Here is a 57671-nt window from a genome sequence, read left to right on the forward strand (position 1 = left end):
ATCGAAATATATCATTTCTCAGGCAATCCTGTTCGCCGTTGAGAGCCCGAAATCGAACGCGATTCCTCTCGCAATCTATCGGGCGATGGAAGCGATGGAAGAGATCAAGTCCGCGGAAGTGCCGCTTCATCTGCGAGACACGCATTACAAGGGAGCGGAGAAGCTTGGGCATCAAGGGTACAAGTATCCGCATGATTATCCAGGACATTATGTCGTCCAGGATTATTTACCTAAGAACATTCGGAATCGCGTCTTCTATATGGCTTCAGAACAAGGCATGGAGGAGAAAATCAAGCATAATCAACAGCTGCGTAGACAACCAAAATCGTAGCCGAAAATTTTCCTTCATTTGACGGACAAAGCCATTCATCTGTATAATACAATATTAATATATGATTTTCATATCTGAAGGAGGTGTACCTATTCGCCTTTAGCGCTGAAGAAGCAGGATTTTGCAAAGGAGAATAGGGAATGAATGGATGACCCTTTACCGAGTCTGTTAAATTTATTTTTTGTGGCCGTGCTCGTATTTTTGAATGGTTTCTTCGTCGCGGCGGAATTCGCGATGGTGAAAGTGCGGGGGAGCAGAATTGATACTCTCGTGCAGGAAGGAAGCAAGAATGCGAAGTTCGCACAGAGCATCGTTAATAATTTGGATGCCTATTTATCAGCTTGTCAGTTGGGAATTACACTCGCATCACTAGGATTAGGTTGGCTGGGAGAACCAGCGATTGCACAATTGCTCAAACCGGTGTTTGAAGCATTAGGGTTTAGTGAAGTCCTTATTCATACGGTTTCTATCATTATTGCGTTTCTATTGATTACGGTTCTACACATCGTGTTAGGTGAGCTTGCGCCGAAGACGATGGCAATTCGGAAGTCGGAGAATGTCACGTTGTGGGCTGCACCGTTCCTTATGTTCTTCCACAAGATCATGTATCCGTTTATCTGGGTGCTGAATGGGCTGGCGAACAATTTGCTTCGTCTGTTCGGAATCGCACCGGCATCGGAGCATGATTCTGCGCATACGGAAGAAGAAATTCGTATCTTGATGAAGGAAAGTAACCGAAGCGGTCTGATCGATAATACGGAGATGACGCTAGTAGATAATATATTTGAATTTGCGGAGACGACTGCGCGTGAGATTATGATTCCTCGGACCGAGATGATCTGTCTATACACACATCTGTCGTATGAAGAGAACAGAGCGATTGCACTTGAAGAAATGCGTACGCGCTACCCGATCTGTGAGCAAGACAAAGACCATATTATCGGATTTATTCATATTAAAGATTTGCTCAAATCGGAAGAGCTGCAAGATTATCGTTCGATGATTCGCTCGATTACATCCGTTCCAGAATCGATGCAGATCAGTGCATTGTTGAAGCTGATGCAGAAGAACAAGACGCAAATTGCGATCTTGATCGATGAATATGGCGGTACTTCGGGTCTTGTTACCTTGGAGGATATTATGGAAGAGATCGTCGGCGAGATTCAGGATGAGTTCGATGAAGAGCGCCCTGCGATTGAGAAGAAGGATGAGTCAACTTACTCACTTGATGGTCTTCTGTTAATTGATGAGGTCAATGATAAGTTCGGTCTCGAGATTGAGACGGTCGACTATGATACCATCGGCGGATGGCTGTATGCTCAAATCGAGATTCCACCGAAGAAGGGCTTATCGATTTCGCACGAAGATTATGATTTCATTGTTGAAGAGACGGATAACCTGCGTGTCTCTCGGATTACGCTCCGTAAGGTCGTACGAGACGCGTCAGAGGAAGATGCTCTGGAAGCAGTATAATCGAATAAATAATAACAAAAGGAGCCATCTGCACTATGCGGATTGGCTCCTTCTTTCATTTATTTATCAATGCTGGGGTGATTTATTCACTAAAACCTTGAATGAGTGCAGAAATACCTGCAAACGTACTGTGCGAGCTTTGCATCACCGTGTGGAACTCAGGTGTCTGATCTTGCATCGCTTGTCTCGTATAAGGCAGGAACAGATCGGATGCCTTCGCAATCTGGCCACCGATAATGACAAGCTTCGGATTGAACTCGGTCATGAATGGCTTCAGTACTTCGCCGAACATCTCTCCGAACTGCTTGAATACGGCAATAGCTTGTTCGTCGTGTTGATCTCGTGCCGCATCGGCAATGTCTTTGACATCGAGGCTTGCAGGAAGTCCTAGTTCAGCGGCAATGCGTAATACCCCGCGTTTGGAGATATAATCATCAATGATGCTGTCTCGGAAAGGACGGTCGTAGATCTCTTTATTTTTAAGTGCCACGCCTTGATCAATAAAAGCAGATCCCGTGCCTGTCCCAATCGTGATGCAGATAGCGCGATCGGATTTATTGGCAGGTCCGATGAATAACTGGCCTACGGCAAATAGGCGTGCATCGTTATCGAAGATGATGCGATAGTCCGGAATCATTCGGCTGCGCAATGCCAGGTCGGCATCGATGCGTTCACGCATGGCATCCAAGATGCTCACGCCGTATAGAGCGTCGAATTTCTGCAACCCTTGAATTAAGCTGATGCCATGCTCATAATCACAAGGGCCTGGATAAGCGTACCCTACGCCTGCGAATGTCTGGTTCGGATCGGTGATTTTGGCTGCTTGCTTGCAAATAAGGTCGTAGAAATGGTCGAGAATAAACGCTTTGCTCTGGTCTGAGTGTGAGGGATACGTTTCAACAGTAGATTCAATGACTTCGCCTTGGGACGTCGTGACAGCCGCTTTGATCGCCGTGCCGCCGACATCGAATACGATTGTGAAGGGATTCATAGGTTACACATCCTTGTTAGGTCTTCGTTGTGACGTTCGGGAGCCGTGCTCCCCTGTACATCATACTAAAATTCGTAGGCAAAAACCACTTCTAGCAGCGAAGCGGACATTCGCGGCAATAGAATCGCCCATGGCTGCAAGGAGCAACCATGGGCGTAATTTATGTGTTGGGACTCATTCTAATTATCTGTTATCCACCGACGTGCATAAGCTCACGAGGTTGTAGACTAGCCCAATTCGTATCTTGATCGAAGAAAATGCGATAATCCGCTGCCATGCGTGGCATTAGGCGCGTATCTGCTACAAGGCGATCTCTCATCGCGTCGATGATGCTTACACCGTAGAGCGATTCGAACTTCTTATGCTCCCGTATGTAGCTAATCCCTCTGTCAAGATCACAGGGGCCAGGAAATACATATCCGATTCCTGTAATGAGATCGGACCCAGAAATTGTTGCAGCTTGCTTCTTAATCAGTTCATAGAGATAATCCAAGAGAAAATGTCTGCTTTGATTCGAATACGCCGGATATACTCTGGCGGTCTTCTCTAAAACGTTCCCCGATTCTGAGACGATAGCGCTTCTAATCTCTGTTCCACCGACATCAAATACGATGGTATATCGGTTCATTGTGAAACCTCCTCATGAGAGCTGCAATGATGATTGCGCATACAGTTACGATACCATGTTCATGGGCCAAATGGTATTTCTCTTGCGCAGGATTTATGAATTTTTTGTTAACACTTTCGACACCTGAGGGCGAATTGTTGTTTTTATGGAAAGGTGTGGTTAAATAGCAATATATCGTTTTCTGAAAAAAGGTGATGGCTGTAATGATGTACAAAATTTTGGCAGTTGGTGCGGGTGGGTTTGTAGGTGCCCTGCTTCGTTATGGATTAAGTGAATGGGTCCCTCCTGTAGATGGCTTCCCGTGGGGAATTCTCGTCATTAACTGGAGTGGATGTCTATTCCTCGGATGGCTTCTTACGGCGGCGGGAAAGACGCTGCACATTCCGCCCATATGGACGCTCGCGCTTGGCACAGGTCTGACGGGGGCGTTTACGACATTCTCGACGTTTGCTGTGGAGACGTTCGGCCTGCTGGATCAAGGGCGATGGTTAACGGCAATAGTATATATTTTAAGTAGTGTCATAGGTGGATTGTTGCTGGCCTATCTTGGAGTCAAACTAGCCGCTGTACGAGACGCCAATGCAGCGGGGAGGAGTGATGTATAGATGTTATGGATCATTGGCGTGGGTGGAGTCCTGGGGAGCATTAGCCGTTTTATGCTAGGGACCTGGGTCACCTCACGGACTTCCTCCTCTTATCCGTTTGGCACATTTGTCATTAATGTTAGCGGCTCGTTTATTCTCGGCTGCCTCGCTGCATTTCACGGGCAGCACGAGATATCAGAGATGCTCTATGCTTTCTTTGGAATCGGCTTCTGCGGCGCATACACGACATTTTCGACATTTGGTGTTGAGACCATCCGATTACTGGAGCGTAAGCGAACAGCACAGGCGATTATCTATGTGATCAGTTCCGTTGTGATTAGCATTGTAGTTGCGGGTGCAGGATTTCTGATCTTTAACACCTAGGGGTGTCGACGATTGTTACATTTTCACGTGTAGGTTCGCTCTCTCTTCTCGGTGGAAGGAAGCATGAATCATGCAGCAGATGACGGCAAGGACACCGCCTGCCACAGCTATCCAAGCGGCGTAATGGATACCTCCTGCATCATACATAAAGCCGATGGCATAAGGCCCAAATAATCGGCCTAAGCTGCTAATGGCGCCTTCTACACCGAGATAGAACGGGGCATGGGATCCTGTGCGTTCACTGATGAAGGCAGGAACCGTCGGAGAGATTAACATCTCACCGATCGTTATTGTTATCATTGCCAGGACAATCATCGGATAACTATGGTTCAAGAGAATCATGAGGAAGCCTGCCATATAGAATATTGCGCTTCCTGTCAGCTGCGAAGTGAGCTGCTTCATAAACCGGTCATTGAGCCAGCGCACGAACGGTTGACCGACAAAGATTAGAACGCCGTTCAGTGTCCAGAGAATACTGAAGGCGATAGGTTTCATTCCGATACTGTTCAGGAGGGTGGATATGCCTGTTCCCCAGATTGAATTACCGAACATAATGAATAGAGCTCCTAGAGACATGAAGAGATAAATCGGATACGCCGATAGTAATCGCCAAGTTTCTCGGAACGAAGATTTGGATTTCTTCTGCCCTTTGGTGTGATCGGTCGATGCGATATTTAAATCCATCTTGCTCATGAATACCCAGAAGAACGTCGCGAACAAAAGAGAGGTTACACCATTCAAGACGAATGTGAGCTGGTAAGAAAAGCTTGCGATTATGCCGCTGCATGCCGTACCGATCGCAACGCCCAGATTATTGCCCACGTAAGCGATATTGTACATTTCGCGTCGACGGTCCGCCCAGCGGAAGCCGATAAATGCGGCAATGGCTGGCATGCTAATTGCATTGAAGAAGCCTACACACGCCATGAGCAGGGCGTAGATATGGAAATGATCTGTGAACATTAATGAAAATAGGAATAAGGATGTCATGAATAGTGCGCTGACGACTAAGGCGCGCATACCCACGCGATGGAACAACGTACCGCCGACTAGTTGCCCCGCAATGCTCGCAAGCGCTTGTCCGAGCAGCACGAGGCCAGCATCCGCTGCGGAGCGATGGAAGAAGGAATAGATGTAGAGCGATGTTAAGGGCCACATAAACGCGCTGCCTAAGGAATTAACAAAGCTGGCTGTTACAAAAACCCAAACCTCGCGGGGTAATTCTGACATTTTATTGAAGTGAAGTGAAAGCTTCATGATGATCACCTGTCTCTTAAGTCAATCTTGAAATATATAACAACATATCATAGAGCATAGACAAGAAAAAGCCCTAGTGAGCAAAATCATACAAATTAGCGAATCGCACTGTATGATTTTACCCCATAGGGCTTTTACTAGTGAGGGTTGAACAGATGTAAACCGTGGTTCATTCTGTATGTTATTGAGCAGCAGCCATCGATTGGAGCGGAGCTTGCTTCGCCCCAGCCGATGGTCGGCTGGAGGAACTACTGTAAGGTGTACCTGCTAATTCGTAAGGTAGACAGAGCGGCAGACCCGTTCTTGGATCGGGTACGATATCCGCTTCGATGCCGAACACATCACGCATGACATCCGGTGTGATCACTTCGGTCGGCGAACCCGAGCTTACGACTTTCCCGCTCTTAATCGCGACCATGTGTTGGGCGAAGCGGGAAGCATGGTTCAAGTCGTGCACGACCATGACGATGGTGCGCTGTTCGGCTTGATTGAGCTGTTCGAGCAGCTTCAGAACTTCCAATTGGTGCGCCATATCGAGGAAAGTTGTAGGCTCATCGAGGAACAGTAGATCTGTGCCTTGCGCGAGCGCCATCGCGATCCATGCGCGTTGACGTTGACCGCCGGATAATTGATCCACGGGATGTTGACTAAAAGCACTCATACCTGTTACTTGGAGGGCCCATTCAATCATCGCTAGATCTTCTTTATTTAAGCTGCCGAATCCCTTCTGATGCGGGAAGCGGCCGTAGGAGACGAGCTCGCTGACGGTAAGACCGTCCGGTGCTGTAGGGTTCTGCGGCAGAATGGCAAGCTGCTTTGCAACCTCGCGTGTCGATTGGCGGTGCAAGGAACGTCCATCGAGGATGACCGTGCCTTTCTGCGGCTTCATGATGCGGGCCATTGTCTTCAGAATGGTCGATTTCCCAGAACCATTCGCACCGACAAGCGCTGTAATTTTACCTTCGGGAATAACAAGGTTTAAATCCTCGACGATGAGGCGGTTATCATAAGCAATATTCAGCTTCTCCGTAAATAAACGTTCCATTTCACTACCCCTTCTTTATCCGAAGCATTTGTATGTTAAATGTTAGAAGTTATCCTTTGATTTAGTTAAATGATAATGATTCTCAAAATCATTGTCAATAGTTTTTATAAAATTCAATTTTGTACAATTTTTGACCTTGGGGAAGGGTGACGATAGAATCTAATAAGATGCATTCATATCGAAATATAAGGAGTTAATAGGATGCCCCGAAAAATACTGATCGTGGAAGACGATATTCATATTTCCAAAATTATTAAAATGAATCTTATGTTAGTCCATTATGAGACCGTCGAGGTATACGATGGGTTAGCGGCGCTTGCAGCGGTGAAGCAAGAAAAGTTCGACCTCATCCTGCTGGATGTCATGATTCCTAAGATGGATGGGTTCGAATTCATGGAACAAATAAAATCTTATGGCATTCCGGTTATTTTCCTGACAGCCAAAAATTCGGTCTATGACAAGGTGAACGGACTTAAGCTTGGGGCCGATGATTACATGGTCAAGCCTTTTGAAGCGATTGAGCTGTTAGCTCGCATTGAGACGGTGCTGCGCAGATATGGCAAAGAAGAACAGGTGGTCATGATACAGCACGTCCGAGTCGACCTGGACAAACGGGAAGTAACGCTGCATGGGGAGACCGTTGAGCTAACGCCAAAGGAATATGATTTGCTAGTGGTGTTGTTGAAGAATAAGAATATTGCCCTCTCTAGAGAGCAGTTCCTCGATAAAGTATGGGGCAGCGATTATTACGGCGAGACTCGAACGGTGGACATGCACATCAAGTCAGTGCGTAAGAAGCTTCAGCTACAGGATCAGATTAAGACCATTTACAAAATCGGCTATCGGCTGGAGGATTGAGCCATGAAATTTTGGCACAAAATCTTTTTGTTTTCTTTTCTAGCGTTCGTCGTCATCTTTAACGCAGCTTCGATTCTAGTGATCGAACGAAGCCATAACAAGATCCTGTCGCAGGAAATCAATGGCGCGTTAAGTCAGAATATGAGCATTCATTCTAGTATCGACGCGATTGTTCCGATTCTTCGAATCTATGATTCGCTTGATTATGAGAAGACGGTATTAACCAATATCGCCAAGGAATTCGTAGAGAAGAATAGCGACCAACAGGTGTATATCGATATTACAAATGATATAAATCAGTCGATCTACAGCAATGTTGATTTTAAGATGCCGATCCATCGGGAGGAACTCAACAAGCTAGCTGCGGATGAGATACATTATATTCTTCGCGATATTGATCAGCGTACGATCCTGTTCACCGCGAATATTACGGATATTCATCATAAAAGCTATGTCTTCACCTATATGAAAGACGTAACTTCTTTGTACGAGGATCGCTTGGAGCAGTATCGCTTCTTCGCCAAAGTTGATATTGCTGCCTGCTTCCTCTATATGCTGGTCATGCTCTTCGTTAGCAGAGGGTTGACCAAACCGATTGATCGATTGAACCGGACGGCCCAAGGGATTGCGCAGGGAGGTTTTTCGGAACGCGTCTCATTGAAATCGAAGGATGAGATTGGTATTCTGGCTCGTAATTTTAATGAAATGGCAGCAGTTGTCGAGGATAAGATTCAAGACTTGGAGAGGCACAATCAAGAGAAGCAGCGATTTATCGATAATTTTACCCATGAATTAAAGACGCCTCTAACTTCGATTATCGGCTATGCCAATTTCCTGCGAACGACGAAATATAACGAAGAACAGTACCTCGACGGCCTGGATGTCATTTATACCGAAGGGAAGCGATTAGAGTCGCTGTCACATAAGCTGATGGACTTGATATCGTTGCAAGAGGGTCGTGGTCAGTTGGAAGAGCAAGACCTAAGATCAATCATCACCGAAATGAAACCGGCACTTGAGATGATGGCGAAGGAGAAGCAGATTGATGTCGTCCTCAATTGCGTAGAAGGCGGCAGACTGCTGTTGGACAAGGATTTGATCAAAGTACTGATTTTTAATCTCGTTGATAATGCGCTGAAGGCGTCAGCCTCCCAGCAGAGCATTACGATCCGGCTGTTCAGTCAGAATGATCGATCCGTGTTGGAAGTGATGGATCAAGGGATAGGTATCTCTGAAGCGCATCGTGACAACATTTTCGAGCCGTTCTATATGGCTGATAAAGCAAGATCGCGTGGCAATCAAGGGGCGGGACTCGGCCTCTCGATTTGTCAGAGTGTAGCAAGGATGCATGGGGCCGTCATCGAAGTCGCGAGTGAAGAAAATGAGGGCACGACGGTTCGCGTTATTTTCGAATCGATTCATCCGAAAGGCGGGGGAATTCATGAATAAGCTCATTCGAATGGTCATCGGTGCAGCATTCGTGATGGTGTCGCTGACGGGTTGCGAAGGCCTATTCAACAGCATTGCCAAAGATAAGGTGATGGTGAAGAAAATAACGAAAGAGCCGAATACGAACGAAGTGCAGTATGAAGGTGTGCTGTCGCAGGATGCGGTGAAGACCGTCAGTCTGAACGCAGTTAACAAATATTACGATAAGAACTTATCAATCGATGACGTTCATTTTGACGAGTTGCTTGCGGTAGACCAAATGAAGCTGAAAGACCTGCTGGATCGGGTGGAAAAGGAATATAAGAGTCGCCCGCAAGTAAGGCAAATGTTCACCTTTGAGATGGATGCTGAGACAGAGCTGAGTAAAATTCCGAGCGGTTTATTCTATGTAACCTTGATTCATGATGCTGACCCTAGGGAAGTTTATGATATCGTTGTTAATGCGAGAGATGGGGAGGTGCTTCGAGTCAATAATGCCGATCAGTCCCCTGTTGTATATAACGATGTCGTGTCAGATCCGCTGATGGATGAGATCCACGGGGTGGCGAACCGTTTCATTCAGGAAAAGATGAATGAACCATTATCGCAGTTGACCTTCGATAAGAAACAAATTCGTTGGGGCTTTAGACCGGAAGTGTATTATTTGAACAAGACAAATCAAATGATAAAATATAGTGTTCAAGTTCAAATGGGAACGAAGCAAGTAGCGGGATTCAGTAAAGACGTGATGGCGCTCCTCCAATTTTATACTGAGTAGTAAATCTACGATTTTTGGCCAGCTGCAACTGCAGTTGGTCTTTTTGTGTGTGACTTGTTCGCTTGAATCTAAATTTTACAACTTCTATACAAGTCCATCTTACTTACCATATATTCGCCTACTACACTAAGGTTCATGGTCAAGAAAGTTCATATGGGAAAGGAAGAAAGAAATGAAAAAGGTATTATCCATAATGATAACGATTCTATTCATCATGTCGGCCTCAGCATGCAGCACCCCTGCGGTTAAGAGTGAGACGCAAGGCGAGAATCGGGGAACAGATGCAGGAATTGAAGCAACTGTGAGTGCCATCGGACCGATTTCGGACGGAGAGAAAAAAACGATTGTGTTCTCGACGTATTTTCCGGATGAGTTCTTCGTGCAGGCGAAGAAGAAGTATGAAGCCAAACATCCGAATATTACCATTGATCTGAAATTCATCGAGAGTGATGACGCCCATGGTGAAGCGGATAGCGAGAAGTTCATCAAGACGACGAATACCGCCATGTTGTCTGGCTCGGGGCCGGATCTTATTGAAATGGACTTGTTACCGAAGGGAAACTATGTAAATAAGCATTTGTTGGTCAATATGAGCGATTTGATCGATCGAGATCCATCGTTCAAGAAAGAGCAATATTACACGAATATTTTGGACGCGGTCAAATTGGACGGCGGGATTTATGGCATGCCCCTCAATTTCATCATGTATGGACTTATCGGCAATGAAACGATGATCGATAAAAGCGGCGTGAAGTTCGACGATACGAATTGGGACTGGAGCCGATTCGTCGACGTAGCCAAAGAACTAAAAAACGCGGGTTCGGCCAATAACCAATCGGCCCTATTAAGTGAACCACCTTATTTGTTAAATGAAATGGTTAAAGATCAATACACCACGTTTGTCGATCAAGCCAAGGGGGAAGCCAAATTCGATTCGGAAACTTTTACAATCTTATTAGAGCAAGTGAAATCCTTGTTCGATGAGCAGATTGTTTCGGAGACGGCAAGGCAAGCCATCTTTTGGAACACGTCGATTGTCTCTCCTACGGACTATATTCGAACGATGAAACAGAGTGAATTCTTCACGAAAGGATATGCATACACATCCAAGCTGTACGCCAAGCCGCATGCAGACGGGCAGCCAGCTGGTGGGTATTTCAGAACCTACAAAACGATCGGGATGAATGCCAAATCGGAGGTCAAGGCAGAAGCATGGGATTTCATCAAATTCATGCTGTCGGATGAAATACAAGCCAGAGCAGGCAGCGCGGGTTTCCCGTTAAATAAGAACGTCTATCAGAAGCAAGTGCAGCAGCTGCTGCAGGAAGGCAAGGTCGTATCGGATCAAGAAACGGGACCTTTGAAGGGAAAGGTATTCGATGTGACTGCGCAGGATCTTCAAGGATTGGAGCATTTCCTGGCTGATGCGATCTATTCGGTGGAGTTCAGACCTTCCAAGATCGACGAGATCATTACGAATGAATCGAAGGCCTTCTTCAGCGGACAGAAGTCAGCCGAAGCCGTGGCGAAGTTAATTCAGAATCGAGTGACGACACTCTTGAATGAATAATGTACGATTTAGGATGAGCCCTTGAACGAACATTCAGGGGTTATTTCTCTTTTGTAATCGATTTGGAGGTGTTCGCCGCGTGTTGAAGCAGCAATTTCGCAAGATCAGTACAATTTTGCAAAAAGATTGGAAAATAGCGATTTTATTCCTCGCGCCAAGTTTGATTGGCTTCGCGACTTTTTATCTGATTCCGTTCGTAATGGGTTTTTTCTATTCATTCCAGGATCGTACGATTGACGGTTCCTTTGTCGGACTGTACAACTATCGTCAATTGCTGTCAAGCGGCTCCTTTCGCAAAGCAGCAGCGAATACTTTTTTATTTACCAGTATCAGCGTACCGCTCATCATCATCTTGTCCTTGTTACTTGCGCTGCTGTTGAACCAGAAGCTATTTATTCGGAATTGGCTGCAGACTACGTTTGTATTGCCGCTTGTTGTGCCTGTGGCGTCGATCGTGATGGTCTGGCAAGTCCTGTTCGATTGGAATGGGACGGTTAATTCGTGGCTGCAGGGGATGCATATCGGACGAATCGATTGGATGAATTCCGACTGGTCGATGGGCGTGCTGATTCTCGTATATATCTGGAAAAACATTGGCTATAACATGATTCTATTCCTTGCTGGGCTGCAAAGTATTCCGAAGGATTACTATGAAACCGCGGATATCGAAGGCGCGGGCAGATGGCATCAGTTCGTGCATATTACGATTGTTTATCTGACGCCAACGATGTTCTTTGTCGTGATCATGTCCATTATGAATTCGTTCAAAGTATTCCGTGAGACGTATCTCATTGCCGGCGATTATCCGCATGACCGTATTTATATGCTGCAGCATTATATGAACAATATGTTCCTATCCCTTGATATTCAAAAGCTGACGGCTGCAGCTAACGTCATGGTTGGCGGGATTCTGATCCTTGTAAGCTTCATGCTTGTCAACGAGCGTCGGTTTCGGAAATTTATCGATTAAGTGTAAGGCAGGTGAAATCTATGACGGTAATGCGCAAATGGTTATTTACGTTGATCATGGGTGGAATATCTACCGTTATTCTCTTCCCGATTGGGCTCACGTTCACCAATTCATTGATGACCGAAGGCGAGATCAACCATAACTATCATCTGATCGGTAAAATGATCAATACGGCTGCTGGAGAGAAGGATGGGTTTATCAACCTGAAGCTTCTTCCTGACTGGTTTTCTTTCGAACAATACGCGGAAGTATTGATACATAAACCGATGTTCCTCCAAATGTTCTGGAATTCCGTCTGGATGGTTACTCCAATCATCGCCGGACAAGTCATCGTCGCGTTATTGGCGGCCTATGCTTTCGCCAAGCTGCAATTTCTGGGGCGGGATAAATGGTTCTTTCTCTATTTGATGACGATGCTAATGCCCTTTCAAGTGACCTTGGTACCGAATTATATTATCGCAGAGCAATTGGGATTGATGAACACGACATCCGCGATCATTTTGCCGGGCATATTTAGTGCGTTTGGCGTGTTTCTGCTAAAACAATTCATGGTGCACATCCCAAATTCTTATATCGAAGCGGCCCAAATCGACGGTGCGGGGCATCTGCGGATTTTTGGCCAAATTATCATTCCTCTTATTCAACCTGGAATCGCAGCTCTGATCGTCTTGCTGTTCGTAGACAATTGGAATATGGTCGAGCAGCCGCTTATATTTCTGGAAGATGCATTCAAGCAGCCGTTATCGCTATATTTGTCGCGAATTAATGAAGGTGCCCGAGGTGTTGCGTTTGCTGCATCGGTTCTGTTTATGGCACCCATGGTGCTGTTGTATCTCTATGCAGAGTCTTATTTTGTCGAAGGCATTCAGCTATCGGGGATTAAAGGATAAGGGGGGATTACCATGCAGTTACAATCTGCCGAACAAGCGGTCATGGGACGCAAACGAACGATTCGAATCGTTGCCGTATTGTTCATTTTCGTACTGATTGCCTTTACGCTGCTTGGCAATACAATCATGGCGCTGACACTGCCTAAAGTCACGGTCATCGAGCCGAAGCCTGGGCAACTCACTCACACATTTAAGGGTAGTGGAATATTGAAGTGGCGTGCGGAAATGGAATTGGTGAATCCAACAAGCAGTATCGTGAAGAAGATAAAAGTCAAGAAAGGGGATGTGGTAAAGAAGGGACAGCAACTCGTGATCTATGAACGCTCCGATGCGGAACAACAGATCTTAGATGAGCAAGCGAGTCTTGATAAGCTTAGGATTGCCATAGAAGAGCAGCAGAGCAGCTATATTATGGCCGTCCAGAATGGGGATGAGCTGCTAATAAAAGCCGCGAAACGTCAAATCGATACCAGCAAAATCGATCTGGATGTGCAGCAGCGTAAAATCCAAAAAATGCAGGAGGATTTGACGAAAAGTCGAGTATTGGTGGCTCCGTTTGACGGCATGATTACGGAAGTAGCTGCGATAGAAGGTCTGGCTTCTACCAGAGGGGGATCCGATGTACGCATCTCGAATAAGAGTCTTGGGTTTGAATCAGAAGTATCGGTTCCGGCAAGAATTGCTTCTTTATTGAAGATAGGCGATAGGCTTGATGTCCAGGTGAATGGAAGCCAAGAAGAGCAAGACGAAGGCATGCTCGCCGATATTCAAGATGGGAATGGTTCAGATCTGAGCAGTGCAGGCGGGGGGACGCCGTCGAACGAGCCTATGAAGCGTCTGCTCATTACGATCCAAGGCGGAGACTGGAAAGGCGGCGAGCATGTTCAAGTAGAGTTGACAAGGCAGGCAGCCGCCGAAGCGCTGCTGATCTCGAATCAAGCGATACATGAAGATTCAAGCGGGAAGTATGTCTATCGGGTCGAAGATCGGAACGGCCCGCTTGGCAATGCGTTCTATGTTCAGCGCGTACCGATTACTGTCGTGGATGTGAATGATCATGAATCAGCCGTAACCGAGGGTCTATTCGAACAGGATCAAGTGGTATTAGAGAGCAGCGAGCCGCTGCAGGAGGGGAATAAGGTAAGGATGTATTAAGAATGTAGAATAAGCGAAAAACCGCCTAGACAGTAAGTCTGGGCGGCTTTTCGTATATGGCTATAGGATTTTCATCGGTATAGCGGACGTTTGTCTATACAGTTGGTTCCGGCTGCATTTTATGCACTTGATCAATCGTGCCGCCGCCAAGACATACATCGCCGTCGAAGAAGACAACTGCTTGTCCTGGTGTTACAGCTTTTTGCGGCTGATCGAATTTCACTTCGACGGTGTCCTCTGTTACCCATGTGATTGTAACACCTTGATCGGGTTGACGATAACGGAATTTCGCTGTGCAGCGCATCGATTCGCCAGGGACGATCGTGTCATTGCCGCGAATCCAGTTCACGCCTGTTGCCGTTAGACCGTGCGAATACAGACTAACGTGCTGATCTCCTTGAACAACGTAGAGGATGTTCTGCTCGAGATCTTTATCTGCGACGAACCATGGTTCGCCCGAACCGGATCCCCCGATACCTAACCCTTGACGTTGGCCAAGCGTATAGTACATTAAGCCGTCGTGACGACCTTTGACCTCACCGGTGCGAATATCGACCATATTGCCGGATTTGGCTGGCAGATAGTTGCTGAGGAACTCCTTGAAGTTCCGTTCACCGATGAAGCAGACGCCAGTACTGTCTTTTTTCTTCGCTGTAGCAAGACCTGCTTCTTCCGCAATCCGACGCACTTCCTTCTTCGGCAGATGGCCGATCGGGAACATGGCTTTGGATAGCTGCTGCTGGTTCAGCGCATTGAGGAAGTAGGTCTGATCTTTATTGCTGTCTACCCCGCGAAGGAGCTTGAATTCTCCGTCTTCTTCTACGACGCGTGCGTAGTGGCCAGTAGCGAGATAGTCTGCGCCGAGATCCATGGCTTTCTGCAGGAACTCGCCGAACTTAATTTCGCGATTGCACATGACATCCGGATTCGGTGTCCGACCGCGTTTGTACTCGTCTAGGAAATAGGAGAATACTTTATCGAAGTATTGCTTCTCAAAATTAACTGTATAGTAAGGAATGCCGATTTGTTCACACACACGGCGTACATCTTCCGCATCATCTTCTGCGGTGCAGTGTCCGAATTCATCTGTATCATCCCAGTTCTTCATGAATATTCCGATGACATCGTAGCCTTGTTCTTTGAGTAAGAGTGCGGTAACCGAAGAATCGACGCCGCCCGACATGCCGACGATGACACGGATGTTCTGATTCGAATTTGACATCGTTATCACCATTTCTCTCGTATATTTCAATAATCTGCCTTGCAAATGCAGTTCAAAATCTCGGTGTTGAAAAATAAGATTGTTGAACTTTCACTATATTCTAACATAACATTTGATTTTCATCGAATATAGTTCATGTGTCAAGGATGTCACAACAATTTCGTGAATACATTGATGTTTTTTTGCCCATAACGATGATAAATATGTTACGATAAACTCGAGGTGTGTCATTGGATTTATCGGAATACCATGCTTTGAATATTTTTTGTCTTGAGAGAGGTGCTCTATTTGAAAATATCAACAAAGGGCCGTTATGGCTTAACCATCATGATGGAGCTCGCAGCCAAGTTCGGTGACGGGCCTATTTCTTTGAAAAGTATTGCTGAGAAAAATCAATTATCCGAGCATTATTTGGAGCAGCTCGTTGCGCCGCTTCGCAATGCCGGTCTTGTGAAGAGTGTCCGGGGTGCTTACGGCGGTTACATCTTATCGAAGGAAGCAGAACAGATTACGGCTGGCGATGTCATCCGTGTCCTAGAAGGACCAATCTCACCGGTTGATTTTACAGAAGAAGACGATCCGGCTAAACGCGATTTGTGGCTTCGTATTCGGGATAGCATTGCCCTCGTACTTGATTCTACAACGCTCGCGGATCTTATCAATTTCAAAGACGAAGGCGCGCTGGATAATTACATGTTCTATATCTAAGCTGCGGCTGCAATCACTCCCAATTTGTGAGTAAGTTAATAGACAGCAGGTGAAGGAAAATGTCATATATTTATTTAGATCATGCTGCAACCACGCCGATGCATCCAGCCGTTGTGGAGGAGATGACGCAATATATGCAGGGGCATTTCGGTAATGCCTCTAGCGTCCATCGTATTGGTCGTGAAGCGAAACACTATCTGAATCAAGCGCGTGATCGCATTGCGGCAAGGCTTCATTGTCACCCGAATGAACTCGTATTTACTGCGGGTGGAACCGAAAGTGACAACATGGCGCTCTTTGGCGCGGTATCTTACGAGAGTACGCGTACCGGGAAGAAGCATGTCATTACATCGCAGATTGAACATCATGCGGTGCTGCATGCTTGTGAGCAGCTTGAGCGCATGGGGGTAGAGGTTACTTACGTGCCTGTTGATTCTTCAGGACGCGTAAGTGTGGAAGATATCGAAGCTGCCATCCGCCCGGATACTTTGCTCATCAGCATCATGTACGGGAACAATGAAGTAGGAACCCTGCAGCCGATTCGTGAAATTGGCGAGCTTGCCAGATCGAAGGGGATTCGATTTCATGTCGATGCCGTACAAGCATTAGGCGTTTGCCCCATCGATTTGTCGGAATTACCCGTGGACCTCATGAGTTTATCCTCGCACAAAATTAATGGCCCTCAAGGTGTTGGCGCGCTCTATATGTCACGCCGCACAACCATTGATCCTCTCCTGTTCGGAGGCAATCAGGAACGCAAACGTAGATCGGGCACAGAGAATATCGCCGGAATCCTTGGATTTGCGAGAGCTGTAGAGCTTGCGACAGATGCACTCGATGATAAGATTCAATTTGCCTCCCATTTGCGAAATACGATGTTAGATCAGTTGAAATCTCAGCTTGGCGCCGAGAATGTTGTTCTGAACGGTCATGCAAGCGAGCACTTACCCCATATCCTGAATGTAAGTTTGATCGGCGTATCGACAGAGACGATGTTGATGAATTTAGATATGGCAGGGATCGCGGCAGCTAGCGGATCCGCTTGTACATCAGGTTCGCTTGAAATATCGCATGTTCTGCAAGCGATGCACCTTTCAGAGGAAGTTCTCCACAGTTCGGTTCGTTTTAGCTTCGGTTTGGGTAATACTATAGAAGATGTGGAAGAAACCGCAATGAAAATTGCAACCATTTACGAACGGCTGCGTAATAGAAATTAGGGGTTTCTATGTGGACAAGGAGGGACAACCATCCACATCATTCGGAGGACCATCGGACAAGCCATAGGGTTGACGCGTTCGAGGTTCAGACCGCAATACCGATATGAGGAGGACCTTGGAATCGCATCATGAAACTGCTAGAAATGATCGGATTACCCATCTATGAAGTTGAGACCGGCAGACGGGTCGGTAAAGTACAAGACTTCTACCTTACGCCAGATTGGCGGATGGTGGGGATTGAACTCGAAGGCAAGAAGTGGTTCGCTACTTCACCTATTCGGATGGTTCCGTGGCAAGAGATTACCGCTTGCGGTGAAGATGCCGTGATGATTGCGAATAAACAGGCGATTCAGAAGAAGAACGCCGTCGATATACAATATACACTCCTGTGCGGAGATCGCCGAATACGCGATCTCCCACTCTTAACACCTGATGGGAATCAACTCGGCCGCGTTGTCGATGTTTACATTGACCAGAAATTGGGTAATACAATAATAGGTTTAGAAATTACGGATGGTTTTATTTCAGATCTCATCGAAGGTCGCAAGTGGCTAAGGGTGTCCGACGTGCTGCAGATTGGTCAAGATGCCATTATGGTTCCTGTAGACATCGAGCAACGTCTGGAGAAAATCATTACTTCTGTTAATGGATAGGTGAATGTTATGATGAGATGCCCAAATTGCAACTCCAAGGATATCGGCAAAATTGGTTCTCACCAGTTCTATTGCTGGGGATGCTTTATTGAGCTAACCGTGAACGGAGAGAAGATGTCTGTCTTCCAGGTGGAAGAGGACGGGACACTCAGCTCGCTCGACGATTTGTTTTTTGGCGAGGAAGTACCGCAAGATTTCCCTTCGGTTCAGGTTTCTCCATAAATTCATACACAATGTGTAATCATAATACCCTTGTTTCGGTATGGAGAAGGCCTGCCTTTGAACCATGTCATTCGGAACAGGGGTTTTTGGTCTTTTCGGCTTCACTTATAAATTCCCTACCAGGTACATATACTGAGCTATATGCTAGTCCGAACGGTGGGGATGTACGAAGATGGAGCGAATTACGAAAAGTCGATTTTTTATCTATGGCGTGTTTACGCTTCTGGGCTTATTGATTCTGTACATGCTGCTGCAGATTAAACCCCTGATTATTGGAATCTATGATTTTGTGAAGGCGGTTCTTGCGCCATTTTTGGTCGCGATGATTATTGCTTATGTGCTGAATCCGATCGTGAACTTGCTGAAGGAACGGAAAGTGCCGAGAACGATGGCGGTTTTGCTGATTTATGCGGTTTTCCTAACTTCGCTAACCGTCATTCTGATGAATGTCATTCCGATGTTCATGAAACAGCTGCAAGAGTTGAATGAGCATATGCCGGAACTGAATATGAAAGCACAGAGCATCGTGCAGGATTTGAATCATTCGCTGCTGCCGCCGAGCATCCGGTCTGGTATTTTTCATTGGATCGGGCAGCTGGAGACGAAGCTTGCGCATACCATCTCCGGCGTGATGAATAACATCGGAGAGACGATTAATTTATTGATGGTGGCGTTTATCGTACCGTTTCTAATTTTCTATATTCTGAAGGATTTCGAAGTGTTCGAGCGGGCGGTCATTCTCTATGTGCCGCGCAGTCATCGAAAGCAGATCGTCAAGCTGATGAAAGATATCGACAATGCCTTAGGGAACTACATACGCGGTCAATTCCTTGTCTGTCTAATCGTAGGGATGCTTGCTTACATCGGCTACTGGATCATTGGCATGCCTTATCCGCTGCTCCTTGCCAGCGTCGTGGCCGTCTTCAACATTATTCCGTATCTCGGTCCGTTCTTCGGTGCAGCTCCGGCGATTCTAATGGCATTCATGGTCTCTTGGAAAATGGTCCTGCTCGTCGTCATTGTGAATACGATCTGCCAGATCCTCGAGGGCAACGTCATCTCTCCGTCTGTGGTCGGCCGAACATTGCACATGCATCCGTTGCTTATCATCTTCGCGCTGCTCGTTGGCGGCGAGATTGCGGGTGTTCTTGGATTGATATTGGCGGTGCCGTTCTTCGCGGTGATGAAGGTCATTCTACAGCATTTCTTCGCTTATTATGTGCGGCGGAAGACAATTTGAGGGACGATTTGACAGGAATCCGCTTGGTCGATATACTTTTAATATTATTGTGATAACAAGTGTTTATAACGATCAATACGTGGATGAAATCAAGTAAACCGCACCTATGCTCAGAGAGCAGATTCCTTCCCAGCCTTGTGTTATATGACAAGGTGCTGTGATGGCTGTAAGAGTCTGCAATGAAGGACGGTTGAACGCTAATTTCGGAGTGCGAATGAACTTCGCCGGCTGGCCCCGTTAACGGCTCTACGAGGCGATCCACCTGCAACTGCAGTGGGATAACCAGGGTGGTACCGCGATTTTTCGTCCCTGAATTTATTTGGGGACGTTTATTTGTGTTTGCTGGGAGTTCATCCCCCTAAGTCCCCCTTTGTAAGGGGGATTCCGAGGGTTCCCCTCTGGACACCCAAAGTTTGTCGAGGTGCGGGGGAGATGCACGTTTTCCTGCTACAGTGGCGGTGAGAACGCTACCGTCCTTCGGACCCGCTTGGACGTGGGTGCAGAGCTGGACATTGAACCTGCACGGTGTGGCGTTCAATGTGGGTGCGGGTAGGTCTTCGAAGCAGTGCGTTGCATTGCCCCTGCGCGGTGCGGCGTGCAATGCGGATGCGGGTGATGCTTCGAAGCAGAGCCTTGTGTAAGTAGCTCGGCGAGGGCGGACGGGCGCAGCGTCCGCCGAGCCTCGGAGGTCCCGATACCTCCGAGGGAGCGAATTCTTTTTTATCCCACGGTGAGGCGTGCGGCACGCCGACGATTGCTGTTGCGGTTGCGAACGAAGTGAAGTATAGATAGGTGAATATCAGCGGAGTGGCTGAAATCGTACTGGAGAAGCGATAGCGTTCGCCTTTGTCCCCGGATTTCTATCTTTTCGTATTCTAGTTCAATCAGAGAAATCTGGGGACAAGAGCGATCGGAAGAACGATTCAGACACGCAGCGGCCGGATTCACCTATCTTTCCAACTTCACGAAGCCTCAAGATCGCACTAGCAACCTACAGTCGGCCCCTGGCCGCCCCTTACCTTTATAAAAACAAATTTTACCTTGGAGGTATCCCCGATGAAAGCAAGTGAAATTCGCTCAAAATGGTTAGAGTTTTTCGCAAGCAAAGGCCACACGATTGAACCAAGTGCGTCGCTCGTTCCGCACAACGATCCATCTCTACTCTGGATCAACGCAGGTATGGCGCCGCTAAAACCTTATTTCGACGGACGCGTAAAGCCTGAGAACCCGCGTATTGCGAACTCGCAGAAATGTATCCGTACGAACGACATCGAGAACGTGGGTAAGACACGCCGTCACCACACATTCTTCGAAATGCTCGGGAACTTCTCGATCGGCGACTACTTCAAAGAAGAAGTCATCACGTGGGCATGGGAGTTCTTAACGGACAAGAAATGGATCGGATTCGACCCAGACCGTCTGTCCGTGACCGTCTATCCTGAGGATGAGGAAGCTTATAAGTTCTGGAATGAGAAGATCGGCATCCCAGCAGAGCGCATCTACAAGACGGAAGATAACTTCTGGGATATCGGCGAGGGCCCTTGCGGACCTTGTACCGAGATTTTCTATGACCGTGGCGAGAAATACGGGGATCTATCCGATCCTGAATGTACGCCAGTAGGCGAGAATGAACGTTTCCTAGAGGTTTGGAACTTAGTATTCTCACAATTCAACCATAACAAAGACGGCAGCTTCACGCCGCTTCCGAATAAGAACATCGATACAGGCGCAGGACTTGAAAGGTTCGCTTCCATTCTGCAAGACGTGGATTCGAACTTCGATACGGATCTGTTCCAACCGATCATTCAAGCGACTTGCGAAATCGCAGGCGTGAAGTATGGCGTGAATACGGAAAATGACGTCGCACTCAAAGTCATTGCAGACCATGTGCGTACTGTAGCTTTCTCGGTAGGTGATGGTGTACTACCTTCGAACGAAGGTCGCGGTTATGTTATCCGCCGCTTGCTGCGCCGCGCGGTGCGTTACGGCAAAATGCTCGGTATGGATCGTCCATTCATGTATCAATTAACAGCGGTCGTTGGCGAGATTATGGGCGTGTACTATCCAGAAGTCGTAGAGAAGCGCGAGTTCATCGAGAAAGTCATTCGTACCGAAGAAGAGCGGTTCCACGAAACATTATCGGATGGTCTAGAGATCCTCTCACAGCTTAGCGATAAAGCGAAGCAAGAAGGCGTAACGGAGATCAGTGGTGCGGATGCGTTCAAATTGTATGATACGTACGGCTTCCCGTTCGACTTAACCGAAGACTATGCTGCTGAGCATGGATTGACGGTGGATCGCGCAGGCTTTGACGCATCTATGCAAGAGCAGCGTGATCGTGCTCGCGCAGCGCGTCAAGAGACCGAGAGCATGAAGGTGCAAGGCGGCGTCCTGTCTGATTTTACGTCTAAAAGTGAGTTTGTTGGATATAATGAATTGGAGATTCAGGCTCAAATTATCGGTCTTATTATGGATGATTCGCTCGTAGATACGGTCGAAGAAGGTCATGTATGCCAAATGATCTTGGATCGTACACCGTTCTACGCTGAGAGCGGCGGTCAGATTAGCGACCAAGGAACGATCTCGAGTGATCATGGCGTTGCACAAGTGGAAGGTGTGTTCAAAGCACCGCTTGGTCAACACGTGCAGCAAGTAACCGTGCAATCCGGTACACTTCGTGTCGGCGATACGATTACGGCATCCGTAGATAAAGCTGCTAGAGAAGATATTATTAAGAACCATACGGCAACCCATTTGCTTCATCGCGCTTTGAAAGACGTGCTTGGCGAGCATGTTAACCAAGCAGGTTCCCTTGTCGAGACCGATCGTCTTCGGTTTGACTTCTCGCATTTCGGCAGTATTACGTCGGAAGAACTGGCTGATATTGAGCGCCGTGTGAATGAGCAGATCTGGAAAGGTACAGATGTTGTCATTGAACAAAAAGCAATTGCTGATGCAAAAGCTATGGGCGCGATGGCATTGTTCGGTGAGAAATACGGGGATGTTGTTCGTGTCGTACAAGTGGGCACATACAGTATCGAGCTCTGCGGCGGTTGCCATGTGCGCAATACATCGCAAATCGGATTGTTCAAATTGGTGAGCGAGAGCGGTATTGGATCAGGCGTACGAAGAATTGAAGCCTTTACAGGGCGTCATGCGTATAAGTATATGGATGGGCAGATTGAACTGCTCAAGCAAAGCGCTTCTCTCTTAAAATCGAATATCAACGACGTGCCGAAGCGTCTTGACGCATTATTCGGACAGGTCAAGGAATTGCAGCGCGAGAATGAATCGTTGCAAGCGAAGCTTGGCAGCATTGAAGCGGGTCAGCTTACAGATCAAGTCAAACAAGTTGGCGGCGCACAGCTTCTTGCAGCGAAAGTAAATGCAGGCGGAATGGACGCGCTTCGCGGCGTAGCTGATGAACTCAAAGCGAAATTCGAGTCAGCAATCCTCGTCCTTGGCGCGGTTGCAGAAGATAAAGTCAATATTGTCGTGTCTGTCTCCCCAGATCTGGTCAAACGTGGATACCATGCAGGCAAACTTATTAAAGAGATTGCGGCAATCTGCGGCGGCGGCGGCGGCGGACGTCCGGATATGGCACAAGCTGGCGGTAAAGATCCATCGAAATTGGACGAAGCACTGAAATTTGCTGAGGAACTTGTAGCGAAACAAACGGTGTAAACATGAGGGAAAAGGTTCAAAAAGTCGTCACGACTTTTTGGACCCTCATGTAAGATGGAATTTTAAAGTGGGCAATGATATGTTATGATAGAGAGAAAGCTTTGGAATTGAAGTGAGGTGGTGTTGGCGATGGAATCGATGGATTCAACCATGAAATTTAACGTCAAAGCAGAAGAAGAAGAGTTTACTTCCGAGGAAATCCTGCTTAAAGTGTACGATGCGCTGGTGGAGAAGGACTATAACCCCATTAATCAGGTTGTAGGATACTTATTATCCGGGGATCCCGCTTATATTCCTCGTCATAACAATGCTCGAAGCTTGATACGTAAGAAGGAACGTGATGAACTGATTGAAGAATTGGTTCGTTCGTATCTCAAACAGCATCGATAACAGGAGTACCAGATGACAAAAATTTTAGGTCTGGACTACGGGGATCGGAGAATCGGCGTAGCCGTTAGCGATATGTTCGGATGGACAGCTCAAGGGCTGGATGTCATTGATCGGAAGCGTGACAGCGATGAGCTGAAGCGGATCGGTGAGATGATTGAGGCGAATGAAATCGGCGAGATCGTCCTCGGACTTCCGAAGAACATGAACGGCACAATCGGTCCCCGTGGCGAAATTTGTATGGCATTTGCCCAGACGTTGCAAGAAGCTTTTAACCTCCCCGTTCACCTTTGGGATGAGCGGCTGAGCACCGTATCTGCAGAGCGTACGCTTGTTGAGGCGGATGTAAGCCGCAAGAAGAGAAAGCAAGTCGTAGATAAGATGGCAGCAACGTTGATTTTGCAAAACTATTTGGATTCTAAAATGAAAAGGTGAGGGTGATTGCAGATGACGAAGGACAAAGAAGTACAGATGGAAGAACCAGAAATTATTTATATTCCGGATGACGAAGGCAATGAGGAAGAATTCGAAGTCATCATGAAGTTCGAAGTGGATGGCTCCGATAATAAGTATATGATGGTCGTGCCTGTTGAATCGACGGACGAAGAGGCTGATGAAGTCTATGCTTTCCGTTATGAAGAAGATGGCGACGATTTGAAATTGTTCATTATTGAAGATGAAGAAGAATGGCAAGTGGTTGAAGAGACATTCAATACACTCGTAGGTGAGCTGGAAGAGGAGAATTAAGAAATGAGTTATTATCAGTTGAGAGATGTCGTGTTTACGAACCGTCTTGTGGAAGCCTTCGGAAATGATATCGAGCTTACAGATGATCAGGGTCATGCCGTCGTCTATCGTCTGCTCAAAGAGTTCCAGCTTGGTGCGACTGGCTATGCCGTACTTCAATCGCAGGACCATGATGACGAAGATGTCGAGATTTTCCGCATTATGGTGAATGCAAATGGAGAGCCGGAGCTAGTGACTATTGAGGATGACGAGGAATGGGAGAATATCTCGGAACTGTATGATGAACTTACACTCCCAGATGCAATTGATGAGCCATAAGGGCGCAGAAATATAATTGTAGCATCACACGAACCATGCAACTTCATGATCGACCTTGCAGAAGAGCGGATTATTCCGCTCTTTTTGGTTCGGATTGTGATATACTTGCTATATTCTTGCGAAAAAAGGGGGAATGGTGGACAAAATGAAGAAATTTGTCCTAACCTGCGTCATCATTTTGCTGGTGATTGTGCTCGGCGGAGCCGGGTATGGTTGGCTTCAAATGCAGCCGACAGCTGTAAGCGCGCAGGCCAAAGAAGTTCAAATTAAACAAGGAATGGGGACTTCGAAGATTGCAGATTTGTTAGAGCAAGAAGGACTCATTAAGAATAGTCTGATGTTTAAAGTATATCTGAAGGTGAATAAGGAAGGGGCCAAGTTCAAAGCTGGCAAATATGCGTTGACTCCAGGCCTATCCTACCAAGAGATTATTAGCAAGCTGAACGCAGGCGATGTCATCCCGGATGAAGTCATTCGTTTCACGATTCCAGAAGGGTATACGATCAATCAAATCGCGGATAAACTAAGTGAAGATCATCAAGTGGACCGAGCGGAGTTTATCAAGCTTGTAGATGACGCTGCAGCATTCCAGTTGCCGTCGATGGCAGCGATCCCATCGGATGCGAAGCTCATCCATCAGTTGGAAGGCTATCTTTTCCCTGAAACCTATGAGGTTAAGAAGGGGAGTACCGCAAAGGATATGATCCAACGGATGTTGAATGAGCTGGATAAAAAATTAGCAGCACTTCCTTCCGATTGGGAAGCGAAGATGAAAGCTCAGAACTTGAATTTCCATCAGTTAATGACGGTGGCCTCCTTGATTGAGCGTGAAGTCGTGGTAGATTCAGAGCGGGGATTGGTTGCGGGTGTCATCTATAACCGACTCAAGCAGAACAAGCCGCTTCAGATCGATGCGACCATTCAGTATTTGTTCGACAAGCCGAAGGATCGGTTGTTCAATAAAGATTTGAAAATTGAAAGTCCTTATAATACCTATCTCCATGATGGATTGCCGCCAGGGCCGATCGCAAGTCCAAGTCTTGCTTCGATCGAAGCTGCGCTCAACCCTGAACCTTCGAAATATTTGTATTACGTAACGAAGAAGGACGGAAGTCAGAGTCATTTGTTCGCGGTAACGTATAAAGAACATTTGGCCAATATTAAGAAAAGCAAAGAAATGGCGAAATAAGCATAGTGTATAGTCCAGGAGTGAAGTGAAATGAGCAAAAAACCGGAACTACTTGTAACAGCAGGCTCTATTCCTCAGCTGCAGCGATTTATCGCAGCGGGAGCAGATGCGGTCATCATCGGAGAGCAAAAGTTCGGAATGCGTCTTGCCGGTGATTTTAAGATGGAAGATGTTCGTGAAGCTGTACGCATCGCGAAGCAGACGGGTGTGAAGATTTATGTTGCTGTGAACAATATTATGGATAATCAAGTGTTAGAAGAGCTTCCTGCTTACCTTGCGGAAGTGCAGCAAGCAGGGGCCGATGCGATTGTCTTCGGCGACCCATCTGTATTAATGATTGTACGTGAAGCTGCACCAGGTCTCGGGCTGCATTGGAATGCCGAGATGACATCAACGAACTATCGGACGGCTGAATATTGGGCTAAACGCGGAGCGAAACGGATCGTTGCTGCACGAGAGCTGAATATGGAGCAAGTAATCGAGATGAAAGCGCAATTGCCGACGATGGAAGTAGAGGTCCAAGTCCATGGCATGACGAATATTTATCATTCGAAGCGGAATTTGGTGAAGAGCTATATGTCGCACCAGAATGAGCGCAATCACGTGTCGGAAGACGTGCACAGCCAGGATGTCTCCAAAGAGCGCGGTTTGTTCTTGATTGAGCAAGAGCGTCAGGATGAGAAATATCCTATTTATGAAGATAGGAATGGGACGCATATTATGAGTTCGGATGATATTTGCATGATCGAGAATATCCATGAGCTGCTTGAAGGACAGATCGATAGCCTGAAGATCGAAGGGCTCATGAAGTCCGATGTATATAACGAGACCGTCATTCGAGCGTATCGTCAAGCAATTGACGCCTATGTTGCAGATCCAGAGAACTATACGTTCCAAGATGAGTGGTTAGAAGCAATCCAACATATTCAGGATCCTGAGCGAGAGCTTAGCTTCGGATTCTTCTTCAAAGAGCAAGTCTATTAGTTGCTGAAAAGCTAACATGTTGAATGTTTATTTAAAGGTCGCCTTAGGCGAAGATGAAGTAAGAGGTGGAAAGAATGTTAACAAGCGAAAGACCCGTACTGAAGGGCAAACGAAATCGTCTTGATAAGCCTGAATTGCTCGCTCCAGCAGGGAACTTGGAGAAGTTGAAGTTCGCAATTCATTATGGCGCAGACGCAGTATATATTGGTGGACAGAAGTATGGTCTTCGTTCCAATGCAGATAACTTTAGCTTTGAAGAAATGCGCGAAGGGGTAGAATTCGCGAAGAAATACGGCGCCAAGGTATTCGTTGCGACGAATATCTATGCGCACAACGAAGATATTGAAGGTATCGAAGAATACTTACGGAATTTGGAAGAAGTCGGTATTTCCGCGATTATCGCAGCAGATCCGGTGATCATTGAGACCGCTCAACGTGTTGCCCCTCGGTTAGAGGTTCATGTCAGCACGCAGCAATCGATTATGAACTGGCAGACTGTGAAGTTCTGGAAGGAAGAAGGCGCTCCGCGCGTCGTTCTCGCACGTGAAGCTAGCTTGCAAGAAATTTATGAGATGAAGCAGCATGTAGATATTGAGATTGAAGCATTTATCCATGGCGCGATGTGTTCTTCGTACTCGGGACGCTGCGTTCTCTCGAACCATTTCACAGACCGTGATTCCAATCGTGGGGGCTGCTGCCAATCCTGCCGTTGGAAGTATGATCTTTTCGAGGATGGACGTCCGGATCTGGATGCAATCATCAGCGAAGATGAAGCGGCAGAGCATCCTGTGCTAGAGCAATTCAAAGTCGGTATTACACAACTCCCGTTGTTCAAACAAGAAGACAACCAATTCTCGATGGGCTCCAAAGACCTATGTATGATTGAGCATTTGCCGGATCTGATCGAAGTGGGTGTCGACAGCTTCAAAATTGAAGGTCGGATGAAATCGATCCACTATGTTGCAACAGTAGTGAACGTCTATCGCCAAGTGATTGATTCCTACATGGCAGATCCAGAGAATTATGTGCTTAAGCCGGAGTGGATCGAAGAGATCAACAAAGCAGCGAACAGACCGCTAAATACAGGGTTCTTCTACGATACGCCGGATCATGAGGATCACATCTATGAGCCAGAAGAGAAAGCTGCGCCTTATGACTTCGCAGGCCTAGTCTTGGATTATGATGCGGAGACAGGCATGGCAACGATCCAACAACGCAATCATTTCAAACCAGGTCAAGAGGTGGAGTTCTTTGGACCGAATGGTACCTTCTTCAAACAGACCGTTGAAGAAATCTGGGATGAGTCTGGAGTGCTACTCGATGCAGCACGCCATCCATTGCAACGGATCCGTATGAAGGTCGAACAGCCTGTACAATATTTCGATATGATGCGTAAAAAGAACGGGAAATAAAATAATGAAGATGCCTTCAGTCTCAGATTGAAGGCTTTTTTTAATTTTTAATTATTTTTTTGTAAAAAAAGCAAATGTTTTTAGTGGATTATGCCGAACAAATAGATAGGAGATAAAATAGATATAAAGGATGGTGCTCCCATCGTGCAGAAGCATTTGAAACTATCAAAATTGTTCAAGAACCCTCTAAAATCCGTAGGACTCAAGCTTTTATTAATCTTTATGATTAGCAGCATGATATTTGTCGTGGGGATTGGGCTCTATTCCTACTCGCAATCGAAGAGCATTATTCAGGAGCAATCATCGGATGCGAACTATCAGACGATTGTTCAGGCCCGTGAGAAGCTGGATTTGATCCTTAAAACGTATGACGATATGTCCATGCAATTGCTGATGAATAAAGAGTTGCAGACGCACCTTAATGTTTACATGAATAGTAGTGCAAGCGAATTCAGCAGCTTTGAAGCGAATGGCAAGGCTACGGACATCCTACAGACACTAAGCATTAATAACTCGAATATTGTGGGAATCTATTTGGTTCCACTCAAAGGGACTTCGCGTATTATTACGACAGGTGGCGGAACAGCGACTGAACTCGATGAAGTACGCAAGCAAGAGTGGTTCAAGAATGCTCTGCAGGCACAAGGTAGAACTGTATATATACCGACTGGAACGAAGCGAATTCTTGATCAGACACCAGATCATACGTTTGGACTGAGTCGCGTTCTGAAGAATATTTCTACGGGCGAGGCTTCTCATGTCCTTCTAATTGAATTGAAGATGGATACGCTAGGCAAAAATCTAAGCACCATAGATCTAGGCGAAGGCAGTGACCTTCTGATTATTGGCCCAGGGAATAAGATTGTATTCTCGAAACACGAAGACCTTATTGGCAAGGATTCATTGCTGAAGCTTAACGGTCAAGATGGCGTCGCGAAATCGGGCGGAAGCGAGACCATTAAGAATGGCAACGGCGTTGAGGTTCTAGCTTCGTATAGTCCATTATCGTCGAATGGATGGAACTTGGTAAGTGAAGTTCCAGTGGAGAAGCTGGTAGAGAAGGCTAGTGAAATTTTCAATGTGACGATCATTGCAGCGATTGTCGTTGCGATTGTCGCAAGTTTAATCGGGGTCTGGGTGATGCGGATGGTTGGCAGCCCGCTCAAATATTTGCGTAACCTGATGAATCAAGGGGCGAGCGGTAACTTGGGCGTCCGGATGAAGGTGAAGTCTCAGGATGAGATTGGTGAATTGTCTAGAGGCTTCAATGAAATGATGGATAACATTACGGAGCTCGTGAAGCATACAAGTCAATCTGCGCAGGACGTGCTCAATACAGCATCCGAGCTCAGCGATGCATCGAAGAAAACAGGAATCTCTGCGCGTGAGATCGCGATCGCAACCGAAGAGATTGCGAACGGTGCAACGAATTTGGCTGTGGAAGCCGAGCGCGGGAATGATCTGACGATCACAATTGGTTCGAAAATGCGGAATGTTATCAGTTCCAATGTCGAGATGGGTGAAGCGGCTGCGGAGGTCGAGAAAGCCAGTCAGCACGGGATTACCCACATGACTGTATTGACGGATAAGACGAATCTTACCGAAGAGATGGTGCGTTCACTTGTTCAGAAGGTCAATGCACTCAAAGAAAGCACGAACTCGATTCGTAAGATTCTTGAAGTATTGAACAATATGACGAAGCAGACGAATATTCTATCACTTAACGCTACCATCGAGGCATCGAGAGCAGGTGCAGCGGGTAAAGGATTTATGGTCGTCGCTGATGAAATTCGGAAGCTCGCAGATCAGTCTCGACAATCCATTGATGTGGTAGGACAAATTACAGATCAAATCTCCGGTGAAATCGGCGAGACCGTTCATGTCTTATCTGATGCCTATCCGATCTTCCAAGAGCAAATTGTATCTGTGAAAGAAGCAAGTGAGATCTTCTGGACGGTTCAAGGCCAGATGACAGGATTTATTCAGCAATTGGGTCAGGCAACAGATTCGATTCAACAGTTGGATCAATCGCAAGCTATTCTTGCCGAAGCCATGAGCAGTGTAAGCGCGGTAGCCGAAGAAGCCTCTGCAACGTCGGAAGAAGTCGCATCACTGAGTAATGAGCAATTGACCGTCAGTGGGAACTTGATTGATTTGTCGAACAAGCTGGAGGAAGTCTCCACACGTCTCAAAGAAACCTTATCTCGATTTACGTTATAAGCCTAGATTACACGATTTGAACCTGCCTAAGCCTTATGAGCTGTGGCAGGTTTTTTCTTCGTTTTGTGGCAATAATGAGGAATAACGTTAGGATTGATGGAGAGATGAAATATGTTTACGAGTAAACGGAGAATGTTCTATAGTCTAATGCTGTTCACGGTGATCTTTATTTGTATCGCGATTCGAATGGCGTGGATGCAACTGCATCGTCAAGATGCAGGTGCTGTATCGAAGAAGAGCATTGCACAGCTATCCGTATTACAACGTGAACGAGGTATCGTACTCGATAGTGGCCGTGGGCATTTCTATGATCGCAATGGTATACCTCTCACGGGCAAACAAGTTCCCATGTTAGTCATGTTCCCAATTGATCCGGCGTCACGCGGGCTTGCCGTACACCAGCAACAGCTCGCAGCAATTCTTGGGCTGCCTTATTCGGAGCTTGACCTATATTGGAAGCAGTTGAAAGCACCAACGGTCTGGACTGTCAAGGGGACGAAGCAACCGTATCGATTATCTTCTACCCAGATTCAACGCATTGAACAGCTTTCACTGAATGGTGTACGCATTCTGCCGATGCAAACGCGATATGATGCGACGAATGCTGCCAAACAGTGGCTTGGGTTTATTGCAGAACAGCCGGAGCTGCTGCTCGCTCAGCGTGCGAGTGGCACTGAACGTTCGACGACAAGTTTAAATACACCGATCGGCGCAGCGGGGCTCGAGAGGACGTTTGATCCTTTCCTAAGGGGCATTGGACCGACAATCGCGACGTACTTTGTTGATGGCGCCAGAAGGCCATTATATGGTCTAGATACGCGGGTGTCTAGACCCAACAATCCATTCTATCCGCTCAGAATCATTACGACGGTCGATTTATCTATCCAGAGTAAGCTGGAGGCGTATGCTGATCAAGCAGGGCTAACGAAAGGGGCAATTGTCGTCCTAGACGCTGCTAGCGGCGATGTGGTGGCCATGGTATCGAAGCCGTCATTTGACCCGAACCATGTGGATCTGAAGGAAGGAAGCTGGGGGAATCGTGCGCTGAAGGCGCTTGTTCCAGGTTCAATTTACAAGGTCGTTACGGCTGCAGCAGCGCTAGAGACCATACCAGGGATTGAACGGGCAACCTTTGAATGCCATGGGGAGTATGGCAAATATGGATTCTCGTGTTGGAAGAAGGATGGACATGGCTTGATATCCCTTGAAGAAGGCTTTGCAAAGTCATGCAATATCGTGTTCGCCACCATTGGAGAACATATGAAAGCGGAGACGCTTACTCGTTATGCTTCCATGCTAGGATTATCCAGAACGGTGGGATGGCAATCGGAACGATGGATGGACATCGCACATTTCAATCAATTGGATGGGGAGGAAGCGGGAAGAGTATTTGCAGCCAAACAGATTGATGGCGGGGTCATGGTGCAATCAGCCGTAGGTCAGCGAGATGTCCTCGTCTCTCCCTTACAAGCAGCCAATCTTGTCGTGACGCTGCTAAATAACGGGGAGGTGCATGCACCGCGACTGGTGAAAGAAATTCGATATGCGAATGGTCAATTATTAACATCGGTCCCAAAGCATCTGTCGCCATCTCCCTATGGCTCTATTCGTCCAGATACAACACATCATTTAATGCATTGGATGGAAGAGGTCGTTACAGACGGTACAGGAACAGCGCTTAAACGTTCCAAGTGGAAACTCGCCGGAAAATCAGGAACCGCGCAAGTGAAGAAACACGGGCATACGACGAACAATCATTGGTTCATCGGATACGGCCCTGTCACGTCTCCACGTTACGCGGTTGCCATTGTGTCGGAGAATAAGCCAACGATCGGCTCGAATCAAGCGACGAGTTTATTTAAGGGAGTGATGGATCTGCTCGCAGATCATGATTCGGATTCCGCACCGTCGAATTCTTCCTTAGGCAGTCGGATCCAAGATTTGAGATAACCCTGATCGATCAATGCTTTCATAAGGATGAGCAAGATCGGGGATAATATTAAACCTGCCACCCCGAACAAGGATAACGAAATAATCATACAAGCTAACATGGTAAAGGCAGATACGCCGAGAGTATTGCCGGTAATTTTCGGCTCCATAATCTGTCTGATCAGCATGACCACAGCGAGAAGCACGAGCAGCCAAATCGCGAGCGTCGAATTCCCGACGAGGAACAGGTAAATCACCCATGGGATGAATAGGACCGGAACCCCAAGGAGTGGCAGCAAATCCAATATGGCCGAGATTAGCGCAAGCGTGAACGCATTGGATACGCCAAGGAGCAGAAGTCCAACGAAGATGCCGATGAACGTGATGGAGATGAGCTTCATCTGTGCCTTGAGATAGGCAGCAATGCCGCGGAATACATTTTCTTTTAGAAACAGATACGCTGTCTTGAATGTACGTGGTGTCCGCTCATCCGCGAGCTTCTTCCATGACTTAATCTCGGTGCTTAAGAAGTAAGCGAGGATAATGCCAATCCCGAAGTTTACGACGAACGAAGATACGGACTGTAACGATCCAAGAATCATATTGAGGATTCGGATCGCAATTTCGGAACCTTTTCCAGCAATGGTGCCTAGATAGCTATTGATATTCGCGATGATATTCTCAGGCAATAAATTTGCCTTATTCTGAAGCATAATCACAATTTCGTTAATGGTGGCTTTGAATATATTGGTATACATTGGCAGCCGATCGATTAAGTTCGTGATTTGTGTAATCAGAATGACGCCAAGTCCGAAGAAAACACTAAGTAGCAGCAAGATAAATATAAGTACGGAAATGGCAGAAGCAACGGATTTCTTCAAGCCGCGGCGATTCAAGAATTTGGCAAGAGGTTCGATAATCATGTAAATGATGAACGATAGAAAGATTGGAGTAGCAATATTATACAAATAACTAAAGAGGGACATGGTCAAATATACGGTAAGTACAATTAACCCGATGTCAAATGCGGTACGCCAATATTTTTTATAGAACGGTAGCAAAAAGGAACCTCCTTGTTTCATAAAGAATATATATTGATTGTACACTATTTTGAAAATTCGTGCCTATTTTTTGCGCCTGTATGATACAATAATAGGAGCTCATTTGAAAAGTGGGGAAATGTACATGGAAAATTTGGTTCTATGGTGTTTCTACATTTTAACGTTTTATGCGTTTCTCCCAGGCGTGTTTAGTCGCATTTTTGGATTTCGGGTCTTCAAAAGAGGGCGTAGTGATGGAGAAATCTGCTTAACTTTTGATGACGGTCCAGACCCCTATTACACGGCAGAGTTGCTCGATTTGCTCAAAAAATATGATGCAAAGGCGACTTTTTTTGTTGTTGGGGCAAATGCGGAAAAAAATCCCGATATTGTCAAACGGATTCATGATGAAGGCCATCTCATCGGTATCCATAATTATGTCCACAAAAGCAATTGGTTGATGCGTCCAGGTACGGTTCGTAAACAAATTAGAAAGACGTCGGATGTGATTGAGCAAATTACAGGTTCGAAGTCCGTTTATTATCGGCCGCCGTGGGGCATCGTGAACCTCTTCGATTTTGGTAATTTGGGACATATTCAAATTATTCTGTGGTCAGCTATGTTTGGGGATTGGCGTAAAGGTGTTGGGGCAGATCGGTTAGAACGAAGAATGATGCGTAAATTGCGTCCCGGCGAAGTCTTGCTCTTGCATGATTGCGGGATTACTTTCGGTGCAGACGAGGATGCGCCAGCGAATATGCTTATCGCCTTAGAGAGATACATGCAAGCAGCTACGAAAAAAGCATATCGATTCATCCGCGTAGATGAGATGATAAAGGTAACAGATGAAGCCAAGGCAAGAACTCTTAGCCTCGGTAGACGGGTGTTGGTTCGATTATGGCTTATTTGGGAGCAATGCTTCCATGTCTTATTCAATTTGAAGAAGACGGCAGATCCAGATCCGACATTCCATTACCGGGTAACACGATATCATGGTGAACCCGTAACGATGCAGGATGGCAATGTCCTACACAAGGGCGATGCCGTCATGGAACTTCACTTCGATAATCAGAAATTATTCGACATGGGGCGGAAGGCACGTTCAACGATGCAGATTGCAATCCAGCTCATTCGCGGGGTTGAGCATGCGCTCCCTTATTTCGCTGATGAGCTCGTGAATAACGCTAAGCTGGTTGACGTGAAAGCTCTATATGGGGTATCGATGATTCATCGCGGTGCCGATAAACTCGGATTCAGCATACAGGATTTGCCTCAGGGTTGGTTCAAGTCCGTGTCCAGCATTTATCTCAAAATTCTGTTATCCATCATTCATCCTCAAGGGCAATCAAGGCTGAAGGATCGGTCTTCGATGTTAGTACCGAAGAGCATTATTCTCTCTGCTGAACTGTTAAAGAAACGATATCATGTAGAAACATGCATTCAAAGTAAAGAGGCGGATCATCCGTTAGAGGAGCCTGTTCTGAAAATGGCTGTAGATCAATCATACGGCAATTCGACGAATACCCCCTCCGCGATGTCCTAATGAAGAAGCCCCTTGACCGTCCGGTCAAGGGGCTTTCTTTGTGATGATGATCGATTATACCTTCATGACACCGCCGGTGCTTGCATTCGTTACGAGCTTCGAATAACGAGCGAGGTAGCCGGTTTTGACTTTTGGTTCGAAACCTTTCCAATTCGCTTGACGACGCGCGAATTCTTCATCGCTCACATCGATCAAGTTGATGGTACGGTTCTTCAGATCCAGCTCGATGATATCGCCGTCTTCAATGAACGCGATAGGACCGCCTTCAGCTGCTTCCGGAGAGATATGACCGATACTGATCCCGCGGGATGCGCCAGAGAAACGACCGTCTGTAATGAGGCCGACTTTAGCGCCGAGTCCCATACCCACGATTTGCGAGGTAGGGGCTAGCATTTCTGGCATACCCGGTCCGCCTTTAGGTCCTTCATAACGAATAACGACGACATGGCCTTCCTTAACTTTGCCGTTCGCAATTCCGTACAGTGCATCATCCTGCGAGTCGAAGCAGATGGCAGGACCTTTGTGGTAGCCGCCAACCGATTTATCAACGGCACCGACTTTAATAATGGAACCGCGCGGTGCGATGTTACCGAATAGGACAGAAAGTCCGCCTTCAACGCTATGCGGGTTATCGAGCGTATGAATCACGTCCGTATCCTTAATCTCACAGCCTGCTACGTTCTCACGGAGTGTCTTACCAGTGACGGTAATGCAGTCGCCGTGAAGAGCGCCTTCTTTCTTGAACAATTCATTCAATACAGCGCTAACACCGCCTGCATTGTGAACATCTTCAATATGGTAATCCGAAGCTGGTGCAATTTTCGCCAAGTGTGGAACGCGTTTGGCTACTTCATTGATCCGTTCGATTGGGTATTCAAAGCCTGCTTCATGCGCAAGGGCAAGCGTGTGAAGAACCGTGTTCGTGGATCCCCCCATTGCCATATCGAGCGCAAATGCGTTGTCGATGGCTTCAATGGTTACGATATCGCGCGGTTTAATATCTGCTTTGATCAGTTCCATTAATTGACGCGCAGATTGTCTTACGAAATCTTTACGCTCTGGAGCGACTGCAAGAATCGTACCGTTGCCTGGTAATGCAAGGCCAAGGCCTTCTGCGAGACAGTTCATGGAGTTTGCCGTGAACATACCGGAGCAGGAACCACAAGTCGGGCAGCCGTATTGCTCAAGCTCTGTCAAGCTATTCTCATCGATCTTACCTGCCATGAAAGCGCCAACGCCTTCGAATACGGAAGTAAGGGAAATGGCACGACCGTCACTCGTGCGACCAGCTTTCATCGGGCCGCCGCTGACGAACATCGTTGGGATGTTCACACGGAGGGCTCCCATCATCATCCCTGGTGTGATCTTGTCACAGTTCGGGATACAGATCATGCCATCGAACCAGTGTGCGGATACAACCGTCTCAAGGGAGTCTGCGATAATCTCGCGGCTCGGAAGGGAATAACGCATACCGATATGCCCCATGGCAATCCCGTCATCGACGCCGATCGTATTGAATTCGAATGGGACGCCTCCTGCTTCGCGAATCGCTTCTTTTACAATTTTACCGAACTCTTGTAAGTGGACATGACCCGGAACGATGTCAATGTATGAGTTGCATACGGCGATAAACGGCTTGTCGAAGTCTTCTTCTTTCACGCCTGCAGCACGCAGCAAGCTGCGATGTGGAGCGCGGTCGAAGCCTTTTTTAATCATATCTGAACGCATTTTCTTCTGTGTCATGGCTCTAACCTCCGGTTCTATTTACGTACTATAATTGGAATGATTAAAATTGAGTCTATCACAATCGAGTAGCTTTTTCTAGCAATAAGTGTATTCATTATAATAGATATTTCCTATGACTTTATTGCGAAATGCATTCAGCTTCACGGAGGCATACCAAAAAGCGATCTTGTCACCAGGAATGGCTTCGGGATCGCTTGATAACCCATTTATACGGATGAGTTTCCGCCCATAACCGATAATGGATTTGCTTCTTTTTTGTCTTGGATCAGCTTACCAGCGTGATCGAAGATATAAGACTGGTAGAAGTGGCCTGTAATGTTCGTCACTTCTTCGGCTTTCGTCATAAATGACTGCCATGCCTTTGGGTTCACTTGTGTTCCTGTCCAGTAGAAATTCAGCAGGAGACGATTTTGATTATAAGGATGAATGGAACCATTGGTGCGCAATTTCATGAACAAACACGAAATCTTGGGTGGCGTCTGCGTTCTTCTGCAGTGGACCCATCTGTATGACGCGAGCGTATTCGAATGCCGTATGTTCGAGATAGGTCTCCGCGATGCGGAATTCAGGATATGGGTATTTGCCGTATTTTTCGCTGAAGAACTGGATGGATTTGAAGGCTTGATCAACATATTGGTTCATCAATTCTTTTTTGCCAGGGAAGTTGTCCATATAATACTGCACGGTTAGGCCGTCACGTGTCTCGCTTAAGAAGCAGGAACGTTCATATTCACCTGATAATCCGAGGTCGTAAAATATTCCGAGACGAATGTCGTACTGTAAGGCGTCTTATCCCATTGGTACTTGTTCTCGTCGTAGACATGACTGGATACCAGTGAGCTCCGCTGATTAAGTCTTTGTAATGTAATGCGAAATCCGCTGGATGCCGTAGGGGATGCGGACATTGAATTCTACGTCTACCATAGGTATGGAAGACGAGTTCTTTTAACGTATCTTTCGTCGTGTTCCGAAAAAACAACCTTTACGCTGCCTTGCAGAGTCATCTTATGCTCATCCAGCCTCACATCGATTTGGTAATTCGTTGCGCTGTGGGCGGTCTGATTCTGGATGGAATCCTTTGCCACATTGCTTGGGGGCTCAGCGGCTGCAGCGTTTACATTCAAGATTGGGCACAGGGCCAATGTGAAGACCATGGCGCTGGCCCACATGCGTGTGGAAGGTTTCCTTCGTTTTAACTCGTTCTTCGTATGCACTCCTTCGTTATGGAAAGACCCTGGCGCTACGAAGCAGCACCAGGGCCGATGGGTCTGATCATTTATTCATTGTCTAAAATCTTTGCCAGTGGATTTTCAGTATTTTTACTTTGCTGTACTTTACCTGTTTGATCCATCGTATAGAATTGATAGAAGTTGCTTGAGAAATTCAGTGCTCCAACCGCTTTCATCGTGTAGGGTTCGACGGCTTTCTCGCTAAGCTCTTCTCCCGTCCAGAAGAAGTTCACGATGAGACGGTTCTTGTTATACGGGTGTTTGATTACATACGCTCCCGAGTTATCCTTCTGATTCATCATGTTTATCCACGGGAATCCAATCTCTTCGGAGCGCTTCATGATGCCAGGCTTCATCGCTTGAATGAGTGCATTCGATTTTGCATTGCCGATAACAATGAGGTTGCTATTCGCGAGTTCCCTCTCAAGCTTCGATTTGATCGCTTGTCGTTCTGTTACAACAGAAGCTTTGATACCCATGAATTCGAAGGTGCCTTGCAATTGTTGTAGAAGCAGCTCCTGCTGTGCTTTAGCCGGTTTAGACAGTTGATCGCTTAATACAATCGTAAGCGGCTCGCCTTGCAGTGCTTTATGAATGACTCGGTTCATTGACTCGTAGGGAGCTGTTGGATTTTGATCAAACACGTTTTGAACAATGGCTTTCACTTGTTCATGCCAATAAGCTGCTTTTTCTTGCGGCGTCATCTGATATTCCTTTTTCAACTCGAAGTTCGGTTGTCGCAAGGCCTTCTCCATTTCGACACGCTGTGGCTTGCCTAGTGTATCTTCGATCGTCTGAAGCAGCCCATCGATTGTCGCATTCTGATAGACGTACCGTTTGAAATATGCTTTCATGAATTGGTCGAATTTTTCTTCACCGACATTCCGGTACAATTGGTAGATGGCTTGACGGCCTTTACCGTAATAGACAGGATTGGCTGAATCCCCAACTTCATCATTCGTTGAAGCGATGATGTTATCGTAGGATGCATCGTCGATTTGAATCGATTTAAATCCATTCGACTCATCGCCTTGCTTCTCCGAGAAATAGACTTTCGAGAAATCTGCGAATCCTTCATCTAGGAACGATTCTGTCTCGGAGTTATTCCCGATCAAGGCATGGAACCATTGATGGGCAATCTCATGCACGAATACGGTATCTTGCGGGACGTCGACCCTGTTCTGAATCAATCCCATTTGGATGACACGTGCAAATTCGACGGCTACACCTTGGACATAGGACTCTACGATGCGGAATTCAGGGTACGGGTATTTGCCGTACTTGTCACTGAAGAAGTTAATCGCTTTGAACGCTTGATCGATATATTGATCGATGATTTCTTTTTTACCTTGCATGTTGTCAAAATAGTAATATTGCACGGTCAAGCCATCTCGCGTCTCGCTGGCCACTTTGAAATTGGGGCTCGCGAAGAAGACGAATTCCCGCGTATTATTAGCCACGGTTGATAGAATCTTCCGGCCGGCTTCCTTGGCATCGATCTCCGTGATCGTTCCTGGCATGGATAATTGGTAGGATGCAGGTACGTTGAAATTCACTTGGAAATCGGATGACGTGTAATAGTCCGTTTCAAAGGTTTTACTATAAGGTGTCTTATCCCACTGATGTTTGTTCTCGTCATAGACGGACATCACAGGGAACCAATGAGCTCCATTGATAATATCTTTGTAGTATGACAAACGCTGTGAGCCGTATGGAATTTTGACCTCAAATTTCAGTTGAACGGTGATCGATTCGCCTGGTTTCAATTCTTGTCCCAATGCTGCTGTCAGAGCTTGATTCTTATTGGTGAATGACAAGGCTTGTCCATTGGATTGCACCGATGAAATATCGATACCGCCGAAGAAATCTTCCGGTTGACGGTTAGGCTCTTCTTTTTGAATTTGGGCATTGGTACGCTCGAACATTCCTGCTTGCGTATCTTTTGAACGGTTCGCATCTGCGAACGTATGGAAGACAAGTTCTTTCAAATTGTCTTTGGACGTATTGCGGAATACGACAGTCTGACTGCCGTGAAGCGTCATGTTCTTCTCATCCAAGCGGACGTCGATTTGGTATTGGATCGGGCTGTGAACAGCAGTTTGTTCATTGATATGGTTCGTAGTAGGTGGTGCAGGCGCAGCCATCGCAGCACCTGTGCTAAGGATAGGGCTTGTAGCTAAAGTAAATACCATAGAGCATGCTAACATCCGTTTGGAGATTTTCATCCAAGTTGTGTGATTCATTGTGTTCTCCCCTTTATCAGTTCGTGATCAACAAGATACATTCAGTATAGGACTTGGACCAAGCATGTTCTATGCGGCTGACTTACATGAACCTTACAACTGTGTAATGTGATTTTTGAATGAATGCCCCTTCTTCGTTATAATAAAAGGGAGCATTATTTACATCGACAAGTTTAGAGGAGGAGCTACATTTGCCCCATTTATTGTTCAGAGGCGTTGAGGCAGAGAAGCTTGGACAGATCTGTCAACCACTCGCACAGGAGCTAGCTGACATCTGCTCTTGCGGAACCGACAACTTTACATTTGAATGTCTACATACCACCGTTGTGTTAGGCGGAGATATGATATCATCCTTTTCTTTCATTCAGGTGGGCTGGTTCGAGCGGGGCGACGAGGTCCGGGATCGGTTCGCAGAAGCCGTTACGCGCAGTGTTAAATCGTTAGGCATTCCAGAGGTAGAGGTTGTATTCATCGCGTATGAAGAGAAGGCGTACTATATTGATGGCGTCCGCTGCGACAGACTTTAATAATGCCAAATAAGCTATTCCGATGGTCATAATGATGGCGACGGGATAGCTTTTTTGATGTATGATACACATGAAAACGAAACATTTATAGCGGATCGCTCGTATGAATGGTCGTGTACAAAATTTGGCAGAGGAGTTGTCTTATGACAGGCGGAATGATCGTTCAGTTAATTGAGAAGCAACCGGATGGCACGCTCGTCCAGCGCGATGAGCGGGCGTGGAGTCAAGATATGATTGCAGCGCTTCACCATATCAACTATCTAACCCTCGGCGGACGTGAATATGAGACGATTGAAGGACGGTTGAATGTAGAAAAGCAGACGATGGAACTGCTCATCGTTGCGGTTAGGGGTAGCGAGCTGAAATAGGTATGGTATGCTCGTGCTCAAGAAAGGAGCGTTAACTTCGAATGAATCAAGAAGATAAATCGAGTCGTTCGCTTAAGAAACGATTATTCACGGAAGAAGGCAAGCCGCTTCGCGTCTTGTCGACATCGCTCGGCATCGCACTATTAGCGAATGTCCTCCTCATCCCGGCGGAGCCAGGCATCGCAGCAGCGGATACGGGCAGTAAGCAGGAGCCGAAGCTCGTCGAATGGTCTTCCGAAGAAGTGAAGAAATATTTTGACCCGGAAATGGATTGGAATATCCCCGAATTGAAGAAAGATGCCCAGAAAGAGACAACTGGAGGGACAGCGACAGGGGGAGGAGCGACGTCATCATCTAACGGCACAACGATTGTACATACAACGTCAGGCTTTGGTTGGGATGATCTGCTCCTGTACCATATGATCTTTAATCGTGGCAGCGCCTACTCTTCCTCGGGCTGGTATTCGAATCATACCGCCTACGATGTCCGCAGCGGCCAGAGTTATCGACCACGCTCCTATACTTCTAGTTCATTCCAGAACAAGCCGGTATCCGGCTCTGCAATGACGCCGAAGACCTCTAGATCGACAGGTTCCATTACGAAGAGATCTACATCCTCGTCGCGCGGCAGCATTGGCGGTAAATCAAGCGGATTCAGCTCGTCTGGCTCCAGCAGTAGTTCTCATTCCAGCGGCGGGTTCGGCGGATGAGCGGCGATATTTGGACAGTGCAAGGGATGCCGCATGCCGATCGACAATCACGGATCAATGAGCTCGGCACGCTCGGCTTTACATGGGCCAATCTTGACGAGGAACATTATTGGATCGATCAGCTGGTCGTCATGAACAGAAAAACGTATGAAGAGCTTGAAGAGGCGTCCCGGCAATTGTGGGCGATCTTCGATAAAGCCGTTCGATTTGTCTGCGGAAGACATGATCTGTATCAAATGATCGGTATCCCGGAGGTATTATGGGAAAGTCTCGATACGACGCTGATGAATGAACCAGGCTATTTAAGTCGATACGCGAGGTTTGACTTTGCGATATCGGATACGGGTGAGATCAAGCTGCTGGAATTGAACGCGGATACGCCAACAGGCTACGTAGAGGCGGCCGTTGCAACCCCTTGGATGTGTGAACAGTATGGGGTTGATACACCGAATGTTCAGATGGCGAAGCGGGTTGAAGCGGCATGGGCTGTCGAGCAGCCGGATACCGCCGCGTGTGTCGCATACGGCACACATGCCGAGGATTCGGGGACGATCAACATGCTCGTTCAGCATAGTGGACAGGATGTGCACTGCGTCGATTGCCTGGATTTATGGATCGATGAAGGGATCGTACGCGATGACTCCGGGCGGGCCATCGAGCGGATGTTCGCGCTCTATCCGAAAGAATGGATGGCGGTGGACGATGGCGGAGATGCTCTAGCGTATGCGATTGAGATGGGGCATCTGCAATTGTTCAATCCGCCGCATGCCATTTTATTGCAATCCAAAGGACTTCAGGCGCTGATCTGGGGGCTTCATGAATTAAATCTTTTGTATACGCCAGAAGAGAAGGTCGTCATTGAACAGTATATGCTGCCTACGTATAACAAAGCGGTGTTCGACGGCAGCTTCGTCTCCAAGTCCATGTTCGGCCGTGAAGGCGGATCGGTCAAATTGTTCGATGGCTCTGGACAGCTAGAGGTTCAAGATGAGGCGGGTTTTGATACGAGTCGGCTATTCCCGCTGGTCTATCAGAAGCGTGCTGAATTAGCGCAGATTCACCTCGATTCGGGAACCTTTCATTTGTTGACAGGGATGTTCATGATCAATGGGGAACCTTGCGGCCTATTAGGGCGTGCAGGGGGACCGATTACGGGGAACGCAAGTCATTTTGTGGCGATAGGGGTAGGGGATCGTAGATGAGTTATGATCGAAATAGAAGGAAAAGACCGGATCAGACCAGGAAGGGTCACATTCAATTTGTGGGCTTCATATTTATCGTGTTCATGAGTATGTTATTCAGCGGGTGTTCAGAATCGGCATCATCAGATGTCGAAGTAAATAGGAGTACCGTCCCGTGGGATTACCGTATCGTGGAAGGGACCGTAGGCGATTTGATTGGCAGTGACATGACGATTCTGCCGGATAATGAATTAATCCCGAACGATGATAATTATGGAACAGGAGATCGGGTGTGGACGCTGCAAGCCATGGAAGCCGATATCAATACAAATTCGCAGGAACGGGCCGATGTGACGTTGACCGCATGGGAATCACTCAAGACGTTTAAGTCCCAACAAGCTGCGCAAGAAGATCTCGATAAGCTCAAAATTCAATTAAAAACCGAAGTGGATCTTGTCGGTGTCTACAAGACAGAATATCAAGGCAAAACACGTCAATATGCGGTTATAACGCTCCCTTCCGGACAACAGGTGAAGCAGCCAATCGATGAGGATCGATACCAGACATTTAAGTCACAGAAGAAAGTAAATATTCTGTTAGAAGAAGTACATGATTTCTCAAATTATGATTTGACATATGCCAAGTTTAGGGGTTGGGCGAAATGATCGTATTTAATATTTTTATCAGCGTTGTTGTTATCGTGGTTTTGCAATTGCTTGGCATGGTTATTTTCAGCTTGATGACACCTTATAACGATCTGGAAGAATTGAAGAAAGGGAATGCGGCGGTGGGGCTTGCGATGGGCGGCAAATTTTTCGGTACGGCGATTTTGCTCGGCGTGTCGGCGTATACGAATGCTTCGATCTGGCATATGATGCTGTGGTTCGCGGTGGGGTATATCTGCCTTATCGCAGCCTATTGGATATTTGAACTGGTAACTCCGGGCCTCAAGCTGTCAGACCATTTGAAAAACGGGAATATCGCCGTTGGCATTCTGCTCTGCTTCGTATTCATCGGCATGAGTTTTGCAGTGAGCAGTTTAATCATATAAAAGGTGTTGCGAAGAGGGACCGTTCACGAATTGGGTGAAGGGTCCCTATCTGTTTTTATCGCAATTATCTAGGTGGAAATGAACATTTTTGGCCCATTGTCGGTTATACTTAAGAACAGTGGATAGAAATCGATGCCGCTTAACATAAGAGTCGTACATGGACTTTGGCGGAGGGGAATCACATATTGGTTAGAGACGAACAATGGAATGGACTATGGCTCCAAGATCGATTTTTTTGCTATAGATGGGATTGGAAAGATGTACGGGATTTAGATGAAGCATTAGAGGACATTCGAATGCGTGCGGAAGAGACGGGAGAGCGACTCTGGCGTCCTTGGGTGCAGCGCCGGGTGGAGCTCAGCTTTCCTACGGGCGGATATCCGGATTCAAGCGAGCAGGAGACGCGTCCTGCCTTGGGTCATCGGCGTGAAGTGATTGGGTTTACATTGCCTGCGCATTCGATATTACAGTTGTTCAATAAGGACGATTATGATGAACAATTGAAGCGGATTCTTGGAATTGAGGAGAATCACTTACTAGGGCGGGATCTTCACTATTGGCGTCGAGCGGCACAATTTGCGCAAGATCTGATCGATCGCAAATGCTGGGTACCAGATGTCGAGATTGGGCTAAAGACGGGAAAAGCAACCTGGCGGCCGCATCTGGACCTTGAAGAAGACATGGAACAATTCTATCGATTAGCCGAAGCGATGCCGACTGCGAGTCTTGCGATGGCAGGGCGAGAGGAAGGGGCGACAACGTGGCGAACGCCGGAAGAAGCGCTCTTCTCGTTCTTTATTGCGCTGATCGATAGTACGGTTAGAGAACAAATTCATCTCGCAACAAGGCAGCGGCTTCCGATCGCAGCAGCGGTTGGTGAACCCTGGGGCGGAGCTGTATTACCGAAGTCTATGGCAGGGAACCGGATGGCAGCGATGTGGTGGAAGCAGATGCTCTCAGCGCAGCAAGCAGTAACCTTCTCTGCGAATGCGCAAGAGATTGAGGCGCTCGCGGCCGATATTCAACAGTGGACCCGAGCATATCATCCGCTTCGTTCACCTCAAGAGACAGCAGCCTTACAGCTTGGGCTACGTCTAATTGCAGATCAAGATGATGAAGTGAGCGATCCGCAGCAGCAGGCAGAAGCGATTCCGACGTGGCGCCTTCATATTTTTATGATGCCGGAAGATGAGCTTAATCTGAGGATACCGATGTCAGAAATTTGGCAGGAGGAGCGTTCGGAGACGCGTTGGTTCCATCGGCGATTTCGCCATATCCAAGAGGTGCTTCGGAAGAAGCTGAGAGAAGCTGCGCGGATTTATCCGCCGTTATCGCGTGTGCTCGAAGAAGAAGAGGGTGCGGACAGTCTCCAAATGGATACCATGGAGGCTTATCAATTCCTGGTGCGATACGCCGATCTGTTGGAGAATTACGGCATTTTTGTTCAGCTTCCATCTTGGTGGACTGAAGCGGGACGCCGGCGGCTAGGCATTAAGCTTAGTCTTGCGAATCAGGAAGATCGGCAGCTTGAAGACGTCACCGTAAATGGATCTCCAAGCCGGTTCGGACTTGAGCAGCTGCTTCAATTCGATGCGCAGGCGGCGGTGGGCGATGAACCGATTACACTGGATGAATTAGAGCAGCTAACCCAGTTACAGCTTCCGCTTGTACAATTTCGCGGTCAATGGGTCGAGATGAATGCGAATGATATTGATCGTGCCGTTCACTTTCTTAAAGAGCGGACGAAGGTAGACATGACGCTCGGCGAGCTAATGCATCTGGCAGCGGAAAGTGCTTACGGAAGCGCTTCGTTCGACGGGATTCCAATCTCAGGGTACGAGCTCCCGAATCGGCTTCGTACGTTCCTAGATGGAGATTGGATGCATGAGATGCGGGAGCGTGAAGTGCCTGACACGCTGCAAGGCACGCTGCGTACGTATCAGGTTACCGGATATCAATGGCTCACGTCCATGCGGGACTTAGGGTTTGGAACCTGTCTTGCAGATGATATGGGTCTAGGGAAGACTGTTCAGATTATAACGCTGCTCTTAAGTTCGGATCGGCAGGAGACACTGCCTGAGGGGGTGGGACCTGCGCTGATTATTTGTCCAACTTCACTGCTCGGCAACTGGCAGCGTGAGCTTACCCGGTTCGCGCCGAGTTTGAAGGTGTACATTCATCATGGCAGCTTCCGATTACAAGATCAGCTCTTCATGGAGCAAGCGCAGCAGTACGATGTCATTCTGACGACGTACAATTTAATTGGGCGGGATGAAGCGACGTTTCGACGACTGCATTGGACATATATGATTTTGGATGAAGCACAAAATATTAAAAATGAGCATGCCAAACAGACGCAGAGTATTCTGAGACTTCGTTCGAATTATCGTGTTGCGGTTACCGGTACGCCCGTAGAGAACAGACTCAGCGAGTTATGGTCGATATTTCGCTTCTTAAATCCGGGATTCTTGGGATCGGCTTCGGTATTCCGCAGTCGATTCGCAACACCGATTGAGCGGGATCATGACGAAGTCAGACTCGAACGTCTCAAACGGTTAGTTGCACCTTTCGTGCTGCGGCGCGTGAAGACGGATCCGAATATTAGCAAGGATCTGCCGGATAAGATCGAGACGAAGGCATACTGCAATCTAACGAAGGAGCAGGCAGCACTCTATCAGACGACCGTACGAAGCATGCTCGCGCAGATCGATGCAGCTGAGGGGATGAAGCGGAAGGGTTATGTCATGGCAAGCCTGACGAAGCTGAAGCAGATTTGCGATCATCCAGCATTGTTCTTGCAAGACAATCACTCGAGTTCGAAACGGTCCGGTAAAATGGAACAGCTGCTCGAGCTTGTACGGAGCATTCGTGAAGCCGGAGAAGCGGTCCTAATCTTCACCCAGTATGTTCAGATGGGGCACCTGCTCGTCGAGCAATTACGAAAAGAGACGGGGCAGACGCCATTGTTCCTGCACGGCGGCGTACCGAAGAAGGATCGGGATCAGATGGTGGACGAATTCCAACAGCCGAAAGGGCCGGATATTTTCGTGCTTTCCGTGAAGGCGGGGGGCGTCGGCCTGAACTTAACGAGAGCGAATCACGTCATTCATTTCGATCGTTGGTGGAATCCAGCGGTAGAGAACCAGGCGACGGACCGCGCATTCCGCATTGGCCAGACTCGAAATGTTCAGGTTCATAAATTGATCTGTACAGGTACGCTGGAAGAGCGGATCGATGAGATGATTGAGTCGAAGCGGGCGTTATCGGAACAGGTGGTTGGCTCGGGTGAAATGTGGATTACCGAATTATCGACAGCACATTTACGGAGCTTGCTTGAACTGCGCGAGGAGGCGCTCGAAGAGGAAGAATCGTGGAACGGAGAATTCGCGACATGAGACAACTTTTAAAATGTAAAAACTTAGTAAATTCAATTGTGGTAAAATAGCCCTCGGATGGGGACACTCTTATAATGCATGTTCAAAAAGTCGGCATTTCAGCACCGAGAAGGTTGCAAGAACCTGAAGGGCCTATGCTTCCGTAGCGAGTTTTTCTGCGAAAAACTTTCAGGAGGAACGGAGTTTAGGCGAAACCTAAATGAGTACCTGAAATGTTTCCAAAGGAAACATACTTCGTAAGCGTAAACTCTTCGAAGGTGAAGGCAAGATTCGATGTGGCCTATGCTTCTTGAATGACTTCGTGATCAAATGATGACTTTTTGAACGACCTCTATAATAATGCATTGTTGATTAGGACTAGGATTAGGGTATAGGAGTGTTGAATAAATCCATGTTAGCGTATCTTCCCTTGTTATGGACGCTTAGTGTAGGGGCAAGTATGATTCATGCCGATTCGCCGCTGCCGGTTGGACTGCAGGAAGGACCTGTGAAGAGTCGGCAATATTATGAAGCGCGCGGTGAGATTGTATGGGAGGTGCCAATGGAGCGTAAACTCGTGGCACTTACCTTCGACGATGGTCCAGATCCGAGACAGACACCGGAAATTCTAGCGTTGCTCAAGCAGTATGAAGCGAAAGGGACCTTTTTCGTTATGGGCAAAAAGGTAACCGCACATCCTGAACTCTTGAAGCGGGAAATCGCCGAAGGCCATGAAATCGCAAACCATACGTACAATCACTTATATTTTAATGCTAAAGTTTCGAGTCAGAAACTAGGTGATGAGATCGATGCCACGGGTGATGCGATTATGAAGGTTAGTGGTTCGCGTCCTCATCTTTTTCGTCCGCCGGGTGGGTTTTATAATGAACGAATGATTAAGTTGGCGAAGGAGAAAGGATATCTCGTCGTATTGTGGTCCTGGCATCAAGATACGAAGGATTGGCGTTCCCCGGGTGTCTCTTACATTGTGCGTAAAGTGCTGAACAATGCGCGCGGCGGCGACATTATTCTGTTCCATGATTCTGTCGAAGGTCCGAGACACAGCCAGACGATCGAAGCGCTTAAGATCATCCTACCGGAACTGAAAGAGCGCGGCTATAAATTCGTGACCGTATCGCAATTGATTCAGAACACGAAGACGATTCCAGCTAAAAAATGACACATACGAAAAAGCCTTCAACCGTACCAAGCTATTCTTGGTGCGTGTTGGAGGCTTTTTGCATGGCCGCGTTACGATATTCTGTCGGCGACATCGCATAGAAGCGGCGGAATTGGCGCGAGAAATAGAGCGCGTCTTGAATGCCAACGGAAGCGGAGATTTGCTCGATGGTCAATTCGGTTCGCTCTCGAATCAGCTGCCTTCCTTTGTCGATCCGCAGCTTCAAGAGGAAGGTGACCGGAGACATATGGGTGGCCTGCTTGAAAATACGCGAAAGATAAGCGCGGTTATACCCTAAGCTCTCTGCCATATCTTCGATCGATATCGGCTGCGCGTATTGCGTTGATAAGTAGCGGATCATCTGTTTGACGGCATGCTGACTATGTTGGTCGGGCGTAATGAGCTCTTCGTTATGGTTCAGGATGTCGTGGTAAGCTGCAAAAATCTGATACAGGTAACCCGTTGCGAGCAGGTGGCTGTTCGGCTTACGACTCTGAAAAGCTTGTTGAATCTGCTGCATCGCCGACAGAATCAATGTGGAATCTGCCATATGGACCACCGATTGCCGCCTAGTAAAGCCGACATCGCGGAGAATTCGTTCGGCAGACGTCCCATCAAAAGCGACCCATCGATAGCGCCACGGATCCTCTTCGTCAGACACATAGCTGATGAGCTGCTCGGGACTGATCAGGAAGCTGTCTCCTGCCTGGAGTGTCTGCGACTGCTGCTCGATGGTGAACAGGCCGCGACCGGAAATGACGTGATGCAGCAGGTAGTAGTCATAGACTTTGGGCCCTAGCTTATGCTGGGGTTTCGTCTGACTCTCCCCAGAGAACAGCACATGAATATCACTTTGATCCTGGAAGATTGGATTGGAGGCGACAGAATAGGCATAAGCTGGAAAGGTGCGCATCGCCACGATCACCTCGGAATTAGGATAGGTATTGTTATTATTCTATCCTAAAAAGTCACATAAATCCATGTGGAAGCAACATCATTTTATATTCAAAGGCTGCATATTCCGGTATACTGAGGTTAATTCATAGAAGCAGCGGTAAAGGCGGCTATGAATCTATCCCGCGGAGAAAAGAGAAGGTGAATCCATTGTCGAATACGTTACATGAGACATTGCAGAACAGCTTTTTACAATATTATGGACCAAGCGACCAACCCATTCAGTGGTTCCATGCCCCTGGGCGCGTGAATCTGATTGGCGAGCATATTGATTACAACGGTGGATTCGTGTTCCCGGCCGCCCTGCAGTTTGGAACGACATTATGTATACGCCCGCGTGCGGATCGCAAGATCGTCATGCGTTCAACGAACTTCGATGGGGTTAGCGAAATCGCATTAGATGCGCTTCCAGCGGCGAAGTCGGATATGTGGACAGATTATCCAACGGGCGTCGTTGTGACGCTGCAGGCTGCAGGATATACCGTAACAAAGGGCTACGATATGCTCTTCCACGGAGAGATTCCGAATGGATCGGGACTTTCATCATCGGCTTCCATTGAAGTCGTGACGATGTACGCGTTGTTATCACTCGAAGGCCATAAGACGGATCGCAAAGAAATCGCAGTGCTGTCGCAGAAGGTAGAGAATCAATTCGTTGGCGTAAATTGCGGAATTATGGACCAGTTTGCAGTAGCGAATGGCCGCAAGGATCACGCGATCCTGCTGAACTGCGATACGCTTGAGGAGAAGCTTGTACCTTTCCAAGCAGGACAGTATAAGCTGGTCATCGGGAATACGAAGAAGCGTAGAGGACTGGTCGATTCCAAATACAACGAACGTCGCCAAGAGTGTGATGAGGCCGTTGCGATTCTGGCGCAGCATGTGCCGGGGCTAAAGCTGCTCTGTGAGTTGTCGAGCGAAGCATTCGAGCCGCTGGCTCATCATATTACGAATGAAACGGTGCGCAACCGTGCTCGACATGCGATTGAAGAGAATGACCGCGTCTTGAAATCGGTAGCGTATTTGACGAATGACGATCTCGTTCAATTTGGCTTATTAATGCAAGCTTCGCATGACTCGCTGCGTGACCTCTACGAAGTGAGCTGCTTCGAACTCGATGTGATGGTCGAGGAAGCGTTGAAGGTACCGGGTGTCCTTGGTTCCCGCATGACGGGGGCAGGCTTCGGCGGATGTACGGTATCGCTCGTCCACGAAGATCAAGTCGAGAAATTCATTCAACAGGTCGGCGAAGTCTATGAACAGAAGACAGGGATTCAAGGGGAATTCTACGTATGTGATGTAGGGAACGGTGTCGAGCAATTGTTGAAATAATATAGATTGACTTATCAGTAGCGAGAAGGTTGTATGAAATAGAGAGGGAGTGGATGAAAATGGCAATTTTAGTAACTGGCGGTGCAGGATATATTGGTTCACATACGGTCATGGAATTGATAGCACGTGGCGAGGACGTTGTCGTGGTCGATAATTTATATCAAGGACATCGCGGCGCGGTACGCGGCGGCAAGCTCTATGAAGGGGATATTCGCGATCGCAATTTCCTGGATCAAGTATTTCGTGAGAATAGCATTGATGCCGTGATTCATTTTGCAGCGAACTCATTGGTCGGCGAGAGTATGCAGAACCCAGGCAAATACTATGACAATAATGTCTATGGTACGCTGTGCCTGCTTGAATCGATGAATGCATTCGGCGTGAAAAACATCGTATTCTCCTCAACGGCTGCGACCTACGGTGAGCCGGAGAAGGTGCCGATTGAAGAGACGGACCGTACGGAACCGACGAATGCGTATGGTGAGACAAAGCTGGTCATGGAACGGATGATGCGTTGGTTCGATACAGCGCACAGCATGAAGTATGTATCACTTCGCTACTTTAATGCCGCTGGGGCGCATGAGAGTGGTCTGATCGGTGAAGATCATCAACCTGAATCCCATTTGATCCCTCTTGTATTGCAGACGGCGCTGAAGCAGCGTGAATTTATCGCTGTATTCGGCGAAGATTATCCTACGCCTGACGGTACATGTATTCGCGATTATATTCATGTAACAGATCTTGCGGACGCACATATACGTGCGGTGCAATATTTGCGCAGTGGCGGCGACAGCAATATCTTCAACCTAGGCAGCGGGAACGGCTTCTCCGTTCGTGAAGTGATTGAGACAGCGAAGCAGGTAACGGGACTCGATATTCCAGTACGGATGCAGGAGCGACGTGCGGGGGATCCTGCCGTATTAATTGCTTCTTCGGCGAAAGCAAGACAAGTGCTCGGGTGGAATCCGACGCGTGAACGACTGGATCAAATTATTGAATCCGCTTGGAACTGGCATCGTCAGCATCCGAATGGCTACGAGGAGTAAGATGATGATGACGCAGACGGAGAACCTTGTACAATCACCATCCGATCAGGCGTTGATTGCGATTGAACGTCTTGTTCAGTTCGCAGCGCACAAGCAGATGATCGCTGACGAGGATGTGAACTACGCACGTAATTTACTGCTGGATCTGTTTCAATTTCAAGCACCTTACGCGGGTGATTGGAATGCAGATGAAGCGCCTGCGGAGGAACCACATGCCATTTTAGCGCAGCTCATTGATTATGGCTTTGCTATTGGGCTCATGCCGGATCGGAATACAACATATGCAGATCTACTCGATGCAAAAATCATGGGACTCCTGATGCCAAGACCTTCGGATGTAGTGCGGAAATTCCGAGAAACGGCGAAGACACAAGGTGTGGAGACCGCTACGACGGACTTCTACAATTTATGTATTGATTCGAATTATATTCAGATGGAACGGATTCGCAAGAATAGCTATTGGCGGCACCCTTCGGACTATGGCGATATCGAGATGACAATTAATCTATCTAAGCCGGAGAAGAACCCGCAAGAGATTGCGATGGCGCTGAAGGCCGCGCCTTCCCATTATCCGAAATGTCTGCTGTGCGCGGAGAACGTGGGGTACGCAGGCCGGTTGAACCATCCCGCACGTCAGAATTTACGAGTGATTCCGGTTGAACTGACGCAAGAGGCGTGGTTCTTCCAATACTCTCCATATGTGTACTATAATGAACACTGTATCGTGTTCCACAGTGAACATGTGCCGATGAAATTAACGCATGAGACGTTCGCTCGTCTCGTTGATTTCGTGGATCAATTCCCGCATTATTTCGTCGGAACGAATGCGGACCTGCCGATTGTAGGCGGTTCGATTCTGACGCATGACCATTTCCAAGGCGGACGGCATACGTTCCCGATTGAGCTCTCCTCAATCGAGACGGGATTCTCGCACAATGCTCATCCGGACGTTCAAATTCATCGCGTGAAATGGCCGATGTCCGTGCTTCGTGTAACGAGCAAGAAGCGGGAAGCGCTGCTGCGTGTCGCAGGCGAAGTCTATGATGCTTGGAAAGCTTACAGCGATGAAGCTGCGAATGTACTCGCCTATACGGATCGTGACGGTCAGCTTGTCCCGCACAACACGGTAACGCCGATCGTTCGCTATAATGCGAAAGGCGAATACGAGATGGATCTCGTGCTTCGCAACAATCGGACGGACGCGGATCATCCGGAAGGCATCTATCATCCGCATCGTCACTTGCATCATATTAAGAAAGAGAACATCGGACTCATTGAAGTCATGGGTGTTGCCATTCTACCTGGTCGTCTAAAATCGCAGCTGGAGCAAATTGCGCAAATTCTGTGCGGAGAGTTGCCTTGGACGCCTGGGGAGGCTCAGGACCGCTATGCCGGCCTAGCTGAGCATATCCCTTGGGTAGAACAGCTCCTTGCTGCACACGGACAGTTGTCATCCAAGGATGATGCGGTGCGTATCGTTGAACAGGAAGTTGGCGATAAATTCGTCGAAATTTTATCGTGTGCGGGCGTGTACAAGAGAACGGAGCAAGGGATTGCCGCGTTCGATCGCTTCGTTCACAGCATGGGTTGGAAGGAGACGCTGGAAGGATGAGTACAATACAATACCAACAAGTTGATCATGAGGTATGGGGATCGTGTCTGGAGATCGTGAACGAAGATGTTCGGCTTCTTGTGACGTTGAATTATGGTCCTCGCATTATTCATTGCGGTCTCGTAGACGGCAAGAACCTATTCTTCGAAGATCCGAATAATAAGTATCATGAGGAAAATGGATTTCGCTTGTGCGGCGGTCATCGGTTCTGGCTAAGTCCGGAGGTTTATCCGGATACCTATGAGCCTGCCTTATCGCCAGTGGCTTGGATACAGACCGAAGCAGGACTCGTCTTCACATCCGCTGTCGATCAAGTGACATCGACGCAGAAGGAGATCGTGATTTCGTTCATGGACAACCGTGTCCATGTCAGACATCGGGTGACGAATGTCGGCGAGAAGGCGGTCGAGCACGCGCCGTGGGCCTTGTCGATGATGGCACCGGGTGGGACGGCATTGGTGCCGCAGCCGGATATGTATGCTGATCTGCTCCCGAATCGCAAGTTAATCATATGGCCATATACGGATATGTCCGATCCTCGTGTTCACTGGGGCAAAGAAGTAATCACCGTTGCACAGCGCAGCGATACGTTACCGTTCAAATTCGGGATGAATCAAGTGAAGCAGTGGGCTGCTTATTATAACGACGGGGTTCTCTTCCAGAAAACATTCGAGCATCGCGAAGGGGCGAACTACCCGGATTTCGGTTGTTCTTTTGAATTATATACGAATGAGGATTTCTTGGAACTGGAGACGCTTGGGCCTTTGGTCACGATCCAGCCGAACGAATCGATCCAGCATGATGAATGGTGGACGATTACACGCAGCGACAGTATTGTCGATAGTATGAAACAATTACCTTTCTGAGCTCAGCTCAGAAAGGTTTTTCTTTATTTGAACTGGAAATTATCTTATAATAGGTGAATTGTCATTACCGTAGTAGGGGGATCAACGTGGAGTCGTCCAATCATTTCGAAGATACGAATAAACAACAAGAAGAACGTGAAATATTATTGCATCAATTGCATGACATGATGGAGGTTATTCTGCAGAAGAATTCACCAGACCGCCATTACCTTCGTGATGTGGAGCACCTGGGCGCGGGATCCATGTATGTATTAAATGCCTTGTATCAGAAAGGGGTCTGCCGTGCTTCGGATATTGCACACAGCCTCGAGATTACATCCGGTGCTGTAACAGGGCTGACTGACAAGCTTCTCTACATGGGATTGATTCACCGGGAACGTTCCGAAGAGGACCGTCGTGTCGTTCTGCTGTCCTTGAGTGATCAAGGCCGTGAGACGTATATGCGACTGCGGAATGCGCGTTCCGAGCGTTTGAAGGCTGCTTTTTCAGGGGTCGGGACCGACGAAATCGAATGTCTGCATCAAATTTTATCCAAAATAAAAAATCAATAATGACTTATTATAGAGGAAAGTCTTTCCAAGCCTGCAGAACTATGCGAAAATAGGGGTAGGAATACCTACAAATCCTATAGATGCAGGGAGGAATTAAATATGTCTCAAGAACGTCCATTTGATTTTGAAACACTTGCAATTCATGCCGGTCAAGAAGTTGATCCGACAACATTATCACGTGCTGTACCGCTCTATCAGACAACTTCCTACGCTTTTCGTGACACCGATCATGCTGCGAATTTATTCGCATTGAAGGAATTCGGCAACATTTATACACGGTTAATGAATCCGACGACAGATGTGTTCGAGAAGCGCGTCGCAGCGCTCGAAGGTGGTCCGGCGGCGCTCGCAACGGCATCGGGTCAAGCTGCAATCACATTCTCGATCCTGAATATCGCGGGTGCGGGCGATGAGATTGTATCTGCTTCAACATTGTACGGTGGAACTTATAATTTATTCTCAACAACGCTCGCGAAACTTGGCATCAAAGTGCATTTTGTCGATTCCAGCGATCCAGAGAATTTCCGTGCAGCGATTACCGACAAGACGAAGGCGCTCTATGCCGAGACGATTGGAAATCCGAAGGGCGATGTGCTGGATATCGCCGCGGTAGCAGCGATTGCACACGAACACGGTATTCCTCTCATTGTCGATAATACGTTCCCAAGCCCGTATTTGCTTCGCCCATTGGAGCATGGCGCAGATATCGTCGTTCATTCCGCGACGAAGTTTATTGGCGGACACGGTACATCGATTGGCGGCGTGATCGTCGACGGTGGGAAATTCGATTGGAAAGCAAGCGGGAAGTTCCCGGGATTAACGGAACCGGATCCAAGCTACCATGGCGTAGTCTATGCCGATGCAGTCGGCCCGATCGCGTATATTATCAAGGCGCGCGTGCAGTTGCTTCGGGATATGGGTGCGACGTTGTCGCCATTTAACGCATTTATGCTGCTGCAAGGGCTTGAGACGCTGCATTTGCGGATGGAGCGACACAGCTCGAATGCGCTGCAGGTAGCTCAGTTCCTCGAAGCACATGAAGCGGTGGAGTGGGTGAACTATGCGGGTCTTCCGAGCCACGATTCCTACGCACTAGCGCAGAAGTATTTGCCGAAGGGCCAAGGAGCCATTATGACCTTTGGAATCAAAGGTGGCCTAGAGGCAGGACGTAAGCTGATCAATAACGTGAAGCTGTTCTCGCATCTTGCCAATGTCGGTGATTCGAAGTCGCTCATTATCCATCCTGCGAGCACAACGCATCAGCAGTTGGATGAAGAGGAGCAAATTTCCGCAGGCGTTCACCCGGGCATGATTCGGGTGTCGATCGGTACGGAATCGATTCAAGATATTTTGCATGACTTGGGGCAAGCGATTGCAGCAAGCCAAGCGTAAAGATGATCAGCAAAGGGGCCGCCAGGCTCCTTTTTTTATAATTAGAAGAAGATCAGCGCACAGTGGTATACTAGGGTAGACGATAAAGATCTTAATGGATCGCATGAGGAGGATACGTATGCAACCCTTTCAATTTCATAATCCAACACGACTGATTTTTGGTGAAGACCAAGTTCTGATGCTCACACAGGAAATTCCGAAGTATGGTTCGCGTGTATTGCTGCTCTATGGCGGCGGAAGTATTAAACGGAACGGCCTCTATGAACAGGTATTGCTGCAATTAGAAGCCGTTAGTGCCTATGTTGTTGAACTAGGCGGCGTTGAACCGAATCCGCGGCTGTCTACGGTACATAAAGGTGTCGAGATATGCAAAAAAGAACAGATTGACTTGATTCTGGCGGTCGGCGGCGGGAGTGTCATTGACTGTGCCAAAGCGATCGCTGTTGGCGCCAAGTATGAAGGTGATGTATGGGATTTCATAACCCATCAGGCGGTTCCGCAAGATGCACTTCCAATCGGAACGGTGTTAACAATCGCGGCGACAGGCTCCGAGATGAACGGGGGTTCTGTCATTACGAATTGGGAGACACAGGAGAAGCTCGGTTGGGGCACGCCACTCGTGAATCCGAAGTTCTCGATTCTAGATCCGAACTATACGAAGTCATTGCCTCGGGATCAGACGATTTATGGCATGGTCGACATGATGTCGCATGTATTCGAGCATTATTTCCATCACGAGCCGAATACACGGTTGCAGGACGGCTTCTGTGAGGCATTGCTGCGCACAGTCATCGAGACTGCGCCAAAGCTGCTCGAAGATCTGCAGAGCTATGAGCATCGTTCGACGATTCTGTATTGCGGTACGATGGCGCTGAATGGCGTGCTAAATATGGGTTATAACGGAGACTGGGCAACGCATAACATCGAGCATGCGGTGTCGGCCGTATACGATATTCCGCATGGCGGCGGACTTGCGATTCTGTTCCCGAACTGGATGAAGCACGTCTTGGATGAGAATGTGGGACGCTTCAAGCAGTTGGCGGTGAACGTATTCGGGATTGATCCTGCAGGCAAGAACGACCGTGATGTGGCACTCGAAGGAATTGAGGCGCTTCGCAGCTTCTGGACTTCGATTGATGCGCCAAGCCGATTAGCGGATTACGATATCGATGATTCCAAGCTCGAAGTCATGGCGGATAAAGCGATGAAATTCGGTCCGTTCGGTAACTTCAAGAAGTTGGAGCATGCAGAT

At 47.6% G+C, this 57671-nt stretch carries 56 protein-coding genes (2 of these 56 only partly in view); 44 read left to right on the forward strand and 12 right to left on the reverse strand.

Annotated elements, in window-relative coordinates:
• Window positions 1-331: the final stretch of a replication-associated recombination protein A gene (locus GCU39_RS00790; RefSeq protein WP_152397029.1), read on the forward strand. 983 nt of this gene lie to the left of the window's left edge; the window shows 331 of its 1314 coding nt (coding positions 984-1314); its start codon lies off the left edge, out of view; its stop codon occupies window positions 329-331.
• A 144-nt stretch (window positions 332-475) separates the two neighbouring features.
• Window positions 476-1804 (forward strand): hemolysin family protein, encoded by a 1329-nt coding sequence (locus tag GCU39_RS00795; protein WP_152391753.1) that lies wholly within the window; start codon window positions 476-478, stop codon window positions 1802-1804.
• Window positions 1805-1886: 82 nt separating this feature from the next.
• Here GCU39_RS00795 and GCU39_RS00800 read toward each other — a convergent pair whose 3' ends face one another.
• Both GCU39_RS00800 and GCU39_RS00805 read right to left on the reverse strand, forming a co-directional pair.
• A complete protein-coding gene (locus tag GCU39_RS00800) occupies window positions 1887-2795 on the reverse strand; it encodes an ROK family protein (RefSeq protein WP_152391754.1) in 909 nt (302 codons plus the stop codon).
• 190 nt (window positions 2796-2985) lie between these two features.
• Entirely contained in the window at window positions 2986-3423 is a 438-nt protein-coding gene (locus tag GCU39_RS00805; RefSeq protein ID WP_152391755.1) for an ROK family protein, read from the reverse strand.
• A 203-nt stretch (window positions 3424-3626) separates the two neighbouring features.
• On the opposite strand from GCU39_RS00805, the gene crcB (GCU39_RS00810) reads away from it, so the two are divergent.
• Both crcB (GCU39_RS00810) and crcB (GCU39_RS00815) read left to right on the forward strand, forming a co-directional pair.
• Window positions 3627-4028 carry a fluoride efflux transporter CrcB gene (gene crcB / locus GCU39_RS00810; RefSeq protein ID WP_152391756.1) on the forward strand — a complete coding sequence of 134 codons (402 nt, stop codon included), beginning with the start codon at window positions 3627-3629 and terminating at the stop codon, window positions 4026-4028.
• Window positions 4029-4391, forward strand: a complete 363-nt coding sequence (crcB, locus tag GCU39_RS00815; protein WP_152391757.1) for a fluoride efflux transporter CrcB — start codon at window positions 4029-4031, stop codon at window positions 4389-4391.
• A gap of 15 nt (window positions 4392-4406) precedes the next feature.
• On the opposite strand, the gene GCU39_RS00820 is transcribed toward crcB (GCU39_RS00815), so the two are convergent.
• Complete coding sequence (locus GCU39_RS00820; protein ID WP_227793399.1) at window positions 4407-5621, reverse strand: MFS transporter; 1215 nt, start codon at window positions 5619-5621, stop codon at window positions 4407-4409.
• 208 nt (window positions 5622-5829) lie between these two features.
• The gene (locus GCU39_RS00825; protein ID WP_152391759.1) at window positions 5830-6693 is read right to left on the reverse strand and encodes an ABC transporter ATP-binding protein; all 864 of its coding nucleotides are present in this window, start codon (window positions 6691-6693) and stop codon (window positions 5830-5832) included.
• Window positions 6694-6894: 201 nt separating this feature from the next.
• On the opposite strand from GCU39_RS00825, the gene GCU39_RS00830 reads away from it, so the two are divergent.
• The 7 genes from GCU39_RS00830 to GCU39_RS00860 all read left to right on the forward strand — a co-directional run bounded on the left by GCU39_RS00830 (window position 6895) and on the right by GCU39_RS00860 (window position 14342).
• Window positions 6895-7551 (forward strand): response regulator transcription factor, encoded by a 657-nt coding sequence (locus tag GCU39_RS00830; RefSeq protein WP_152391760.1) that lies wholly within the window; start codon window positions 6895-6897, stop codon window positions 7549-7551.
• 3 nt (window positions 7552-7554) lie between these two features.
• Window positions 7555-9000, forward strand: coding sequence for a sensor histidine kinase (locus GCU39_RS00835; RefSeq protein WP_152391761.1), 1446 nt, complete (start codon window positions 7555-7557; stop codon window positions 8998-9000).
• The gene (locus tag GCU39_RS00840) at window positions 8993-9757 is read left to right on the forward strand and encodes a hypothetical protein (RefSeq protein ID WP_152391762.1); all 765 of its coding nucleotides are present in this window, start codon (window positions 8993-8995) and stop codon (window positions 9755-9757) included. The genes GCU39_RS00835 and GCU39_RS00840 overlap by 8 nt, the downstream gene beginning before the upstream one ends.
• 193 nt (window positions 9758-9950) lie before the next feature.
• Window positions 9951-11327: an ABC transporter substrate-binding protein gene (locus tag GCU39_RS00845; RefSeq protein WP_227793400.1), complete on the forward strand. Its 1377-nt coding sequence runs from the start codon at window positions 9951-9953 to the stop codon at window positions 11325-11327.
• Window positions 11328-11406: 79 nt separating this feature from the next.
• Window positions 11407-12297, forward strand: coding sequence for a carbohydrate ABC transporter permease (locus GCU39_RS00850; RefSeq protein ID WP_152391764.1), 891 nt, complete (start codon window positions 11407-11409; stop codon window positions 12295-12297).
• A 20-nt stretch (window positions 12298-12317) separates the two neighbouring features.
• The gene (locus GCU39_RS00855) at window positions 12318-13187 is read left to right on the forward strand and encodes a carbohydrate ABC transporter permease (protein ID WP_152391765.1); all 870 of its coding nucleotides are present in this window, start codon (window positions 12318-12320) and stop codon (window positions 13185-13187) included.
• A 12-nt stretch (window positions 13188-13199) separates the two neighbouring features.
• On the forward strand, window positions 13200-14342 hold the full coding sequence (locus GCU39_RS00860) for an efflux RND transporter periplasmic adaptor subunit (RefSeq protein ID WP_152391766.1): 1143 nt from the start codon (window positions 13200-13202) through the stop codon (window positions 14340-14342).
• 94 nt (window positions 14343-14436) lie between these two features.
• Here the strand turns inward: GCU39_RS00860 and mnmA are convergent, their stop codons facing one another.
• The gene (gene mnmA / locus GCU39_RS00865) at window positions 14437-15564 is read right to left on the reverse strand and encodes a tRNA 2-thiouridine(34) synthase MnmA (protein ID WP_152391767.1); all 1128 of its coding nucleotides are present in this window, start codon (window positions 15562-15564) and stop codon (window positions 14437-14439) included.
• Between the two features lie 288 nt (window positions 15565-15852).
• Here mnmA and cymR point away from each other — a divergent pair, with 288 nt between their 5' ends.
• The 16 genes from cymR to GCU39_RS00945 all read left to right on the forward strand — a co-directional run bounded on the left by cymR (window position 15853) and on the right by GCU39_RS00945 (window position 32495).
• On the forward strand, window positions 15853-16272 hold the full coding sequence (gene cymR / locus GCU39_RS00870) for a cysteine metabolism transcriptional regulator CymR (protein ID WP_018757097.1): 420 nt from the start codon (window positions 15853-15855) through the stop codon (window positions 16270-16272).
• Between the two features lie 59 nt (window positions 16273-16331).
• Window positions 16332-17489 (forward strand): cysteine desulfurase family protein, encoded by a 1158-nt coding sequence (locus GCU39_RS00875; protein WP_152391768.1) that lies wholly within the window; start codon window positions 16332-16334, stop codon window positions 17487-17489.
• A 128-nt stretch (window positions 17490-17617) separates the two neighbouring features.
• On the forward strand, window positions 17618-18142 hold the full coding sequence (locus GCU39_RS00880; protein WP_152391769.1) for a PRC-barrel domain-containing protein: 525 nt from the start codon (window positions 17618-17620) through the stop codon (window positions 18140-18142).
• 12 nt (window positions 18143-18154) lie between these two features.
• Window positions 18155-18364 (forward strand): hypothetical protein, encoded by a 210-nt coding sequence (locus tag GCU39_RS00885; RefSeq protein ID WP_018757100.1) that lies wholly within the window; start codon window positions 18155-18157, stop codon window positions 18362-18364.
• Window positions 18365-18536: 172 nt separating this feature from the next.
• Complete coding sequence (locus GCU39_RS00890) at window positions 18537-19604, forward strand: AI-2E family transporter (protein ID WP_152391770.1); 1068 nt, start codon at window positions 18537-18539, stop codon at window positions 19602-19604.
• Window positions 19605-20062: 458 nt separating this feature from the next.
• Window positions 20063-20245 carry a hypothetical protein gene (locus tag GCU39_RS00895; protein WP_152391771.1) on the forward strand — a complete coding sequence of 61 codons (183 nt, stop codon included), beginning with the start codon at window positions 20063-20065 and terminating at the stop codon, window positions 20243-20245.
• A 415-nt stretch (window positions 20246-20660) separates the two neighbouring features.
• On the forward strand, window positions 20661-23288 hold the full coding sequence (gene alaS / locus GCU39_RS00900) for an alanine--tRNA ligase (RefSeq protein WP_152391772.1): 2628 nt from the start codon (window positions 20661-20663) through the stop codon (window positions 23286-23288).
• A 129-nt stretch (window positions 23289-23417) separates the two neighbouring features.
• Entirely contained in the window at window positions 23418-23678 is a 261-nt protein-coding gene (locus GCU39_RS00905) for an IreB family regulatory phosphoprotein (RefSeq protein ID WP_152391773.1), read from the forward strand.
• Between the two features lie 12 nt (window positions 23679-23690).
• The gene (gene ruvX, locus GCU39_RS00910; protein WP_152391774.1) at window positions 23691-24110 is read left to right on the forward strand and encodes a Holliday junction resolvase RuvX; all 420 of its coding nucleotides are present in this window, start codon (window positions 23691-23693) and stop codon (window positions 24108-24110) included.
• Between the two features lie 12 nt (window positions 24111-24122).
• Window positions 24123-24422 (forward strand): DUF1292 domain-containing protein, encoded by a 300-nt coding sequence (locus tag GCU39_RS00915; RefSeq protein ID WP_152391775.1) that lies wholly within the window; start codon window positions 24123-24125, stop codon window positions 24420-24422.
• Between the two features lie 3 nt (window positions 24423-24425).
• Window positions 24426-24740: a DUF1292 domain-containing protein gene (locus GCU39_RS00920; protein ID WP_152391776.1), complete on the forward strand. Its 315-nt coding sequence runs from the start codon at window positions 24426-24428 to the stop codon at window positions 24738-24740.
• Between the two features lie 145 nt (window positions 24741-24885).
• The gene (gene mltG / locus GCU39_RS00925; protein ID WP_152391777.1) at window positions 24886-25929 is read left to right on the forward strand and encodes an endolytic transglycosylase MltG; all 1044 of its coding nucleotides are present in this window, start codon (window positions 24886-24888) and stop codon (window positions 25927-25929) included.
• Between the two features lie 30 nt (window positions 25930-25959).
• Window positions 25960-26913 (forward strand): peptidase U32 family protein, encoded by a 954-nt coding sequence (locus tag GCU39_RS00930; RefSeq protein ID WP_152391778.1) that lies wholly within the window; start codon window positions 25960-25962, stop codon window positions 26911-26913.
• Window positions 26914-26987: 74 nt separating this feature from the next.
• A complete protein-coding gene (locus GCU39_RS00935) occupies window positions 26988-28325 on the forward strand; it encodes a peptidase U32 family protein (protein ID WP_152391779.1) in 1338 nt (445 codons plus the stop codon).
• Window positions 28326-28559: 234 nt separating this feature from the next.
• Window positions 28560-30545, forward strand: coding sequence for a methyl-accepting chemotaxis protein (locus GCU39_RS00940; protein ID WP_227793401.1), 1986 nt, complete (start codon window positions 28560-28562; stop codon window positions 30543-30545).
• Between the two features lie 111 nt (window positions 30546-30656).
• On the forward strand, window positions 30657-32495 hold the full coding sequence (locus GCU39_RS00945) for a peptidoglycan D,D-transpeptidase FtsI family protein (RefSeq protein WP_152391780.1): 1839 nt from the start codon (window positions 30657-30659) through the stop codon (window positions 32493-32495).
• Here the strand turns inward: GCU39_RS00945 and ytvI are convergent.
• Window positions 32432-33535: a sporulation integral membrane protein YtvI gene (gene ytvI, locus GCU39_RS00950; protein ID WP_152391781.1), complete on the reverse strand. Its 1104-nt coding sequence runs from the start codon at window positions 33533-33535 to the stop codon at window positions 32432-32434. The genes GCU39_RS00945 and ytvI overlap by 64 nt on opposite strands.
• A 124-nt stretch (window positions 33536-33659) precedes the next feature.
• Here ytvI and GCU39_RS00955 point away from each other — a divergent pair, with 124 nt between their 5' ends.
• Window positions 33660-35057 carry a polysaccharide deacetylase family protein gene (locus GCU39_RS00955; RefSeq protein ID WP_152391782.1) on the forward strand — a complete coding sequence of 466 codons (1398 nt, stop codon included), beginning with the start codon at window positions 33660-33662 and terminating at the stop codon, window positions 35055-35057.
• 54 nt (window positions 35058-35111) lie between these two features.
• On the opposite strand, the gene ilvD is transcribed toward GCU39_RS00955, so the two are convergent.
• The 4 genes from ilvD to GCU39_RS00975 all read right to left on the reverse strand — a co-directional run bounded on the left by ilvD (window position 35112) and on the right by GCU39_RS00975 (window position 37708).
• On the reverse strand, window positions 35112-36800 hold the full coding sequence (gene ilvD, locus GCU39_RS00960; RefSeq protein WP_152391783.1) for a dihydroxy-acid dehydratase: 1689 nt from the start codon (window positions 36798-36800) through the stop codon (window positions 35112-35114).
• A 209-nt stretch (window positions 36801-37009) separates the two neighbouring features.
• Window positions 37010-37255: a hypothetical protein gene (locus tag GCU39_RS00965; RefSeq protein ID WP_152391784.1), complete on the reverse strand. Its 246-nt coding sequence runs from the start codon at window positions 37253-37255 to the stop codon at window positions 37010-37012.
• A complete protein-coding gene (locus GCU39_RS00970) occupies window positions 37218-37445 on the reverse strand; it encodes a hypothetical protein (RefSeq protein WP_193726716.1) in 228 nt (75 codons plus the stop codon). Before GCU39_RS00970 ends, GCU39_RS00965 begins: the two co-directional genes overlap by 38 nt.
• A 65-nt stretch (window positions 37446-37510) precedes the next feature.
• Window positions 37511-37708 (reverse strand): hypothetical protein, encoded by a 198-nt coding sequence (locus GCU39_RS00975; RefSeq protein WP_152391786.1) that lies wholly within the window; start codon window positions 37706-37708, stop codon window positions 37511-37513.
• A 163-nt stretch (window positions 37709-37871) separates the two neighbouring features.
• Between GCU39_RS00975 and GCU39_RS00980 the strand changes: the two genes are divergently transcribed.
• The gene (locus GCU39_RS00980; RefSeq protein WP_152391787.1) at window positions 37872-38075 is read left to right on the forward strand and encodes a hypothetical protein; all 204 of its coding nucleotides are present in this window, start codon (window positions 37872-37874) and stop codon (window positions 38073-38075) included.
• Window positions 38076-38079: 4 nt separating this feature from the next.
• Here GCU39_RS00980 and GCU39_RS00985 read toward each other — a convergent pair whose 3' ends face one another.
• On the reverse strand, window positions 38080-40275 hold the full coding sequence (locus tag GCU39_RS00985) for a M1 family metallopeptidase (RefSeq protein WP_152391788.1): 2196 nt from the start codon (window positions 40273-40275) through the stop codon (window positions 38080-38082).
• A 191-nt stretch (window positions 40276-40466) separates the two neighbouring features.
• On the opposite strand from GCU39_RS00985, the gene GCU39_RS00990 reads away from it, so the two are divergent.
• The 8 genes from GCU39_RS00990 to GCU39_RS01025 all read left to right on the forward strand — a co-directional run bounded on the left by GCU39_RS00990 (window position 40467) and on the right by GCU39_RS01025 (window position 48666).
• On the forward strand, window positions 40467-40802 hold the full coding sequence (locus GCU39_RS00990) for a DUF1904 family protein (RefSeq protein WP_152391789.1): 336 nt from the start codon (window positions 40467-40469) through the stop codon (window positions 40800-40802).
• A gap of 143 nt (window positions 40803-40945) precedes the next feature.
• On the forward strand, window positions 40946-41170 hold the full coding sequence (locus tag GCU39_RS00995; RefSeq protein WP_152391790.1) for a hypothetical protein: 225 nt from the start codon (window positions 40946-40948) through the stop codon (window positions 41168-41170).
• Between the two features lie 41 nt (window positions 41171-41211).
• Complete coding sequence (locus GCU39_RS01000) at window positions 41212-41880, forward strand: hypothetical protein (protein ID WP_152391791.1); 669 nt, start codon at window positions 41212-41214, stop codon at window positions 41878-41880.
• On the forward strand, window positions 41877-43082 hold the full coding sequence (locus GCU39_RS01005; RefSeq protein ID WP_152391792.1) for a glutathionylspermidine synthase family protein: 1206 nt from the start codon (window positions 41877-41879) through the stop codon (window positions 43080-43082). The genes GCU39_RS01000 and GCU39_RS01005 overlap by 4 nt, the downstream gene beginning before the upstream one ends.
• An 83-nt stretch (window positions 43083-43165) precedes the next feature.
• On the forward strand, window positions 43166-43726 hold the full coding sequence (locus GCU39_RS01010) for a hypothetical protein (RefSeq protein WP_227793592.1): 561 nt from the start codon (window positions 43166-43168) through the stop codon (window positions 43724-43726).
• Window positions 43723-44112, forward strand: coding sequence for a DUF350 domain-containing protein (locus GCU39_RS01015; RefSeq protein ID WP_152391794.1), 390 nt, complete (start codon window positions 43723-43725; stop codon window positions 44110-44112). The genes GCU39_RS01010 and GCU39_RS01015 overlap by 4 nt, the downstream gene beginning before the upstream one ends.
• A gap of 185 nt (window positions 44113-44297) precedes the next feature.
• Window positions 44298-47507, forward strand: coding sequence for a DEAD/DEAH box helicase (locus tag GCU39_RS01020; protein ID WP_152391795.1), 3210 nt, complete (start codon window positions 44298-44300; stop codon window positions 47505-47507).
• Between the two features lie 391 nt (window positions 47508-47898).
• Window positions 47899-48666 carry a polysaccharide deacetylase family protein gene (locus GCU39_RS01025; RefSeq protein WP_152391796.1) on the forward strand — a complete coding sequence of 256 codons (768 nt, stop codon included), beginning with the start codon at window positions 47899-47901 and terminating at the stop codon, window positions 48664-48666.
• 31 nt (window positions 48667-48697) lie between these two features.
• On the opposite strand, the gene GCU39_RS01030 is transcribed toward GCU39_RS01025, so the two are convergent.
• Entirely contained in the window at window positions 48698-49579 is an 882-nt protein-coding gene (locus GCU39_RS01030; RefSeq protein WP_152391797.1) for an AraC family transcriptional regulator, read from the reverse strand.
• A gap of 191 nt (window positions 49580-49770) precedes the next feature.
• Here GCU39_RS01030 and GCU39_RS01035 point away from each other — a divergent pair, with 191 nt between their 5' ends.
• The 7 genes from GCU39_RS01035 to GCU39_RS01065 form a co-directional block, all read left to right on the forward strand.
• Window positions 49771-50952 (forward strand): galactokinase, encoded by a 1182-nt coding sequence (locus GCU39_RS01035; RefSeq protein WP_152391798.1) that lies wholly within the window; start codon window positions 49771-49773, stop codon window positions 50950-50952.
• 59 nt (window positions 50953-51011) lie between these two features.
• Window positions 51012-51998 (forward strand): UDP-glucose 4-epimerase GalE, encoded by a 987-nt coding sequence (galE, locus tag GCU39_RS01040; RefSeq protein ID WP_152391799.1) that lies wholly within the window; start codon window positions 51012-51014, stop codon window positions 51996-51998.
• Window positions 51999-52002: 4 nt separating this feature from the next.
• A complete protein-coding gene (locus GCU39_RS01045) occupies window positions 52003-53610 on the forward strand; it encodes a UDP-glucose--hexose-1-phosphate uridylyltransferase (RefSeq protein ID WP_152397031.1) in 1608 nt (535 codons plus the stop codon).
• The gene (locus GCU39_RS01050) at window positions 53607-54476 is read left to right on the forward strand and encodes a hypothetical protein (protein WP_152391800.1); all 870 of its coding nucleotides are present in this window, start codon (window positions 53607-53609) and stop codon (window positions 54474-54476) included. The genes GCU39_RS01045 and GCU39_RS01050 overlap by 4 nt, the downstream gene beginning before the upstream one ends.
• A gap of 86 nt (window positions 54477-54562) precedes the next feature.
• Entirely contained in the window at window positions 54563-55027 is a 465-nt protein-coding gene (locus GCU39_RS01055) for a MarR family winged helix-turn-helix transcriptional regulator (protein ID WP_152391801.1), read from the forward strand.
• Between the two features lie 99 nt (window positions 55028-55126).
• On the forward strand, window positions 55127-56419 hold the full coding sequence (locus GCU39_RS01060) for a homocysteine synthase (RefSeq protein ID WP_152391802.1): 1293 nt from the start codon (window positions 55127-55129) through the stop codon (window positions 56417-56419).
• Between the two features lie 118 nt (window positions 56420-56537).
• Window positions 56538-57671, forward strand: the 5' portion of a protein-coding gene (locus GCU39_RS01065) for an iron-containing alcohol dehydrogenase (RefSeq protein ID WP_152391803.1). The gene runs 30 nt beyond the window's last position; the window shows 1134 of its 1164 coding nt (coding positions 1-1134); it begins with the start codon at window positions 56538-56540; the stop codon falls past the right edge of the window.

The sequence above is a fragment of the Paenibacillus guangzhouensis genome, assembly GCF_009363075.1.
Taxonomy (GTDB): Bacteria; Bacillota; Bacilli; order Paenibacillales; family Paenibacillaceae; genus Paenibacillus_K; species Paenibacillus_K guangzhouensis.

Excerpts from the sequence above, each read along its gene's own strand:
- GCU39_RS00945 (WP_152391780.1), top strand. The coding sequence starts at position 30,657 with ATGTTTACGAGTAAACGGAGAATGTTCTATAGTCTAATGCTGTTCACG.
- GCU39_RS01015 (WP_152391794.1), top strand. The coding sequence starts at position 43,723 with ATGATCGTATTTAATATTTTTATCAGCGTTGTTGTTATCGTGGTTTTG.
- alaS (WP_152391772.1), top strand. The coding sequence starts at position 20,661 with ATGAAAGCAAGTGAAATTCGCTCAAAATGGTTAGAGTTTTTCGCAAGC.
- GCU39_RS00860 (WP_152391766.1), top strand. The coding sequence starts at position 13,200 with ATGCAGTTACAATCTGCCGAACAAGCGGTCATGGGACGCAAACGAACG.
- GCU39_RS00825 (WP_152391759.1), bottom strand. The coding sequence starts at position 6,693 with ATGGAACGTTTATTTACGGAGAAGCTGAATATTGCTTATGATAACCGC.
- ilvD (WP_152391783.1), bottom strand. The coding sequence starts at position 36,800 with ATGACACAGAAGAAAATGCGTTCAGATATGATTAAAAAAGGCTTCGAC.
- GCU39_RS01060 (WP_152391802.1), top strand. The coding sequence starts at position 55,127 with ATGTCTCAAGAACGTCCATTTGATTTTGAAACACTTGCAATTCATGCC.
- GCU39_RS01050 (WP_152391800.1), top strand. The coding sequence starts at position 53,607 with ATGAGTACAATACAATACCAACAAGTTGATCATGAGGTATGGGGATCG.
- GCU39_RS00930 (WP_152391778.1), top strand. The coding sequence starts at position 25,960 with ATGAGCAAAAAACCGGAACTACTTGTAACAGCAGGCTCTATTCCTCAG.
- GCU39_RS00855 (WP_152391765.1), top strand. The coding sequence starts at position 12,318 with ATGACGGTAATGCGCAAATGGTTATTTACGTTGATCATGGGTGGAATA.
- GCU39_RS00835 (WP_152391761.1), top strand. The coding sequence starts at position 7,555 with ATGAAATTTTGGCACAAAATCTTTTTGTTTTCTTTTCTAGCGTTCGTC.
- GCU39_RS00845 (WP_227793400.1), top strand. The coding sequence starts at position 9,951 with ATGATAACGATTCTATTCATCATGTCGGCCTCAGCATGCAGCACCCCT.
- GCU39_RS00980 (WP_152391787.1), top strand. The coding sequence starts at position 37,872 with ATGGAATCCTTTGCCACATTGCTTGGGGGCTCAGCGGCTGCAGCGTTT.
- GCU39_RS00840 (WP_152391762.1), top strand. The coding sequence starts at position 8,993 with ATGAATAAGCTCATTCGAATGGTCATCGGTGCAGCATTCGTGATGGTG.
- GCU39_RS00995 (WP_152391790.1), top strand. The coding sequence starts at position 40,946 with ATGACAGGCGGAATGATCGTTCAGTTAATTGAGAAGCAACCGGATGGC.
- GCU39_RS01005 (WP_152391792.1), top strand. The coding sequence starts at position 41,877 with ATGAGCGGCGATATTTGGACAGTGCAAGGGATGCCGCATGCCGATCGA.
- GCU39_RS00965 (WP_152391784.1), bottom strand. The coding sequence starts at position 37,255 with ATGAAATTGCGCACCAATGGTTCCATTCATCCTTATAATCAAAATCGT.
- GCU39_RS00795 (WP_152391753.1), top strand. The coding sequence starts at position 476 with ATGGATGACCCTTTACCGAGTCTGTTAAATTTATTTTTTGTGGCCGTG.
- GCU39_RS00975 (WP_152391786.1), bottom strand. The coding sequence starts at position 37,708 with ATGTCCGCATCCCCTACGGCATCCAGCGGATTTCGCATTACATTACAA.
- GCU39_RS00955 (WP_152391782.1), top strand. The coding sequence starts at position 33,660 with ATGGAAAATTTGGTTCTATGGTGTTTCTACATTTTAACGTTTTATGCG.
- GCU39_RS00920 (WP_152391776.1), top strand. The coding sequence starts at position 24,426 with ATGAGTTATTATCAGTTGAGAGATGTCGTGTTTACGAACCGTCTTGTG.
- mnmA (WP_152391767.1), bottom strand. The coding sequence starts at position 15,564 with ATGTCAAATTCGAATCAGAACATCCGTGTCATCGTCGGCATGTCGGGC.
- GCU39_RS01000 (WP_152391791.1), top strand. The coding sequence starts at position 41,212 with ATGAATCAAGAAGATAAATCGAGTCGTTCGCTTAAGAAACGATTATTC.
- GCU39_RS00885 (WP_018757100.1), top strand. The coding sequence starts at position 18,155 with ATGAGATGCCCAAATTGCAACTCCAAGGATATCGGCAAAATTGGTTCT.
- GCU39_RS01045 (WP_152397031.1), top strand. The coding sequence starts at position 52,003 with ATGATGACGCAGACGGAGAACCTTGTACAATCACCATCCGATCAGGCG.
- GCU39_RS00880 (WP_152391769.1), top strand. The coding sequence starts at position 17,618 with ATGAAACTGCTAGAAATGATCGGATTACCCATCTATGAAGTTGAGACC.
- GCU39_RS00800 (WP_152391754.1), bottom strand. The coding sequence starts at position 2,795 with ATGAATCCCTTCACAATCGTATTCGATGTCGGCGGCACGGCGATCAAA.
- GCU39_RS00830 (WP_152391760.1), top strand. The coding sequence starts at position 6,895 with ATGCCCCGAAAAATACTGATCGTGGAAGACGATATTCATATTTCCAAA.
- crcB (WP_152391756.1), top strand. The coding sequence starts at position 3,627 with ATGATGTACAAAATTTTGGCAGTTGGTGCGGGTGGGTTTGTAGGTGCC.
- galE (WP_152391799.1), top strand. The coding sequence starts at position 51,012 with ATGGCAATTTTAGTAACTGGCGGTGCAGGATATATTGGTTCACATACG.
- GCU39_RS00915 (WP_152391775.1), top strand. The coding sequence starts at position 24,123 with ATGACGAAGGACAAAGAAGTACAGATGGAAGAACCAGAAATTATTTAT.
- GCU39_RS00805 (WP_152391755.1), bottom strand. The coding sequence starts at position 3,423 with ATGAACCGATATACCATCGTATTTGATGTCGGTGGAACAGAGATTAGA.
- GCU39_RS00935 (WP_152391779.1), top strand. The coding sequence starts at position 26,988 with ATGTTAACAAGCGAAAGACCCGTACTGAAGGGCAAACGAAATCGTCTT.
- GCU39_RS00890 (WP_152391770.1), top strand. The coding sequence starts at position 18,537 with ATGGAGCGAATTACGAAAAGTCGATTTTTTATCTATGGCGTGTTTACG.
- GCU39_RS00905 (WP_152391773.1), top strand. The coding sequence starts at position 23,418 with ATGGAATCGATGGATTCAACCATGAAATTTAACGTCAAAGCAGAAGAA.
- GCU39_RS00985 (WP_152391788.1), bottom strand. The coding sequence starts at position 40,275 with ATGAATCACACAACTTGGATGAAAATCTCCAAACGGATGTTAGCATGC.
- mltG (WP_152391777.1), top strand. The coding sequence starts at position 24,886 with ATGAAGAAATTTGTCCTAACCTGCGTCATCATTTTGCTGGTGATTGTG.
- GCU39_RS00875 (WP_152391768.1), top strand. The coding sequence starts at position 16,332 with ATGTCATATATTTATTTAGATCATGCTGCAACCACGCCGATGCATCCA.
- GCU39_RS00820 (WP_227793399.1), bottom strand. The coding sequence starts at position 5,621 with ATGTCAGAATTACCCCGCGAGGTTTGGGTTTTTGTAACAGCCAGCTTT.
- GCU39_RS00940 (WP_227793401.1), top strand. The coding sequence starts at position 28,560 with ATGATATTTGTCGTGGGGATTGGGCTCTATTCCTACTCGCAATCGAAG.
- crcB (WP_152391757.1), top strand. The coding sequence starts at position 4,029 with ATGTTATGGATCATTGGCGTGGGTGGAGTCCTGGGGAGCATTAGCCGT.
- GCU39_RS01010 (WP_227793592.1), top strand. The coding sequence starts at position 43,166 with ATGAGTATGTTATTCAGCGGGTGTTCAGAATCGGCATCATCAGATGTC.
- GCU39_RS00970 (WP_193726716.1), bottom strand. The coding sequence starts at position 37,445 with ATGAACCAATATGTTGATCAAGCCTTCAAATCCATCCAGTTCTTCAGC.
- GCU39_RS01025 (WP_152391796.1), top strand. The coding sequence starts at position 47,899 with ATGTTAGCGTATCTTCCCTTGTTATGGACGCTTAGTGTAGGGGCAAGT.
- GCU39_RS01030 (WP_152391797.1), bottom strand. The coding sequence starts at position 49,579 with ATGCGCACCTTTCCAGCTTATGCCTATTCTGTCGCCTCCAATCCAATC.
- ruvX (WP_152391774.1), top strand. The coding sequence starts at position 23,691 with ATGACAAAAATTTTAGGTCTGGACTACGGGGATCGGAGAATCGGCGTA.